Source organism: Arthrobacter sp. WCS2018Hpa-7, assembly GCF_031843805.1.
Taxonomy (GTDB): domain Bacteria; phylum Actinomycetota; class Actinomycetes; order Actinomycetales; family Micrococcaceae; genus Arthrobacter.
Window position 1 is genome coordinate 1 of the sequence record NZ_JAVTJB010000030.1, and the last position, 47,566, is coordinate 47,566.

At 60.2% G+C, this 47,566-nt stretch carries 32 protein-coding genes; 15 read left to right on the plus strand and 17 right to left on the minus strand.

The window, feature by feature from the left end:
- Positions 1 to 540: 540 nt before the first annotated feature.
- From RQH14_RS21390 to tal, 6 genes are all read left to right on the plus strand, one after another.
- Positions 541 to 4,239: a DUF5695 domain-containing protein gene (locus RQH14_RS21390; protein ID WP_311215129.1), complete on the plus strand. Its 3,699-nt coding sequence runs from the start codon at positions 541 to 543 to the stop codon at positions 4,237 to 4,239.
- Positions 4,240 to 4,318: 79 nt separating this feature from the next.
- Positions 4,319 to 4,942 (plus strand): hypothetical protein, encoded by a 624-nt coding sequence (locus RQH14_RS21395; RefSeq protein WP_311215130.1) that lies wholly within the window; start codon positions 4,319 to 4,321, stop codon positions 4,940 to 4,942.
- A 56-nt stretch (positions 4,943 to 4,998) separates the two neighbouring features.
- Positions 4,999 to 6,189, plus strand: coding sequence for a hypothetical protein (locus RQH14_RS21400; protein WP_311215131.1), 1,191 nt, complete (start codon positions 4,999 to 5,001; stop codon positions 6,187 to 6,189).
- A 1,069-nt stretch (positions 6,190 to 7,258) separates the two neighbouring features.
- Positions 7,259 to 12,079 (plus strand): Ig-like domain-containing protein, encoded by a 4,821-nt coding sequence (locus RQH14_RS21405; protein WP_311215132.1) that lies wholly within the window; start codon positions 7,259 to 7,261, stop codon positions 12,077 to 12,079.
- 432 nt (positions 12,080 to 12,511) lie between these two features.
- On the plus strand, positions 12,512 to 12,973 hold the full coding sequence (locus RQH14_RS21410) for a hypothetical protein (protein ID WP_311215133.1): 462 nt from the start codon (positions 12,512 to 12,514) through the stop codon (positions 12,971 to 12,973).
- A 57-nt stretch (positions 12,974 to 13,030) separates the two neighbouring features.
- Positions 13,031 to 14,161 (plus strand): transaldolase, encoded by a 1,131-nt coding sequence (tal, locus tag RQH14_RS21415; protein ID WP_311215134.1) that lies wholly within the window; start codon positions 13,031 to 13,033, stop codon positions 14,159 to 14,161.
- 46 nt (positions 14,162 to 14,207) lie between these two features.
- On the opposite strand, the gene RQH14_RS21420 is transcribed toward tal, so the two are convergent.
- From RQH14_RS21420 to RQH14_RS21435, 4 genes are all read right to left on the minus strand, one after another.
- A complete protein-coding gene (locus tag RQH14_RS21420) occupies positions 14,208 to 15,194 on the minus strand; it encodes a substrate-binding domain-containing protein (RefSeq protein WP_311215135.1) in 987 nt (328 codons plus the stop codon).
- Positions 15,195 to 15,263: 69 nt separating this feature from the next.
- Positions 15,264 to 15,977, minus strand: a complete 714-nt coding sequence (locus RQH14_RS21425; protein ID WP_311215136.1) for an L-ribulose-5-phosphate 4-epimerase — start codon at positions 15,975 to 15,977, stop codon at positions 15,264 to 15,266.
- Positions 15,974 to 17,710: a ribulokinase gene (gene araB, locus RQH14_RS21430; RefSeq protein WP_311215137.1), complete on the minus strand. Its 1,737-nt coding sequence runs from the start codon at positions 17,708 to 17,710 to the stop codon at positions 15,974 to 15,976. The genes RQH14_RS21425 and araB overlap by 4 nt, the downstream gene beginning before the upstream one ends.
- Before the next feature lie 221 nt (positions 17,711 to 17,931).
- The gene (locus tag RQH14_RS21435) at positions 17,932 to 18,951 is read right to left on the minus strand and encodes a LacI family DNA-binding transcriptional regulator (protein WP_396136342.1); all 1,020 of its coding nucleotides are present in this window, start codon (positions 18,949 to 18,951) and stop codon (positions 17,932 to 17,934) included.
- A 395-nt stretch (positions 18,952 to 19,346) separates the two neighbouring features.
- Here RQH14_RS21435 and RQH14_RS21440 point away from each other — a divergent pair, with 395 nt between their 5' ends.
- The 7 genes from RQH14_RS21440 to RQH14_RS23200 all read left to right on the plus strand — a co-directional run bounded on the left by RQH14_RS21440 (position 19,347) and on the right by RQH14_RS23200 (position 31,024).
- Positions 19,347 to 20,480, plus strand: coding sequence for a sugar ABC transporter substrate-binding protein (locus RQH14_RS21440; protein WP_311215139.1), 1,134 nt, complete (start codon positions 19,347 to 19,349; stop codon positions 20,478 to 20,480).
- A gap of 114 nt (positions 20,481 to 20,594) precedes the next feature.
- A complete protein-coding gene (locus RQH14_RS21445) occupies positions 20,595 to 21,551 on the plus strand; it encodes a sugar ABC transporter permease (protein WP_311215140.1) in 957 nt (318 codons plus the stop codon).
- Positions 21,552 to 21,556: 5 nt separating this feature from the next.
- Positions 21,557 to 22,381 carry a carbohydrate ABC transporter permease gene (locus tag RQH14_RS21450; protein WP_311215141.1) on the plus strand — a complete coding sequence of 275 codons (825 nt, stop codon included), beginning with the start codon at positions 21,557 to 21,559 and terminating at the stop codon, positions 22,379 to 22,381.
- 68 nt (positions 22,382 to 22,449) lie between these two features.
- A complete protein-coding gene (locus tag RQH14_RS21455; protein WP_311215142.1) occupies positions 22,450 to 24,357 on the plus strand; it encodes a beta-L-arabinofuranosidase domain-containing protein in 1,908 nt (635 codons plus the stop codon).
- Between the two features lie 115 nt (positions 24,358 to 24,472).
- Complete coding sequence (locus RQH14_RS21460; protein WP_311215143.1) at positions 24,473 to 24,679, plus strand: hypothetical protein; 207 nt, start codon at positions 24,473 to 24,475, stop codon at positions 24,677 to 24,679.
- A gap of 1,347 nt (positions 24,680 to 26,026) precedes the next feature.
- Positions 26,027 to 29,593, plus strand: a complete 3,567-nt coding sequence (mobF, locus tag RQH14_RS21465) for a MobF family relaxase (RefSeq protein ID WP_311215144.1) — start codon at positions 26,027 to 26,029, stop codon at positions 29,591 to 29,593.
- 729 nt (positions 29,594 to 30,322) lie between these two features.
- Positions 30,323 to 31,024 (plus strand): IMP cyclohydrolase, encoded by a 702-nt coding sequence (locus tag RQH14_RS23200; protein ID WP_396136340.1) that lies wholly within the window; start codon positions 30,323 to 30,325, stop codon positions 31,022 to 31,024.
- A gap of 293 nt (positions 31,025 to 31,317) precedes the next feature.
- On the opposite strand, the gene RQH14_RS21470 is transcribed toward RQH14_RS23200, so the two are convergent.
- The 12 genes from RQH14_RS21470 to RQH14_RS21525 form a co-directional block, all read right to left on the minus strand.
- Positions 31,318 to 31,599, minus strand: a complete 282-nt coding sequence (locus RQH14_RS21470) for a hypothetical protein (protein ID WP_311215145.1) — start codon at positions 31,597 to 31,599, stop codon at positions 31,318 to 31,320.
- A 100-nt stretch (positions 31,600 to 31,699) separates the two neighbouring features.
- Positions 31,700 to 32,206: a single-stranded DNA-binding protein gene (locus tag RQH14_RS21475; RefSeq protein WP_311215146.1), complete on the minus strand. Its 507-nt coding sequence runs from the start codon at positions 32,204 to 32,206 to the stop codon at positions 31,700 to 31,702.
- 52 nt (positions 32,207 to 32,258) lie between these two features.
- Positions 32,259 to 33,416 carry an ArdC-like ssDNA-binding domain-containing protein gene (locus tag RQH14_RS21480; protein ID WP_311215147.1) on the minus strand — a complete coding sequence of 386 codons (1,158 nt, stop codon included), beginning with the start codon at positions 33,414 to 33,416 and terminating at the stop codon, positions 32,259 to 32,261.
- Positions 33,417 to 33,499: 83 nt separating this feature from the next.
- Positions 33,500 to 34,000 (minus strand): hypothetical protein, encoded by a 501-nt coding sequence (locus tag RQH14_RS21485; RefSeq protein WP_311215148.1) that lies wholly within the window; start codon positions 33,998 to 34,000, stop codon positions 33,500 to 33,502.
- On the minus strand, positions 33,997 to 35,769 hold the full coding sequence (locus RQH14_RS21490) for a TraM recognition domain-containing protein (RefSeq protein ID WP_311215149.1): 1,773 nt from the start codon (positions 35,767 to 35,769) through the stop codon (positions 33,997 to 33,999). Before RQH14_RS21490 ends, RQH14_RS21485 begins: the two co-directional genes overlap by 4 nt.
- A 26-nt stretch (positions 35,770 to 35,795) precedes the next feature.
- A complete protein-coding gene (locus tag RQH14_RS21495) occupies positions 35,796 to 37,256 on the minus strand; it encodes an ATP-binding protein (protein ID WP_311215150.1) in 1,461 nt (486 codons plus the stop codon).
- Positions 37,253 to 38,743, minus strand: coding sequence for an SCO6880 family protein (locus tag RQH14_RS21500; protein ID WP_311215151.1), 1,491 nt, complete (start codon positions 38,741 to 38,743; stop codon positions 37,253 to 37,255). The genes RQH14_RS21495 and RQH14_RS21500 overlap by 4 nt, the downstream gene beginning before the upstream one ends.
- A complete protein-coding gene (locus tag RQH14_RS21505; RefSeq protein ID WP_311215152.1) occupies positions 38,736 to 40,154 on the minus strand; it encodes a type IV secretion system protein in 1,419 nt (472 codons plus the stop codon). Before RQH14_RS21505 ends, RQH14_RS21500 begins: the two co-directional genes overlap by 8 nt.
- Positions 40,155 to 40,166: 12 nt before the next feature.
- On the minus strand, positions 40,167 to 40,454 hold the full coding sequence (locus RQH14_RS21510) for a hypothetical protein (protein ID WP_017197424.1): 288 nt from the start codon (positions 40,452 to 40,454) through the stop codon (positions 40,167 to 40,169).
- A gap of 226 nt (positions 40,455 to 40,680) precedes the next feature.
- Entirely contained in the window at positions 40,681 to 42,633 is a 1,953-nt protein-coding gene (locus RQH14_RS21515) for an AAA family ATPase (RefSeq protein WP_311215153.1), read from the minus strand.
- A 321-nt stretch (positions 42,634 to 42,954) separates the two neighbouring features.
- On the minus strand, positions 42,955 to 43,482 hold the full coding sequence (locus RQH14_RS21520) for an NlpC/P60 family protein (protein WP_311215154.1): 528 nt from the start codon (positions 43,480 to 43,482) through the stop codon (positions 42,955 to 42,957).
- A 1,343-nt stretch (positions 43,483 to 44,825) separates the two neighbouring features.
- Entirely contained in the window at positions 44,826 to 45,725 is a 900-nt protein-coding gene (locus RQH14_RS21525; protein WP_311215155.1) for a sigma factor, read from the minus strand.
- Between the two features lie 182 nt (positions 45,726 to 45,907).
- Here RQH14_RS21525 and RQH14_RS21530 point away from each other — a divergent pair, with 182 nt between their 5' ends.
- Positions 45,908 to 46,231: a helix-turn-helix transcriptional regulator gene (locus RQH14_RS21530; protein ID WP_091466822.1), complete on the plus strand. Its 324-nt coding sequence runs from the start codon at positions 45,908 to 45,910 to the stop codon at positions 46,229 to 46,231.
- Here RQH14_RS21530 and RQH14_RS21535 read toward each other — a convergent pair.
- On the minus strand, positions 46,185 to 46,691 hold the full coding sequence (locus RQH14_RS21535; protein WP_311215156.1) for a hypothetical protein: 507 nt from the start codon (positions 46,689 to 46,691) through the stop codon (positions 46,185 to 46,187). The genes RQH14_RS21530 and RQH14_RS21535 overlap by 47 nt on opposite strands.
- Positions 46,692 to 46,883: 192 nt before the next feature.
- Between RQH14_RS21535 and RQH14_RS23205 the strand changes: the two genes are divergently transcribed.
- Complete coding sequence (locus tag RQH14_RS23205) at positions 46,884 to 47,150, plus strand: winged helix-turn-helix domain-containing protein (RefSeq protein ID WP_396136341.1); 267 nt, start codon at positions 46,884 to 46,886, stop codon at positions 47,148 to 47,150.
- The last annotated feature ends 416 nt before the right edge of the window (positions 47,151 to 47,566 follow it).

The window sequence follows — 47,566 nt, forward strand, 5'->3', positions numbered from 1 at the left end:
ACCAATTCATGCAACTCGCCCTCGACACCGACCCCGGCTACCGCTTCGCCAGACTCACCGACCAAATGCTCGGCGCCGGCATCATCGCCGGTTGGAACACCAACAAAAACACCGCCTACAAAACCCGGCTCGACATGCCCTGAAGCATTGGTGTCCGAGTCCCAACAGGTTTACGGAATCTCTGTTATCGGCATTAGAGGTGAGGGCACTCCCGTCGGCCCATTCCAAACCTCCGAATGAAGGTTTTAACACCTTCCTGCGGTGGGCAGAAGGGAGTACCTCTTCACGAAGCCGCTATCGCAGAAGTAGCGGGGTCGTACAGCGAGCTCTTCAGTCAGGGCAGTATCTGTACCACTCGGATCTCATTGGCTAACGCTCTCTCCACGCGGTTCACGGGAGAGGATCGACTGCGCGAAAATTTCCGAAAACCTTTACTTAATGTTTTGGCTACCCTACTGTTCTTTTGGGTGCACGCGGTGTGTCCCGGGAAGCTGGGCATAGTGTCCGTGCTTCTCTCGCGACAAGGAAGTGCGCGGTGATATGAAAACTCTATTTCGGCTCCCAGTGACCTCAACTGGGCTGGCCGCGGCAATTGTGCTGGGGCTGGCAGCCCCAGCCATCAGTTTCGCCAACGGTTCAATTGGGACGGCCACGGCCGCAGGACAGGCGCCCTCTGTCGTTTCCGGAGAGCGCTGCGAAGCACCTTCGTCGGCCGCTACCCCGGCCCAACACGCAACGATTTCGGCGTCATTTACGGCGTCATGGAACAACATCAACTCAGTCAATGATGGAAGTGTCGTCCATAACGGCGGTGCGCAGAATCAGCTGTGGGGAACTTACTCCTCGAACCGTCCCGCTCAGCAATGGCTCCAGTATGACTGGTCGGGGCAAGGAACTCTGACCGGGGCGTCCATTGCGTTTTGGAGCGACAACGCGTCGGACACGGCAGGGGATGGCCTCGCTGTTCCGACGTCCTGGAAGCTGCAGTCCTGGGACGGAGCTTCCTGGACCGATATCGCACTGAAGGACGGCGCGTCGTATCCTCGTGCGAAGGACGCAGTCAACGCGGTCACGTTCGCGTCCCCCATTAATACGTCTAAGCTCCGTGCGGTTTTTGACGCGACGACCAATGGGACCAGCTTCGCAGCCCTCGGGGTCAGTGAATTCGCTGTAACAGGCGACGTCGCGCCTAATCCTGTGCTGGGTGAAGAGATCCTGACTTCCGACAGCTTCAATGTGGCAGTGAGCCGGAGTACTGGGGGTGTCTACCATCTCGGCAACGCAACCGACGGTCCGAGCTGTACGAACTATGTCATGAACCCTAAGAATAGGCCGTCCTTCGACGTTAACGATTCCCGCTGGGTGGGAGACCTCGGGCTGAAGGTCGACGGAAGTCCCCGAATGACAGGTCTTTCCGATGACATCCGCAAAGTCACATCGACGGAGGCTGGAATTGAAGTTGGCTACTCAGGGACTTCAGCCAACGCCGCCGGAATTCGTGGGTTCAACCTGACCGAGAAGTACGCGTTGACCGGCGAAAGCCGGGATGTCCTTGACTGGTCCATCGACATTGAAAACACGTCGGCGCAGCCAATGGAAATCCAGGACTTGAGCGTCCCGCTGCTCATGAACTCTTGGTGGAAAGAACATGACCAGACCGCCATCTACGAGCAGAACGTCGCCCGGCACTCCTTTGTGGCCGATGACGGGTCCTACATGTACTGGCAGCGACCCAACGGTGAAGGCCCCTACCTGGTCATGGTCCCGGATGAGAACACCCAGCTTGAGTTCAAGGACAAGGCACGTCCCGGCGAAGGCCCTTTCGCCGAGGTGGACCCCAACTTCGAAGGCCTCGTCGAGTACTACGTGCACTCCAAGAGTGCCGCACCGACACGGGTGAACGCCGGCAAGGCTGCCCAGTACCTGCCAGCAACGTCAGCTACCGTCCCTGCCGGTCAGAAAACGAGCTATGGGTTCACGTTCCGTTGGGCTGAGAACTACGCTGACCTCCACAACGTGCTGTACGAGGCAGGTGTCGTCGACACAGTCTCACTGCCTGGCATGACCATTCCGCAGGACACCACCGCAAAACTTGCAGTGCGGGCGAAAGCAGGCATTGATGCGGTCGTTCCCGGCGGAGGACTGGGCGCCGCGGGGAATGACGCAACCATTACCGCTGCGGGTGAGGCTAACGGCTACAAACTCTACGACGTCAAGTTCAACTCATTGGGCGAGAATTTCGTGACAGTCCAATATGCCGGCGGCAAAAAATCGGTCCTGCAGTACTACTCAATTGAACCGGTCGAGAAACTGATCGAGGCCAACGCATCGTTCATCGCTAAAAACCAGCAGGCGAAAGACCCTGCTCGCGGTTATGACGGCGCCTACCTTCAATGGGACATGCGGACCAAGCAGATGGTGACCAGGCAGAACGTGGGAACAACCGCACTCACGGGCATCGACGAGTTCAAACTTCGTTGGATGACCGGCGGTTCCGACGATGCCGGACTGTCACCGGCAGCGTTCCTCGCCGAAAAGAACTCGTTGTCGCCGAGCGGGGATCAGATCACCTCCCTTGACTACTACATCGACAACTTCCTCCTGGGCTACCTGCAGAACCAGTGGAAGGACGGGCAGCGGACGTGGAACGTCTACCACTGGTATGACGGTGGAGACGGCGACCGTCCAGCAACGGGCAGCGATGCTGGCAACGGTGGGAGTGGTGACGGGCTGGCAACATGGCGTGTCATGAACAGCCCACACATCTGGAACACCTATTACGGCATGTACAAGATCGCCAAAGCCCACCCCGAGCTGACCAAGCGCAGCGCCGCCGAATATCTCGACTTCGCCTACAACACCATGAGGGCGTACTTCGAGCACAGCGATGCCGGTGCGTGGCTCCCGAACGCTTCACGCGAAATGGCCTCCATGGGTGAACTCTCCCTCCCACTTGTCAGGGACGCACTGAAGGACGCAGGCCGAACTGCAGAGGCGGACAAACTGCAACAGTTCTTCCAGAACAAGTACAACGTCTTCGCGTCGAAGAAGTACCCGTTCGCCTCAGAGATGAGCATCGACACGACAGCATTCGAGGCCAACTACACCCTGGCAAAAATGTTTGGTGACAACGAACTAGCCCGCAAGGTGACATCGGCATCGCTGTCAGCGCGTGGAACCCAGCCGCTCTGGTACTACTACGGTGGCGACAACCGTCACATGGGAGAGTCATGGTGGAACCTCGGCTATGAAACACAGCTGGGTGCCTGGCAGCAGCAGGAGTACCTGACTTCCTACGACGCGCCGGCCAACGGCTTTGACTTTGACGAAACCATGCGCTCGACGTACGGGGCCTACCTGGCCGGCTGGGCGAACATCAACTCCGGACAGATCAGCACCGACCCGGCAAACTACGGGGCAGCCTCCTGGCAGTTCCAGAGCGAAAAGGGCACCTCCGAATACAGTTTCATGCCAAACCTCAACGGCTGGTGGGCATGGTCGGGTGAGTCCGCACTCGGATTCTGGGGCGGTCTGAAGACGGCAGCAGTCGATGTCGTCGATGACAAGATCTTTGGCACCTACGCTTACGGAGGAGACGCGAAGCTCGTCGGCGGAACCTACCAAATCACCCCCAAAGACGGGGTACGTCAGCGCCTGAACATGTTCAACAAGAACAAATTCGGAGTCGAAATCAGTGGAGCTAAATACACCGCTGCCAAGATCGCCACCGACTTGTCCACCGTCGAATTGGCACTTGAGAACGTGACGGACGCTACCTACTCCCCCACGTTCTCGCTCCGAAACCTGCCCACCGGCACCTACCAGGTCTTCGTCGACGGAACGCGCCAAGCCCAGACGGTTACCAGCGACGGCAAAACCGCGTCCCTGGCACTGTCCAACCTTGCCAAAGATGCCGGCACCTTAAAGATCACCTCTGTGCCGGCTGCTTCCCTCTCCGTAACCGCCACAGCAAGCAGCCGCTGCATCGCCGGAAAGGTTGTTCTAACCGTAGAGGCCAGCAATGCTGACACGGTTCCCCTAGCGATGACGTTCACCTCAACTTACGGACAGAAAGCCTTCACCGCGGTTCAGCCCGGCAAGAAGGCCGTGCACGCCTTCACCACACGTGCGGCATCGATTCCGGCAGGGCAGGCAACTGTGAAAGCCACTGCAACAGTCAATGGCCAGCCGACAACCGTCGACGTGCAGGCAAACTACACCAGCCGCTCCTGCCCATAACCCTGAACTCGCACTGAAACAAGCGGAAACAACCACCATGCGGGGCCGGCAACAGCCGGCCCCGAAAGGAGCAAACAAAATGAAGACAGACCGTACCATCCTCCATCGGGCTGCCGCCGCTACCTTGGCGGGACTGATCCTGACCAGCGTCGCGACCGCCGCCGTGGCAGCGGAGTTCGGCGATGACGACGTGGACGTGAACGTCGAGATCGCCCAGATTGACCAACCCGGCGTCCTGGCCATGACCGTGGCGGGGACATCCGTGCAGCTGACCGAAGGCGGCTCCACACCGACCATCCGTCAGTTCACCGGCACCCTCCCGACCGTCACTGTCACCGATACGCGCACCGCCGCCGAAATCCCTGATGGATCCGGCTGGTACGTCCTCGGAACCTCGACGGACTTCACCGGAGACGCCGGGCAACCGACCATCAGCGCCGGAAACCTGGGCTGGACCCCGCGCTTGATCGATGGCGGCGAAAGCGGACAAGTCGCCGAAGGTGACCATGTGGACACCGTTCTGGACTCCGGAGATGATGCAGTGGGTTTGGTCGATCAGGAGCTTCTCGCCCTGGCTTCTGACTCTGAAGCCATCGCTCCGGAAGGACAGTGGACGGCCAACGCGCAGCTCGTTCTCAAGACCGCATCCACGGTTCAATCAGGTTCTTACGGATCCACGCTGACCCTTTCCTTGTTCGAGTGAGACAAGGTGGGGGCGCGCCCGCGAGGACGCGTCCCCACCCCTCGTTGGAGTGATTCATGACCTATTTCCGGCTCCATCCCCGGCCGCTGCTCTCAATCGTGGGCACCCTCATCGTGGCATTCTTGTCCATAACGTTCCCGGCCGGATCAGCGATGGCGGCCGACGGGCCCAGCATCACATGGTCCGTGAGACCAGCGGACTCCACAGGTCCGGATGGACGGGCATGGGTCGAACAGGAACTCGATCCAGGAGAAGCTGCCGGGGAACACTTAGCCATAAGTAACCTGAGCGCGGAAACGGTAACGTTCCGTCTTGCCGCCGCCGACGGCTACTTCACCCCTGCAGGCAGGTTCAACATGCTGCCCTCCAATCGCGACTCCGTGGCCGCCGGCACCTGGATTGACGTCACCGACACGGTGACCGTCAATCCTGGTGCCACCGCCATAGTCCCTTTCACCGTCACGGTTCCGACAAGCGCCGAACCAGGCGACCATGCCGCGGGCCTTGCCGCTTCACTGCTTTCAACAAAAGAAGGGGACAACAGCGCCTCCGTCGGAGTCGAGAGCAGGATCGGATTCCGGGTCATGACACGCGTCACCGGCGAACTTCGCCCGCAACTGGAACTGGAAAACGTGAAGGCAACCTACGCCCTCTCATGGAACCCGTTCACACCGGGAGAGCTTCTTATCTCGGGCGACGCGGTCAATACCGGGAACGTGAGACTTCACGTCGACGGCCAAGGGCGCACTGGACAAAACACCGTGTCCTTGGAAGGCGCCGAGGGCGGGCAGGAACTGCTGCCAGGTGACCGCCGGAAAGTCACGACCCTCATTGGAGATGCCTGGCCCACCCTGTACATCGAAGCCAGCCTGAGAATGGATCCGACCGTGGTAGCCCTGAATGGGTCACGGAGCGCTCTGGCTGCCGTGACATCGACAACAGGAGTGTGGGCCATCCCGTGGTCACACTTGCTTGTACTCACCGGCCTCCTGCTGGCCGCATTTGCAGTCGTCGGCGGACGAAAAAAGGCACGCCGGAGAACGTCCGCTCTCATTGAAGCCGCACGCAACGAAGGTCGCCGTTCGGCCCTGCCCCGGGCAGCGGAGCAACCTGGACAAGACAATGAGAGCGGACCTCCCGATAGTCCGGCACCGCTTCCACACGCCGACTCCAGAAACAACCAATCAAAAGTTCACAGACACCAGTGCAAAGAAGAACAAGAGGAAGAGACCACGCATGAACTGTAGGTGCTCAGCCGGCGACACGGGATCCAGCTCTCCACGGCCGCTTTGTTGCCGTGAGCCCCCTCTGCGCCTCAGCCCAGCCTTAGGTCCGTTGACGCGCCAAGGGAACCAACCCCCGTTCGCAGGCCCCCAATCATTCGGGCTCGGCACCCTGGTTGCGCTACTGGGCGGCGCGACCGCCCCGGACCCGGCCCTCAACGACGACGCCGTCTTGAGCATACTCGTCACCATCACTGAACGGGCATGCGCTGAGAACAATTCCTGTACAGAGATGCTCCCCCCTGCCGGAGCGGACGTCTCCATCTTGCTCCCGATGCTCCTCATCGCGGTCGGCGCAGCACTCGTTGTCCGGCGCCATACCAGCATACTGAGGACACCGGATCAGGCGACCTCGACCGAAAAAACGCAGAAACAGAGATAGAAACAATGTTCGCACTCAATCTGTCCTGCGGCCCTGCGGCCGTCTCCGCAGGACCTTAGTCGAGACCAATACCCTGGCGTGATTGAACACGGTCGGAGGCAGTGGCCCGCGGTTGTCGACATCCCCGGTCACAGGCGCCAGCAATCCCACCAGCACGGCATGCCCCACTACGTCGGAGGACCGAGCGCATAAAACGCAAACCGCATCAAGTTTCGTGGTTTCCGTGATCTTCCCGAACTGAAATGCGGGGGCAACAGACCCTAAAAAATCAACAAGGCTCCTTTTCTTGGGCTCTCCGGCGGTGGGCCCGCGAAAGCCTCACCGTACATTCCTTTGGTTCCACACCCCATCAAACGAAAAAATACGAAAACCCTTTCCGTTTGATTGTCCGACTGATATTGTCCTCTTCATTGCTGCGGCCACGACGGCGCTGCACACCAGCAGCACCGCCACCTTCATGGCCAAGAACACGGGTAGACCCCTTGGGGGTCCAACAGAACGGGAGCGTCCGCATTGACGCGAAATGATCACAGGCCGCGGGCATTGGCCGCATGCATAACAACGGCGGTGACGGCTGCTCTCGCCGGCTCCGTCCTCATTTCCGGCCCGGCATACGCTGCGGATGCGTGGGACCCGTACGGAGAGGGGCTGATGAACACCAATGCCTCCCTCGGCTACCCCACATTCGTCAACGGCGACCAGGCTATTCCCGTGACCAGCGCCGGCTATGACCCGACGACGCCCTATTTGGCGAAAGTCTATGCCGCGGACGTTGCTGCCGGGGCAGGCACTGTCCCGGGCCAAGACTACTGGCTGGACAAAATGCTCTCGCGCGACGGAGTGCAGCCGGATGAGCCTGGTGGGCTTGACTACAGCTCGGATCAGCCGAGCAATATTGATTACGACAACAACAGCGTCTTCTTCTCAAGAGGCCGGGCCCTGTACATGCAGAACTCGGACTCCGGGCTCGGTTTCCAGGGCCGGGTGGCCTACGTCGAGGATCTCGGCGGCGCCGCCTACACTCTCACCGCGACCGTTGGGGGCAGTGAAATCACCCTGCAGGAGACCCAGGCCAAGCGGCACAATACCCCAAGCTACTGGTACTCCGAGTACACAGGCGGCGGTTTGCTGGTTAAGCAGACCAAATTCATTACACGACAAAACGTTGCCGTGGAACGGCTTCAGATCACGACCACCGACGGCTCCACCCGGAGCGTTGCCCTGGCGGTGAAGTCCACCTTCACACCCACCGCGGCCGGGAATGAACTCACCGGTTCCGTCACCACCGCAAACAACGTCACTCAGGTGACGACGCGCCTCTCTGGGGATCAGTTCACCGTTGATGGCTCCAGGCTCGTCCGCACGATCAGTGCTTCCCCGATGGTTTCTGACCTGAAGATCCAGATGGGCTTCACCACGACCGAGATCCCCGAGAGCACCACAGAGTTCGTCACGGTGGCCGCGGCCGCGCCGCAAGCTGCCTACGAGGGGCAAACGTCCACCTACAATTCGTGGTGGGTGGAAAACATTCCCTACCTGGAAACGCCCTCCGGGGAGATCGACAAAACTCTCTTTTACCGCTGGTGGCTGCTTCGCACCAATTTCCTCGACGCCCAAGTCCCCGGAAACGACTACCAGTTCCCGACCTCCATCGAAGGCGTCTATGGGGGTGCCTACAACAACGCAATCGTACTGACAGCAGGCATGTTCATCGAGGACATGAAGTACTTCCGCGATCCCTCCAGCGCCTACGGCACGTGGCTCTCCGCCGGAGAAACGGCACGACAGAGCAAATACATCGATAACCCCGGCAACCCCAACAACTGGAACAGCAGCTACGCGAACTACATCTCCGAAGCAGCCTGGAATTCCTACGAGATCCACGGCGGCGACGCCGCCGTCGCCGAAAAACTGGCGACCTATGCAGAAGACGACATCACCGGCCAACTCGGCGATTTCGACAAGAACAACAACAACCTCATCGAATACTCCAACCCTGCAATGACCGGGAACGACGTCGATGCCGTCTCGTTCTCCTGGCGCAACAGTGCCGCGTGGACCTCCTCCCCCATGGATCGGCCCGAGACCGCTTACCTCTATTCGGCCGCGCAGGCAGCGGCTGAAGCGTATCGGCTCGCCGGTGACACGGCTGCAGCTGACCGCATGGAACAGAAGGCAGCCGCCATCAAAAAGGCAGTCCTGGATGTCATGTGGGAAGACAAACGCGCGACAGCTGACGAAGCCGGACTGTTCGGAAACATGATCAAGGCCGCCTACTCCGACGGCAGCTCCGGTCTTCCAGCGGGAACGAAGATCCCCTGGAAGGAAGTAAATATGTACTATCCCTACACGGTCGGCCTGATGCCCAAACCTGGCGACCCTGATTTCGATGCGAAGTACCTCGAAGCGTTCCGGCTGTTCGTCGACAGCGAGCACTACGCGCCGTTCCCGTTCTACACTGCGAACCAGAAAGACGCGAAAGCGCGCGCGGCCCGCGATGCGGGCTCGGGCAAGCACTACTCGAACAATTTCTCCACCATCAACTCCACAGTGATGTTCCGACTGCTGTCTTCGACCCTTCGCGATTATCCGAACAACTATCTGACCAGCGACTACTACAAGAAGATGCTCTACTGGAATGCCTGGGCCTCCTATGAAAAAGGTGACGTCACCCGCCATAACGAAAACGAGTTCTGGTCTCACGGTTCTGCCGCGGACGGGGGATCGATTAAATACCGCTCGTGGATCCATCAGACACAGCTCGGCACCACCAACTTCACGGTGATCGAAGACGCAATGGGTTTGCAGGCGCGGACCGATAACAAGATCGAGCTTTCCCCGATCGATGTCGGCTGGGACCATTTCACCGCCAACAACCTCAAATATCACGACAAAAACCTCACGATCGTTTGGGATCAACCGGGTGGGGAGCGGCACTACGGGGACACACCGGAGGGCTATTCGGTCTATCTGGATGGTGAACGGGCCTTCACCATCGATGCCTTGGTCCCCGTCACTTTCGACTCTGATACAGGCGAGGTCACGACCACAGCAAACATTACTTACAACAAGGCAAACGCGGTCAAAGCAGCGAAGGACGTCCGGTTTGGGTCCACCGACCCTGTGGTCGGATTGCTCGCCAAGGCCGGCGTCGACATCAATCCCGCTTCCAGCTCGTCACCGAACCTTGCCGAAGCCAAACAGGCGACGGCCTCGTACTCAAGCACCGGCAGGACTCCGGCAGGGAACACGAACGACGCTTCGAACGCCGTCGACGGATCCACCGTCAATGAACCCTTCTGGGGGACTGCCGGCTCACCGAACGCCAGTGACTGGCTCGAAGTGGACCTCGGCACCATGCAGACCGTGAACGAAGCCAAAGCATATTTCTACCGCACGTCCTCCTACACAACCGTTCAGGGATACGCCGCCCCAAAGTCCTACTCCATCCAATACTGGGACGGAGCAGCCTGGAAATCCGTGACTGCACAGGCCAGGACCCCTCAGGTGCCCACGGGAAATGAAAACGTAATTCGCTTCGCGGATGTTCAGACGAATAAGCTGCGGATCCTCGTTTCCCACCAGCCGGGTCAAAAGACCGGCATCAAGGAATTCCAAGCCCGAAAAGTAAGCACGGCGTACACGCCGGCCGAGAATGAAGCGCCCAAGGTGACCATGCAGCGGATCAGCGTCGCCGATCCCAGCATCGCCCGATTCACCGGAACCGTGTCCGATGACGGATTACCGAGCGGTGAACTGTCCCAAGCCTGGACAGTGATTGCCAAGCCCTCGGATGACGCGACGGTGACGTTTACTGACAGCACGTCACCCAATACCACGGCTCGATTCTCCACGCCGGGCTCGTACACCCTGCGCTTCACGGCCACAGACACGGCCAAGCAGACAACAGAGGATCAGATCATTGATGTCTCCGATGTGCGGCCGCTGGGCCCGGAAGTGGGCTCGTACGCCACACCGACCACCTCCTACGTGGCGGCATGGAACCGCCTCAGCGCCGTCAACGACGGCGAAGTGGTGACGACCGCTCAAACCGATCAAACGAAGCTGTGGGGTACGTACAGTGACAACCGCCCCGCGAGCCAGACGTTGACGTACACGTGGGCGACTCCGATGCGCCTTGCAGGCGCCGGAGCTGCGTTCTGGAACGATGCGTCCCAGGGTTCAGGTGCAGGCGTCGCCATCCCCGCCGCGTGGAAACTTGAATACCTGGACGGAAGCACATGGAAGCCAGTGGTCTTGCGGCCAGGTGCCACGTATCCAACCAACGGCATCGGGACCACCAGCGAAGTGGCGTTCAACCCCGTCACCACCGCCCAGCTGCGGGCGACCTTCCAGGCAAGCCCTGCGACGGCGAACACTGGATACTCTGCGGTGGCAGTTTCCGAGTTCGATGTCTTCAGTGACTATCCGGTCTCCAACGAAGCGATCGCCAAGCGAACCAGTGTCGGCACACCCGTCAGTCTTCCGGGCACCGCGACGGTCGTTTACTCCAATGGCAAACGCGGCGAGCTGCGTGTGAACTGGGACGCCATCGAGCTCTCCCGTTATAACACTCCAGGGATCCTCACGGCCACTGGGACGTTCGCCGGCTCCAGCCTTCCGCTCACCGCAACGGTCAGCGTCGGCGAGAGCGGGACCGACATCACCTCAATCGATCCCCAGACTGCCCTGACATATGTGGGACAAGCGCCGGACCTGCCGAAAACAGCGGTTGCCATCTTCAGCGGAGGAAGCGGGGCCAAAGAGACCCGGGCGGTCACCTGGGATCCGGTCGACCCGGCAAAGTACGCACAGGCCGGCCAATTCACAGTGCAAGGAACCATCACGGGAAGTTCCGCGCGGGCAAGCGTCATCGTCTCTGTCGAATACGACCCTGTCGCCACGACGAAGCCCGCCACCCCCGCGGCGCCAGCTGTCGCTGTCGCAGGAAACACTGCAACCGTGACCTGGTCAGCTCCGAACAATGGCGGGGCACCGATCACCGGCTACACCGTCACGCTCACCCAGACAGCAGCCGCTCCGATCACAAAAACCGTCACCACGACGAACACCGTGTTCGCGGACCTCACGGCGGGTGACTACACCGTCACCGTCACTGCAGCCAACGCCCTCGGAACATCGACGGCTTCGGCGGCGACGGCATTCAAGATAGATGCCCCGTCCGGGTTGCACCTGTCGGTGACGGCGGCCAGCAGATGCATCGCAGGAAAGGTGATCCTTACCATCGCGGCGAAAAACCAAGAGGCGGTGCCGATGTACATCAACATGCGCACTGCCTACGGAACCAAAGCCTTTACCCAAGTCGCACCAGGAAAGTCCGCCACGAACGCATTCACAACCCGGGCAGTTTCCATCCCCGCAGGGGCGGTCACCGTCGAAGCGACCGCAACCCTGAACGGCGCGCCGGTCACCAGAACCATCGAAGTCCCCTACGAGCCGCGAACTTGCTAAACGCCAACGGGATGGCGTTCGGAGAACGTCATCCCGTTGGCACCTGCCGCCCTAAGCAATTCGACAATCACCGACCGCAACCGGGCTGACGTCCCGGGCAACACCCTCCCATTGCCTGCCACCTTGCTGCCTAATCAATCGATCTCCCAGTCCGAGCCGACATCCTACCGGCCGCCAGGTAGCCCCCATAAAGGCGGCCTGCGCCCAAGACAGACGTCGGCGGGGCCCGGGACCAGTCCTCGGGACGTCAACAGCCGACCCGCATCTCCGCCCGACCGGCATCTCCGTCCGACAACTTCGAAAAGCACCGAAACGATGAGCCAAGAAAAAGTACCTGACCGCACCAGCAACGGCATCGATCACACACTCCGAATCAGGGGAACCGCCGCGCAAATCCAGTTCCCACAGGGCAAAGGTTCATCAGCTCCAGGGATGGCTACCAGCCGGATTCTCGCATCACCGGATGCCTTCCGCTCGGAAAACCAAACCCGTGCGGCCCCATCCAACGCTGGCCTCAGCCTGATTGCCCCTGATATTGCCGATGGGGGCGAACGGAACTTCGCTGCACCCGAACAAGAAGACAACGCGGACCCAGAGCCGCGAAAAGGCGAAGCTCAAACCCTGCCGGCTTGGACACGCTTGACCAGTGGAGACGTGGTGTCCCTTCGTGCGCCGGGCATGCCGGAATACCTCGCAACAGTCGAGGCCCGAACCAACGACGGAGAGATCATCTGGATCCGGAACAGTCAAAACGAACGCAGGCTCCACCATTTCAGTGATTTTCAGTCTGTGCGCCTACTGCCGAACAACAGCTCCGGACGGAGCGAAGACCCACTGGGTGAGGAAGAAGACGACGCGACAGCCCGAAGCTTCACCAAGCCGCACCCGCGGTGAGCAGGCCTTAGCCGACAAAAACACAAAGCAACTGCCTCAGAATCCAGGAGAAAACACATGTCCACAAGTCCCACACAGCAGCTCTCCGACGCCGGCGTTTCCATCTGGCTCGATGACCTCTCCCGCACCCGCCTGGAAACAGGCACGCTGCAGAAGCTCATCGACGAAAAGAACGTCGTTGGTGTCACCACCAACCCGTCCATCTTCCACGCCGCCATCACCTCCGGCACGGACTACGACGCCACCATCGCAGCGCAGGCCGCGGCCGGTGCCAGCGTCGAAGAGACCATCTTCCAAATCACCACCACTGACGTCGCCGACGCCTGCGATCTCTTCGCGCCCGTCGCTGCCGCCACCAACGGTGTGGATGGCCGCGTTTCCATCGAGGTGGACCCCCGCCTGGCCTGGGACACCGCAGGAACCATCGCCGAGGCCAAGCACCTCTACGCCAAGGTCAACAAGGACAACGTCCACATCAAGATCCCCGCAACCCTGGAAGGCCTCGAAGCCATCACGGCTACCTTGGCCGAGGGCATCAGCGTCAACGTGACCCTGATCTTCTCCCTGGAGCGCTACCGCGCGGTCATCAACGCCTTCCAGTCCGGCCTTGAGCAGGCCAAGGAGAACGGCCACGACCTCTCCACGATCCACTCCGTGGCTTCATTCTTCGTCTCCCGCGTTGATTCCGAGATCGACAAGCGCCTCGACGCCATCGGCACGCTCCAGGCACGATCCCTCCAGGGAATCGCAGGGGTCTCGAACGCCCAGCTGGCCTACCGCATCTTCAGGGATTCGCTCACAACCCGCCGCTGGGCAGTGCTCGCCGAAGCCGGGGCGCTCCCCCAGCGTCCCCTGTGGGCCTCCACCGGCGTCAAGGATCCCGCCTACCCGGACACCCTCTACGTGACCGAACTCGTGGCACCAGGAGTGGTCAACACCATGCCGGAAAAGACGCTGGATGCCACGTTCGACCACGGCACCGTGATCAGCAACACCATTACCGGCAGTTATGAGGAGGCTATCGAGAACCTCAACGCCCTCGAGGCAGTGGGCATCTCCTACAACGACGTCGTGAGCATCCTCGAAAGCGAAGGACTTCAGAAGTTCGTGGCGTCCTGGGATGAACTCTTGGCAGCGGTCGAACGTGCTCTCACAACGAAACCCAACACACCACTGCCCACCCATTAGCGACAGCCGAAGCCCACAGCCAACCGTCCCCATGGAATCGTGCAGCTCACACCTCACCACAGCAACGTGTGGAACGTCGGACAACGAGCTCGGGAAACATGGTCGGAATCCTGGCGGCGTCGCCTCCCTGGATACGACTCGCCAGCACATCCCAACAGCGTCGTCCTTCGTGTTCGAAGTCCACCCTGACACTGGTTAGCGGAGGTGAGAAGTAGGCCGCTGCAGGCTGATCGTCGTAACCAACGACGCTCACATCGTCAGGGACGCGAAGTCCGCCTTCCTGGAGACCTCGAAGTAGACCCAGCGCGATCTGGTCACTGGCTGCGAACACCGCAGTAAGGATAGAAGAGCCCGCAATGCGCAATCCGGATAGGTAACCATGCTCCGCTGTCCAGTCCCCCGAGAACAGCAAGTCGGCAGCCAAACCTGCGCTTTCCAGCGCGTCCTTCCATCCCTCCAACCGTTCCGTGGCGTCGTACCAGTCCAGCGGACCGGACACATGTCCGATGCGTCGATGTCCCAGATCCAGCAGGTGGTCGACCGCCTTGCGGGCACCCGAACGTTGATCGACCGTGCCAGCGTCTGGGGCATCGGCCGAATGCGCACCGGCCCACACGACCGGGACGGACGTATCCAAGTTTTTGATCGCCCTTGAAGCTCCCTCGCGGGACACGATGACCGCTATCCCCTCGACAGCCTGGCCTTCAAGGTGCTCCAGGGCCGCGCGCATTTCGGTGCTGCTGACACCCTGAACGCTGGCAATACTTACGAAGAAGCCTTCTTCCCGGGCTGCCCGTTCAAAACCCAGAAGAATTTGTGAAGGACCATACTCAGCGAGCTCCATGACGAGCACACCCATGGTGCGCGATCTGCGCGTCACCAGACTCCGGGCGGCGGGGTTGAGCCGGTAACCGAGGGCATCGATGGCTTCCTCAACTCTCCGGCGCGCCGGAGCACTGACGTGGGGATGATCGTTGAGCACCCGCGAAACGGTCTGATGGGAGACTTGGGCCCACGCCGCAACAGTCCTCATGGTCGGCCTGCCGGGTTCGGATGCACGAGGCGCTTCCCTTGATTCCCGTTGACTCATAGGATCACCGCGTTAGCGGCCGTAAACGTTTTGGTATCGGTCGTAGAGGGATTCGATCTTGGCTGGGTCGATGGGCAACGGCTCACCGAGTTGACGGGAGATGTGGACCGTCCTGGCCACTTCCTCACACATCACGGCGGCTTTGACGGCTTCGCGGGCGGTCTTGCCGATGGTGAACGGCCCATGGTTCTGCATCAGGACCGCGGGCGAGTTGGAGTTCTTGAGGGTTTCCACGATGCCGTGGCCGATGGAGTCGTCGCCGATCAGCGCAAACGGTCCCACGGGAATGGGGCCGCCGAATTCGTCACCCATCATGGTCAGTACGCAGGGAATTTCCTCACCACGTGCAGCCCAGGCCGTGGCGTAGGTGGAGTGCGTGTGCACTACGCCGCCTACCTCGGGCATGTGCCGGTAGACGTACGCGTGCGCGGCGGTATCGGAGGACGGGGGGAGGTCCGGGTTGCCCCAATAGGTGATGCCGCCGTTGTCTCCACGCGACGCCAAGCCGTTGACAGGTGTGCCAAAAAGGTCAGTGACCACCATGAGCTCCGGTGTGAGGTCGTCGGAGGAGACGCCCGAGGGCTTGATGACCATGAGATCGTGCCCGGGGATCCGGGCCGAGACGTTGCCCGCGGTCCACACCACCAGTTCGTAGCGGGTCAGTTCGGCGTGCAGCGCACAGACCTCGTGGCGCAGCTGCCCGACAGAGCCAAAGACGCCGCTCATGCGGAGGCTCCTTCCAGGGTGCTGGATTGGGTGGCCGAGCCGTGGGGTCCTGAGCCCTGGATCGCGGCGCGTTGGATGGCTTTGAGGCGGTGCATGACGTTGTTGGTGCCGCGGCCGAAGTAGTCGTGCAGGGCTTTGTATTCCTGGAAGAGGACCTCGTAGGCCGCCACGTTTTCAGGGATGGGGGTGTAGACCGCGCCGGGAGCTGCTGCCATGGAGGCTGCGGCTTCGCGGATGTCCTTGTACTTCCCGGCAGCGACAGCTGCGTGGATCGCCGAGCCCAGCGCAGGACCCTGCTCGGAGCCGATGGTGGAGAGCTGCAGGCCAGTGATGTCGGCGTAGACCTGCATCAGGAACTTGTTCTTCAAGAGCCCCCCGGCCACGATGAATTCCTTGACCGGAACACCCGAATCGCGGAACGCGTCCACAATGGTGCGCGTGCCGAAAGCCGTGGCTTCCAGCAACGCCCGGTACGTGTCCTCAGGTTTGGTGGCCAAGGTCTGGCCCACCACCACACCGGACAGTTCGTGGTCCACCAGCACTGAGCGGTTGCCCGAGTGCCAGTCCAGCGCGATCAGGCCGTGCTCGCCGATTGCCTGCTTCTCCGCGAGCTCGGTCAGGTATTCGTGGATACCCAGACCCTTGTCTTTGGCGGCCTGGTGGTACTCCGGCGGGACGCCGTTCTTGGTGAACCAGCCGAAGATGTCGCCAACTCCGGACTGGCCTGCTTCATAACCCCAGAGGCCGTCCACGATGCCGCCGTCCACGACTCCGCACATGCCCGGCACTTCGCGCAGCACGTCGCCGTTCATGACGTGGCACGTGGACGTGCCCATGATCGCGACGAGCTGTCCGGGCTCCACGGCGTTCGCGGCCGGTGCGCTGACGTGGGCGTCAACATTTCCCACGGCCACGGCGATCCCAGCGGGGAGTCCGGTCCAGGCCGCCGCTTCGTCGGTGAGGTAGCCCGCGGCATCGCCCAAACGGCCGATCGTGTGTTCCAGCTTTTCGGACACGAAGCCCTTGAAATCAGGGTTCAACGCGGCAAGGAAGTCCTCGGACGGGTACTTTCCATCCTGGTAAATGCCTTTATAGCCGGCGGTGCAGGCGTTGCGGACGTAGCTGCCGCAGAGCTGCCAAACGATCCAGTCGGCCGCCTCAACCCAGTGATCCATGGCGCCATAGACTTCCGGATCTTCCTCAAGAAGCTGAAGTCCCTTAGCGAACTCCCACTCCGAGGAAATCAGGCCGCCGTAGCGGGGAAGCCAGAACTCGCCCTGTTCTTCAGCAAGCTTGTTGATGCGGTCAGCCTGCGGCTGGGCTGCGTGGTGGCGCCAAAGCTTCACGAATGCGTGGGGCCGGTCCGCGAAGCGTTCCAGCTCGTTCAGCGGCGTGCCGTCTGCCGTCGTCGGAACCATGGTGCAAGCGGTGAAGTCGGTGGCGATGCCCACCACGTTGGCCGGGTTGATGCCGGCGTCTGCGACGGCGGCCGGAACGGCACTGCGCAGTACGTCACGGTAGTCGTTGGGGACCTGAAGGGCCCAGTCGGCCGGAAGGCGCTGGCCGGAACCGGGGAGCTTTTCCGACACGACGGCGTGCGGATACTCGAACACGCCGCTGCCAAGTTCTGCCCCGTCCGATACACGCACGACGACGGCGCGCCCGGACAAAGTGCCATAGTCCACGCCAATGACGAACTGCTCGTCCAGCGGAAGGAATTCAGAGGTATTCATGGAGTCTCCATCCGGCTGGCCAAGGCCTCTTTGCCGGGGGTCGGGGTGGAAAAGTGAAGAAGGTCTGATGCAATTGTTAGCGCTCACAACCAACGAGTCAAGTATTTCCAGAAAATAACGGAAAAGCTTTTCTGGTGGTAGTTCCGCAGTTTTGCCGATCGCGGGAAGCTTTGATCAGGATTCCGCCCCAAACGCGCGCGTTGGGTGATGAGCCTGCTTGCTTAGTGGGTCAGGGACGTGGATTCTCGGGTGACGAGACTGGTGGGGATGTTGTGCAGTCCGGGCGAGGTCTTTCCATCAATTGCCGCGAAAAGCAGTTTTGCGGCTTTGCGCCCTACCCGCTCGAGGTTCATGTCGATGGTCGTGAGAGGTGGCCGCCCCTGGGCTGCGATCAGCTCCCAGTTGTCATGTCCGATCACGCTGACATCGCCGGGGACGTTGCGGCCGGCTTCCCGGAGTGCGTCCAAAGCGCCGCGGGCGATCTGATCACTTCCGCAGGCGATGGCGTCTACTTCCGGGTTCCTTGCCAGCAGCGTCCTGACGGCGCCCCGCCCCCATGCCTCGCTCCAAGCGCCGTAATAGACTTCGCCCCCGACAAGCTCAAGGCTGTGGCCGGAGAGCGCCTCAAGGGCTCCTTGCGCCCTGTCTCGGGCGGCGGCGTAGTCGATGTTTCCGGAGATGTAGGCGATGCGCGAGCGGCCGCAGCTGACCAAGTGCTCTATTGCCTGGCGGCCCGCGCCGACATTGTCGCTGACGACGGAGGTATCACTTTCGTCCATCGAGGGGGCGTATGCGTAGACGACTGGGACCGGTAGATCCTTACCCAGTGATACGCGCGGATTGGTTCTGTCGCCAACGACGATCAGCCCGTCAACACGGCGGGAAAGCAGGGCGCGTAGATGGTGTTGTTCGCGGATGGCGTCCCCGCGGGCATCGCAAAGAAAGACCGAGGTGCTCCCGGCCCCAAAAGCATCTTCGGCGCCCATCAGCACGGGAATGGAAAATCGCCCGACCAGGTCATTGGTCAGCAGTCCGACCGTGCCGGTTCGTCCTGAGAGCAGGCCTTGGGCGAGCACGTTCGGCAGGAAGTTCAGCTTTTCCGCGGCGTCTTGGACTTTCGTCCGCGTTTCGGCTCGAACATGCTCCCGGCCATTGAGGGCCTTGGAAACAGTCGCGATTGACACACCAGCCAGGGCTGCGACGTCTTTGAGGGTCGGGGGCCGCGTCCCGTTCTCGTGCATCTCAACGCCACCAACAGTCCCCAAGGATACTTCTCCCAAATTCTTCAGCCGACATGAAAACCTTTTAGGTCTTGACCACGAGTGTACATGACCCTATGGTATAAAAAGCTTTTCGGAATGTTTCGTTGATCGTCCGAGTCACCGTCAATCGACGGTTCTGACAGCCAAACATCTCCTAGAGAGCGCATCAGCCCCCGGCATCGGGTCGCGGGCAGCTCGAGGACGAGCAGGAAGGCATTAGGGCAATGGTCAATTTCTCTAACAGGACACCACGCAAATTTAGCCGCAGTGTTCTGCTGGGCACCGCCGGTATGGCGGCGGTCGCAATAGCGTTGAGCTCGTGTTCATCAGGCTCAAACCAATCCCCCGCGCAGTCCGGCGGAGGCGAACTCACGATGTGGACGCGAGCGGCCACCCAAATCCAGAGCCAGGCGTTCGTTGACGCTTACAACAAGTCTCACGACACCAAGGTCAAGCTGACTGTCATCCCAACGGACGACTACCAGGCGAAGGTAGGTGCGGCGGCTGGTTCTAAGAGCTTGCCGGACCTGTTCGCCTCTGACGTTGTGTTCGCGCCGAACTACACGGCACAGGGCCTCTATATGGACATCACCGACCGCATTGACGGACTGGAATTCGGAGACAAGCTCGCCCAGTCGCATATCGAGACGGGCACGTTGAACGGCAAGAAGTATGTTGTCCCGCACACCATGGACCTATCCGTCCTCTTCTACAACAAAGACCTTTACGCAAAGGCCGGTCTTGATCCGGACAAGCCCCCAACAACGATCCAGGAATTTGACCAGCAGGCCCGAGCCGTCAATGCTTTGGGCGGCGATGTCAGCGGAACTTACTTTGGTGGAAACTGCGGCGGGTGCATGGTCTTCACCGGGTTCCCGTGGATCTGGGGCGATGGGGGTGCCGTGCTGAATGAAGACGGCACCAAAGCTAATCTCGCCTCATCCGAGGCGAAGGAGCTTTACAAGGTCTACCGCGGCCTTGCCGCTGACGGTGTCGCAGGAGCCGGGACGGCGGACGAGACCGGAGCCACCTGGACCGCCCCGTTCCCCAGCGGGAAAGTCGGCGTCATGCCGATGCCTTCGACCATGCTCGGAAAGATGCCGGCCAACACCGGCGTTGCACCGATTCCAGGACTGAAGGGCGGTGAATCGACGTTTGTTGGTGGCGACGCCATCGGAATCTCTTCGACCAGCAAGAACGCCGACGCGGCGTGGGAGTTCCTTAAGTGGACGCTGGGTGACGAAGCGCAGGTCGAGGTTTTGGCCAAGAACAACGATGTCGTTGCACGAACAGATCTCGCCAAGAACAAGTACTCCGAGAAGGACGCCCGGGTGGTCACCATCAACGAAGTAGCGGCAAAGGGCAAGACCCCCTTCGCGCTGAACTTCGGTGCCGCATTCAACGATCCCAACGGTCCGTGGCTGTCCTTGTTCCGGGAAGCTGTCTTCGGTCCGGGCGCCAACATCGACAAGAACAACGAAGCCATCAACGCCGTCCTCTCTAAATAGGGACTCTGGCCAGTCCAGCAGGACCGGGTGCGGGCCTTAGCGCCCGCACCCGTATCAACCGACACCCTAGGGGATCGTCACCGCCTATGGGTCATAGGAGAAAAGCAGCACAAAATGTCCGTCGAAAACACATTCAAGAGACGGCTGGCGAGCCCAGCCACAAGTATCCACCCCCCGGGCCCGATCCGCCGGCGCATGCCCAAGGCCCGTAAACGCGCCCTGGTCGGGTTGGCCTACGCCGCTCCGACCGCGATTTTCCTGCTGTTGATGTTTGTCGTCCCACTGTTGACAGTCGGCCAAATGTCTATCAGTGACTGGAGCCTCCTCGGCGGTGACAAGGGACTGAATGCGCCCGATAACTATGTCGGACTTGCAGATAACCCTCTCCTTTGGCCCAGCATCGGTTTTACACTTCAGTACACCCTCATCGTTACCGTCATCATGATGGCCCTAGCCATGGGCCTGGCACTTCTTGTTCAGGAAGCCACCCGCTGGAACAAGGTCTTACGCACCGCCATCCTCGTTCCCAGCGCTTTGGGCCTGGCATCGGCCTCCCTGCTCTTCTGGGGTCTATACAGCCCGAATATCGGGCCCATTAGCCCGGTGCTGCAGGCCTTGGGATTCGTCGACGAACCTGTTTCCTTCCTAGGCACCCCAGAGGCCGCGCTCTGGTCAACAGTGTTCCTCATTATCTGGCGGTTCACCGGGTTCTACATGCTGCTACTGATGGTCGGCCTCCAAGGTATATCCCACGACATCTACGAAGCTGCACGGATCGATGGCGCCGGTCGCTGGATGACTTTCCGCAGCATCACGTTACCTCTGCTCAAACCATCCATCGCCATGTGCCTGATCCTCTGCATCACAGGATCGCTCCTGGCTTTCGACCAGTTCTACATCCTAACCAAGGGCGGCCCGGACAACTCCACGATCACCGTTGTTCAACTCATCTACCGCGAGGCGTTCCAGAAGTTCGATCTAGGATCGGCGGCCGCGCTTTCGGTCGTCGTGCTGCTCGCCCTGGTTGTCATCAACCTCGTTCAATTCCGCGCACTGCGCGAAAAGGAGTGATCCTCGTGAAAGGATTCCGCACCCTGTCGAGGACGCCCTACTACGTCCTGACCATCGGTCTAGCCATCATCTTCGTCTTCCCACTGCTGTGGAGCGGCGTCGCCTCAGTATCGGGACAACCAGGGACTTCCCAATCCGAAGGTTTCGGCCTGGGCAACTTCCAGCGCCTCGTGGACTACGGACCCGGGCTGGGCCAACTCATTCTCAACAGCCTGATCGTATCGGGACTGACCGTCATCCTGACCCTTTTCCTGTCCCTCCTCGGCGGCTACGCTTTCGCCCGCTTCAGCTTCCCGGGCAAGAATGTTCTATTCCTTGCGGTCCTGGCCATTCTGATGGTTCCCTACGCAAGCCTGCTCGTCCCCTTGTACGTGCTCTTGGGAAGTCTGGGCCTCACCGATAACCTTGTCGGCCTCGCTCTGGTCCTGACCATGTACCAACTGCCCTTCGCGACGTTCATGATGCGGATTTCCTTCGAAGCCGTGCCAGCGGAGCTTGAAGAATCCGCCCTCGTCGATGGCTGCAACTCCGTGACCGCGCTGGTACGCATCCTTCTGCCCGTTGTCGTGCCTGGATTGGTAACTGTGGGCCTCTTCACGTTCCTGGCCGCTTGGAACGATTTCATAGCCCCGCTGATCCTTATCAACGACCCGGACGCCGCTCCGCTGCCACTTGCCGTCGCCAACTTGCGTCAGCAGGCCATGGGTGCAGTGGACTATGGCGTCACCGAAGCCGGAGTAGTTGTCCTTGCCCTTCCGTGCATCGTGCTGTTTCTGCTGCTCCAGCGCTTCTACATCAGCGGGTTCATGTCAGGAGCCCTCAAGGGATGACCGCGAAACCGGTTACACCAGCCTCAATCGACCATCGAGACCCCAAGCGTTTGGACAATGCCACGACCATGAAGATCGCAACCAACCACCTCCAGAGCCCTGTAGCGCCACTGTCGACGTTGCTGCATCCCCTTGACGTTTCCGAGGCCCGCCTCATGGAGACAGGTTTTTGGGGGACCAGGTCGCGAATCAACGCCTCCAATACCCTCCCCCACTGCCTGGGCTGGCTGGAGCGCGCTGGTTGGCTTCCGAACTTCGACCTTGCAGCCCAGGGCCGTCTCCCGGTCGGACGGAAGGGCCGGGAATTTGCTGACTCCGAAGTCTACAAATTGCTCGAAGCCTACTGCTGGGAAAACGCCAATCACCCCAGCGCAGAACTTGAGAACGTCATCGTCGAGATGACCCGACGCATTTCCGCTGCTCAGGAAAACGATGGATACCTGAACACACAATTTGGCCGCCCCGGCCAGCACGGCCGCTATAGCGATCTCGAATGGGGTCACGAACTATACAACTACGGCCACCTGCTCCAAGCCGCCGTTGCCCGCCTGCGAAGCCATGGAGAAGATGCACTCGTCGCCGTCGCACGACGCGTCGCGAACCATATCTGCGAAACATTCGGAGAAGACGGCATCCAGTCAGTTTGCGGGCACCCGGAAATCGAACTCGGACTCCTGGAATTCGCCCGGGCAACCGGCAACGACCGGTACCGCCACCAGGCACAACTGTTCATCGACCGCAGGGGCCATGGACACCTCGCAGACATCGAATGGGGCCGGTCCTACTTCCAAGACGATGTTCCGGTACGGGAGGCCACCGTCTTGCGTGGCCACGCCGTTCGTGCGCTGTACCTGGCGGCGGCGGTTGTCGACTTGGCGGTAGACACTGACGACAAGAACCTATTGTCGATCATGGAAACGCAATGGGAAAACACAGTAGCCTCCCGCACGTACATCACAGGCGGAATGGGCTCACACCACCAAGATGAAGCCTTCGGCGAGGACTACGAACTACCCAGCGACCGGGCTTACTGTGAAAGCTGCGCGGGAGTTGCCTCCGTAATGTTCAGTTGGCGACTACTGCTAGCTACCGGAAACTCCCGCTACGCCGACCTCATCGAACGCACAATGTTCAACATTGTGGCCACAGCCTCGGCCGACGATGGCAGGTCGTTCTTCTATTCCAACACCCTGCACCGCAGGAGCCCCGGAGAACCCACAGACCCGACCATTCAAAGCAAAAGGGCCGACTCGAGCCAGCGATCAGCGTGGTTCGATGTGGCCTGCTGTCCGAACAACATTGCGCGGACGCTCGCAAGCCTCGGTTCCTACTTGGCAACACGCGATGGCTCCGGCATTCAGATCCATCAGTACGCAGATGCCGAACTGGAAGCTGTCTTGGCTTCCGGTAACCGCGTCAAAGTCGGAATGACAACGCGCTACCCAGATGATGGCTCGGTGTTCTTTACTGTTCTCGAAACACCAACTGAGCCATGGACGATTGCCTTCCGCATCCCTAAGTGGGCTGGTTCGGCACGGATCAGCGTTCATGGAAAAACATTCGAATCGGTTCCCGGTTACGCGCAAGTGACCAAGTCATTCACTGTGGGGGACCAAATTCACGTCATGCTCCCCATCGAACCCCGAGCCGTGGACGGGAACCCGCGCATAGACGCAGTCCGAGGGGCAATCGCCTTAGAAGCCGGACCCCTCGTCTATTGTCTTGAGTCGGCATCACTGCCCAACGGAATCCACGTTGATGACTTTGTCGCAGAAACACTCATCATTCCAGCACCAAACGAAGACGCAACGTTGAGGGTCCAAGGCCATTTAGACGCAAACCTACGGACTTCGTGGCCCTACGGTACGTCACCTCAGACGGCGTCCGGAAAACCCCTAGCGGTTGACCTCATCCCCTACCATGCCTGGGGAAACCGAGGACCAGTCAGCATGAGGATCTGGCTTCGAACCCACTAACAGGGCTCCTCGGAACACGGGCTTGGGGACGACGGGCCGGCCCTAGCCCCGTTTCGTCCCCAGCCCAAACACCCCTTACCACCCCGTCCAGCACCGAAGGGAAGGCAAACCAATCATGGAAACGACAGAAACAATAACGATCAACGTCAATAGCCCGGAGGATCGAGACATTCGTCTTGGCGCCGCCGAACTCGAACTCATCGGCCTGGCGATGAGAGCGGGGACACAAGGAATCCTGATGACCCAACACGGGCACGGACGATACAGTGCGTCACTGTCGGGCGTCGTTCCCTTCGGAATAACACTCTTAGCCGTCCACTAGGTTTCGCTGAATCAGAGATCCCCATACGTCCAAGTCACATGACAAGAAACGGCTTCCTTAAGCAGGCCGTGCCTGCCGGACGTTTGGCCTGCCCGGATTGCAAGGACGGTGCAGCCCTCAAGAAGCCTGCGTCCGGGACCGATCATGCGGCCTCCATCAGTACCGCCAACGGAAAGAAAGGCTGGAAGTCCCGGCTGTTGCAGGCCTCAAGTTGAGTGCCATGAACGAAATCATCGGTATACCGGAGACTTCAGCAAGATGACACTATGACGTTCGCGAATCCATGGCTGCCATCAAGGGACGTGACCTGCAACCAACCGCCCTCGAGATCATCTGACGGACCTCCCGAACCGTCATTGTTTGAGCAGCGTGCGTCTTTCTGACGGGAGGCTGACATATGGGCGCTTATCGGCGTTTGGCCTTGTTCGCTTGAGGGCTCAACCGGCTGGGCACGTTTCCGCCCTATCGAAACCATGGGCAATAAAGCGATTGCGCAACAACTTGTTGCGCAATCGGCTCAGGAGCTCATTCGCCGCGAACGTCCTCTGATGTCGCCCCTCGAACCCTTGCGCCACCATCTGATGGGCTAATCGTCCAGACTGGATCCCGGGACAAGGAGCCACGGTGCCTCAGTACGAACGGCTCTCTTTGGTGCCCGATCGTCCAGAGCGCGTCTGGACGATCGGGCATGCAAAGCAGTTCACCATTGAGAGATTGGCACCAATGTGCGATAGCCAAATGTGCCGCAGCCTGCGGCACATTTGGCTCATAACTGACCTCAGCCGACAGTGCCGCCATAACGGATTGCATCTATTGCCGATTTCTTGGCTTGCATTCCTGTTCACAGGCCGCGCTACTGACAGCCACCCGTATGCATCGCCATCACCCAAATCCTCGAAGCGCCACAGACCTCCCCAGCGGCTCCGTCACCACTTCCTTCACACCTCTGGCATCCAAGGGCGAGTCCGCTGCAAAATCATGCGGGTGGTGCGGGCAGAACTCATGAACTGATGTGAACACGCACAGCTCCGGACAGCAAGCACGTAGCGACACTGGAAATGACGCCAACCCAATAGACCGACTCCTGACCCAGCTGCGGTCCCAGTCATCCGAACTCGAACGTCTCCACGCCATCTACGAAGAGCTGGAGGCCAGAAACGGTCTCCTGCATAACGAAGTCCTTCGCCTAAAGCGCGCCCAGCGAACGAACGTCCAAGACCTCGCCCGCGTGGCAGCTGTCGTGCTCCAAATTTCGCGCGCAAAAGGCATCGCGCTCGATTCAGTAACACTCGACATTCTCCGGAGAAGAGGATGGTTGCCCGCCAGGAGCCGAATTGGAGCACGACGATGACGATGTCCATCGCCAGGCTCTCAGTACGGTCAGGGCTCAAGTACCTGTTCAAGTCAACGATGTTGGACGACTTCTCCCCTACTCCCCCAGACGCCATCAGCTATTACATGAAGACGGGAACGCCCCAAGGTCGTTGGTTGGGAAACGGCCTCCAAGGGATCACCAGGGAGGTCGGAGATACGGTCACGGAATCCGACGCGCGTTCCATCTTCCAAGACGCGACCCATCCCGACAGTAGGGAACCGCTAGGGAGGCCCCACGGGCAGCCGCCGATCAGCCAAGAGGACGGAAATCAAAGAGCGATAAAGCAAGCCGTCGCCGGCTTCGACCTCACGTTCAGTGTCCCGAAGTCCGTCTCCGCGCTGTGGGCTCTCAGTCCACGGCATCTCCAGGAGCAGATCCTGCAGACCCACCACGAAGCCATCGAAGCAGCACTGGCCTGGATGGAAGAGCAGGCCATCCACACCCGATCCGGGCGGAACGGAGTTGCGCACGTCGGCACTAAAGGAGTCATCGCCGCAGCCTTCGACCATTGGGAATCGCGCTCCGGCGACCCTCAGCTCCACACTCACCTTGTCATCGCGAACCGAGTTCAGCGCATCACGGACGGTGCCTGGGTAACCTTGGACTCCCGTTCCCTATACAAAGCCGTAGTCGCCGCCAGCGAACACTACAACGGGCTGCTTTTCGATGCCTTGCACACCAACCTCGGCACGGACACCGACATCCGAGCCCAGGCGCAAAACACACATAATCCAAGCCAGCAACTTACTGGCATCGCTGAAGCCCTTATCCGCGAATTCTCCAATCGCTCAAGGCTCATCGACGTCGAGACCGATCGCCTGGTCGAACAGTGGACCGTGAACCACGGAACTCGCCCGACATCGACGACAACCGTGAAATTGCGCCAGCAAGCCACCCTCTCGACTCGAACTCCTAAGAGCGGTTCACCGTCACCTTTGCGGCTGCTCTCCTCACAGTGGCGCGACAGGGCAAAGGCCAAAGGTTTTGATCCCGAATCCGTCGTGGCTTCCACCATTCAACGCTCCCGCTCACGTCCGTTCCGCGTTGGCGACTTCGTCCCGGACTGGATTGCCGGCGTCGGGCTTGTCACCCGACAACGTGTGGCGGCCAAGCGCTCCACATGGAATCGCTGGAACCTGATCGCCGAGGGTGAGCGCGTGTGTGCTGAGATCCGTTGCGCCTCCCCCGCCGATCGCAACGCGCTGATCGATGCCGTGGCCACGGCGGCAGAGCTTCAATCCGTACCGCTCAACCAGTACCGCTACTGCGTCCCCGCGGATGCCGCTGATAATCTGCGGTTCGCCGGGCGCAGTGTCTTCGACTTCCACGGGTCGCGCCTCTACACGGATGAGTCGACGCTCGCCTTTGAGGACGAAGTCATGGCGGCGAAGAACGACGACGGCGGGCCGGCCGTCCCGGTCGATCTCACATTCCAGACGCTCACCTCATACAGAAACGGCGAAGGGTCACCACTGCACGATGACCAACTGACGGCAGCGTCGGATGTCCTGCTGAGCTCATGCAGACTCGATGCCATCGTTGGGCCGGCAGGGACAGGTAAGACGACAACCCTTGGCGCGGTCAAAGCAGCATGGGAGGCAGCGTATGGGATGGGCAGCGTTGTGGGTCTGGCGCCGGCTGCTGCGAGCGCCGAGGTTCTCGGCTCGGAGCTGCGCATGGTCACTGAGAACGTCGCTAAGTGGCTGCACGAGTCTGCTGGGTCTGGTGCGGCTGAGCGCGCAGACCGATTCTTCCAGGCGGACGATCGACTGCGCAGAGCAGCCGCTCCCGTCGGCCCATTTGTCAACCGGCTTCAACAGGAAGTCACTCGGCTGGCCGCTGAGCAGTCCCGATGGCGGTTTCAGTCCAAACAGCTCGTGATTGTGGATGAGGCCTCCATGGTCTCAACATTCCAGCTGGCAGCCCTGGTCAGCCAGGCCACGGAAGCCGGTGCCAAGATCCTGTTAGTTGGCGACCCGGCCCAGCTCGATTCCATCGATGCCGGCGGTGTGCTGGGTTGGCTTGATCGGCAAGGGAAGGCAGCGCGGTTGAGCACGATCTGGCGCTTCAAGGATCCGTGGGAACGGTCAGCCTCCCTCGGGCTGCGGGAGGGACGTCCGTCTGTGCTCGCAGAGTATGAGGGCCATGGTCGCATCAGGCATGGCCACTACTCGGATATGGTCGACCATGCCTACTCTGCGTGGCACTCGGATGTCTTGGCTGGACGCATCTCGGTCTTGATAGCTCCTGATAATGAGAGCGTCCAGATGCTCAATGAACGGGCTCAAGCCGACCGGGTAAGTCTGGGCGCCGTCGACGCGGAACGTACCTTCCTCCTTCGGGACGGGCTGAGAGCCGGTCGTGGCGACATCGTTATAGCTCGTCGGAATGACAGATCCATTCGCGACGATCGAGGTGAGTTCCTTCGCAATGGGGCGCTGCTCGAAGTCACGGGATTCAATAGACGCCAAGGTGCTCTAAATGCGATACGTAAAGACACCGGGGCTGCCCTACTCTTGCCGAGCAGCTATGTGGAATCATCCCTGGAGCTGGGCTACGCCACCACAGCCCATCGCAGTCAAGGCCTCACTGTCGACACCGGACACACCGTCGTCACCCCTGGGCGCCTCACGCGGGAACTGCTGTATGTCAGCATGACCCGGGGCCGGCACTCCAACACGGCCTACGTCAGCGAGAACGACCCGGACGAGGACGAAATCCTGGACCCGACTGCCCGTTCGAGCTGGCGGGTGATCCTCGGCGAGGTCCTTGCTGCCGAAGGTGCGGAGCGAACGGCTCACGAGGTACGGGACTTCGAACGGCAGCACGCCGACAGCCTCGAGCGTCTGAGCCGCGAGTACGATTATCTGGCTCAAATCGCTGCGAGTATGGATCTCTCGAAAGCTATCGACAGTCTTGTGCCCGGCCGCTCTGAGGAGATGCGCGAATCTCCTGCTTGGGGCGCCGCAGTCGCTGCGTGGCGACGTGCCAACAACATCAGTCGCCAAGGAGCCCATCGGGCCTTGAACGAGACTCTGGGCTCAGAAGCCAATGCGCGGGACCTGGCCGCCGTTATCCACGCCCGACTTCGCAGGTTCTGCTCGGCGATGCCCCCATCGCCCATCGATCCGTTGACTGAGCAGCTGCCGAAAGACCGCCCAGACCTTGCAGTCCTGATGGCCCAAGTACGACGGCGGATTGGGAACCGTGCGGAGCACGTCGCCAACGCGGTTCTACTCGATCACCCTGAATGGGCCACACTATTGCGAAAAGACATCGAGGCGGGTGCAGATCCGTTCGAGTCGGCCGCAATGCTCCGTGATGTGGCCGTGTACCGGGATCGGTGGGGCGTCAATAGCGCGGCACTCGCCCTTGGTCCGACTCCGGCGGACTGGGAATGGGAACAGCGAGCGCAGTGGGACCACCTACGGCAAGAAATCACCCAAGCCGCCACACCAGAGCCAGGGCTAACAGATGTCGGCAACTTGCATGGGTTCGACTCCCCAATAAGCCTGACAAGCGCGGGGTGGCAGCTTTAAACTGGAAGCTGGAGCAATTATGCGTATGAACCCAGTCCTTATGCCGAGAGTAGCAACACCCGCTCTGATCGTGGCGAGCGCAGTGACGTTGGTGCTTGGCCTAATTCTGGCCGCCTTGGCCTTTACGGTTACCGGTACCGCTTGGCTACTGCCGACCATCGCCGCCCTAAGCGTCCTACTCATTGTCGTCTGGAGTCGGCGCCTTCGGGGTCTACAGCGGTGGCAATCGGAAACCGACGCTCAATGGAAGCGTCTCGAGGGTCTAAAAGAGGCCAGCGGGACTACAACTGAAATCACGGTCCTAACCGTCGACGCCCCTGAGCCGACAGGCGCGTGGGTCACCATCAGGTGGAATCGCTTCAACTACATCCAACCAGCATGGATCGAAGCACTCCCGGAGCCCATCTGGCCTGGGTCTGTTCTGCTGATCCGGCCGGATCCAACGCAGGTTCGACCGGGAGTTCCGTGGCCCGGGACGTACCGGATCAGCGGCGAACATGTCCTGGCGTGGGCGCCGCTGGTCGATCGCTAGAGCCTGCGCCCAGCCCCCGAGGATTGCCTATCTCAATCTTTCTGGCCCCGGCGAGCGGACTTATCTGGGCTCACTATAAAGCGGGGCGCTGTGTAGTCCGCAGGAACGTAAGGACTTGTTTTGCCACGATTCGTCACTCGGATTCATCTGTCGATGGTGAAATTAGGGATGTTGCTTGCGCGTGCAACTATTGAGCCATGTCTGGCTCGAGTTCGCTTCTTTCCATATGTTCTGCGCGTAAATACCCAGGTCGGGGTCTCGTCCTCGGGCTCGATGTTCAAGGCGTAGCGTTCGGACTCTACTGGCTGACAGGCAGGAGCCCTGCATCCCAACAGCGGCGGATCCAGCTGAACGAAAGCTCAGTCGTCGTCCAGGATCTAACTGGCGGTCCGACGGACGAGCTTCGGCACTACACAGCGGCCGTTCGGGACTCTCACGCGGTGATACTGGGAAACGGAAGCCACGTTGAAGAGATCTGGGATGACGTTCAGACGGGCACCACCTTTGAAGAGGCCCATCGAAAAATCGACTACGAACCCGATCCCCCGATTAACACCCCACGCATCTCAGCAACAGTGGCCTTGACTCGCAAGGGCGCTCAAGGTTTCGTGACGGCTGGCTCTGTATCAGACCCGCACTGGCCAGGCATCACCCAGCACAGGACCTTACACATCGAGAGCCCTGCCCCAGGGCAAGGGCAGCTCGTCACCACCTACGTCGGCGATTTGGACTCTCCCCAACCAAATGGAAACCCCGTGGTGGTAAGGGTCGAGTCCGCGTGGGAGTCCCTAGTGTCAGAACTTTGGGCAGTGCTCGACCCGAACCTGAAGGTTGCTGTCGCGGCCTTCCCGCTACAAGACGCGAGCTTCCTGTCCGGAATCGTGAAAAACAAGCACTAATAGACGCGCATCAAAACCTCAAACTGAACCGCGGCAGGAGAGGCTAAATGAAGCAACCACTTGTTTCCGGCCCACACGGGCGGCAATGCCACCCTTCTTCGCCGGGCTGCTTCAATCGCACGTTCAAGGGAAATCCAGGAACGAGACTGATCTTCTAAGTCAGTTTATTTCCTTGCCCGGATGGCAGTTTGGGAGGGGAGCCTCGTCGGACATGCACACGACTCACTTAGCCCCTTATCGGTGCGACGTTGGTCCAAGGCAGGGCCGGCTTAAGGTAGCGTCGTCGCATTCTCTTACAGCGGCCGCCCCCTCCAAGACTCCAGATCAACGCGCTTCACTTGCCCAGCCGGGAACCACTGAATGTGATAGTCCCGCCTGTCATCCACCCACTCAACCAGCCCAAAGCTCCTCGTGTATTTGATCGCCCGACCATATATCTCCCCCACACGAACCAAAGGCTGACCACCGGGCTCAAGCTCGATGATCTTGCCGTCGTCAGGTTTGGGGTGGCTATTGTCGGCGTCTATTTGTGCCACCATGCGGGCGAAAGCGGTGGAGTCTTGCTTCGGTCTCATAGCAACAAGACTAGAACATATGTTCGAATGCGGATCACCCCTTACATAGGAAAGCCCACGCCTCAACAAACGAAACGTGGGCCTGAACGAGCCAAGGCGGTCAGACGTTCATGTCATTCACCCGGGCTCCGCCTAAAGGGGACGCCACCACCGGCCCCTTAGTGGTGACGTTGTACGCGGGCCAGCCTGTCGCCGTCGTGGCTTGCGGTCCCGTCGCATCTACAGCGGCTTCAGGCTCGGAGACTGCTCGCGCCGAGCGTTGATACGTCGCAGTGCCAAAGCGAAGGTCTGGCCCAATAGTGTCAGCGATGATCCGCCGCGCCTCACGTCGTTCACCGTCCTTGTCGTAGGAACGGAACTCGAGCTCGCCAGACACCGTCACGGGGTCCCCCTTCTTCAGAGAAGTAGAGGCGTTCTCCGCAAGCATCCGGAACGCAGACACGTTGTGAAAGACCGGTTCGCCATCTCGCCACGTGCCATCTGGGTTGGGAATCCGCTGGTTCACGGCCACGCGGAGTTTCGCGTGCGGAGTTCCGGATTCCCCGATGGTCAGTTCGGGATCTGCGACCAGGTTCCCCGCGATAGTGATGGGGATCTTTGTATTCATGATGGGTTACCTTCCTTAGTCGGCGGGCCTCTCCCGACGAACATCTGTGCTTTCAGGGACCAGCAATCTCGGGACCATTCAATGAAGCATTCGGTCCAGGGACGCCGGCATAACTCGGATTGTCCGCAACGGACCGGTCAACACTGGCGGCAGCGAACTTTCCTCCGAACCCAGGTGGACCCGAGATAGCAAGAATTCCCTTGGTTGCCGCCGTCACGCGCCCCAGGACCGACTTGGCGATGTCCACGCGCGACGCCGGCATCCAGCCTTCTGAGGAGTCGTGCTTCAAATCCTTCTCCGCACGAATCACAGCATCTGCCCAACCAGCCAAATAGGAAGCTGACTGCGGTCCACGATCAATGCCGTGCGCTCGCATGACCGTATAGGCAACCGATTCGGCTTCCACCTCGGCCAGACCGCGATGGTTCGCACTGCTTCCATACAGTCGTCCCAGGCGGTCGTCCGGTCCGTGCAACAGGACGTGACCGAGTTCGTGGGCAAGAACCGCTACCCGCTCCTCGTCGTTCATCCAGGCACCAACTTGAATTCGACGAGCATCAAAGTCGGTATAGCCACTGGTGTAGCCGTGTTGAAATCCCGACACCTCAACCCGGAAGCTGTGTTCCTTCGCAACCTCCCGCAGGGAACTCCACAGATCACCCACGTCCGCCCCACCGTGAGCGTCCGCGCGAGGCACCAGCAGCGGCGTGCCCTCCGTTTGAGTGACGTCAAAGACAGCCTGCCCGCGCCAACCCGTGATCACGTTCTTCTTGCCCCTGCTGACAGCATCATCAGGTGCAGTCTGATTCGTTGGCAGGAGCTTGCGCTGCCCGTCGGCAAGTATCAGTTCCTGCATCGAGGCTGTCCGGGGCGCGATAACCCAGAGCGCGTGCTCTCCCCGCAGAATCGTTCGCCCATGCCGGGCCCACTCTTTGTAGCCGGCCACCAGCGTCGGCTCTTGGGTACCGCGCTGTGCCATCTGCATCATCAGTAGGGCGACGTTACCCCCGGAATAACGCCACAGGGTTGCGGAGGCGTCGAGCAGGACTTGCCAGCGCATGGGCGAATCGATGGCTTCCTCAAGTGCTGTGTGCAGTCCCTTGGTCAGTTCGGCTATGCGTTCCTCGGGTGACAGGCGAACGTTCGACGGCGGCGCGGCGGCTTCCGATGCACCGCTCGCGCCAGCATTAAGTTCAGATGCAGAGGCCACGACAGCCATCCTTCGTGCTTCTAGACGCCCCGAGAAGGGATCACCTATTCATGTCGAACCACCGCCGCAACGGCATGACGGAATCAGCTACTGGTCTGATGGGTACCCAGCTTCCAGTCCTCGAAGTCCGGCACTGCCGGCACGATCCTCACGACCGGTTCCTTGTGGCTCTGCAGCCCTACGCATCCGGCCGTCCGCGTGTGTGTTCGAAGACGCTCGACGCCGTGGGGCAGCCTCTCGTGGAACGCCAGCGGACCGAATCCGGAGTCGTCTGACGTGAAGGACGCCGCTTCCGCCCGCTGAAGCGCGTACAACTCTGCCACGATCTCCGAGTGCCGCCACCAACAGTCCGGCACCACCGACGTCGTCAGCTGATACGTGGCCACAAACCAGCGAACCCAATCGAAGAGGCTCTGCCACACCACCTCCGCCTGCGTAGATGACATATCCCGCCACCGATGCGTCACCCCGACGCTGCGCGGCGACGGCTGGAACGACGATCGGAACAGTTCCGCCGTGAGTTCATCATCCAAGTCAGATACCCGCCCCACCTCGAAGTCAGAATCGTCCGCCTGGGTACTCATGAATCAGCCTCGCTGTTCGCTTCCTGCCGACTCAGGTGGCCAGCGGCCAGCTCTCGCTCGGTCTCCAGCTTCGACCGACCCAGCTCAGCGGCGTCCTTCCGCCGATGCCAGTCACGCAAGTCCAAGAGGATCGGACGAGTTCGTCGGCCAAGCATGAGCGCCGTACCAACAGGAAGGCGCCGGATCTCATCCAGACGAATCACCGGGCTCTCCCGAATCTGTTCACCGTCCTGACGGCCCTGAGATGACCAGGAACGGGTGTTGAGGATCAGGCTCCGCTCCCCCAGCAGACCCGCCAGCGAGCGCAAGTCACGCTCATCCGAACCTCCACCGAAGATCACCTTGATGATCGCAGAATCCCAGATGGTGGCTGCCTCCTCGATCGACCATCCGCTCCGCGCCTGCGAAAGGGACTGCAGAACCACGAGCGTTGAGATGCCGATACCACCACCATCAGAGAGCACTACAGGCAGGCCAGGCCACGGCGATAGATTCGCTATCTCGTCGAGGATCAGAGAAAGCGGTGGATCGAGTCGGCCTCCAGGTGCGACGAAGGCCAGCTCTCGCGCGGCGTTATCGATGTCGTCGATCAGGGCGGACAGGTAGGGGCCAGCGGCCGCCGCTCCAGAGCGGGTGCCAATAAGGTAGAGCGTCCCCCGTTGCCTGATGAAGGCTTTGGGATCAAACTCCTGAGCCTCGTCTTGTGGGTTCAGCGCCGCTAACACTCTCGGAGATGAGAGTGGAGCCACGGCTGCTGAGACCCCAATCCAGGAGTTGGAAGTGTTCCGTGGGTCGTCTTCCAAGATCCCCATCAGGTCAGCCTGCCACCCCAACGCCGCGCCGGGACGCCCCAGAATATCCAGCGCCTCTCTGGCCAACACCGGGCTGGACGACCATCGGCGGAATGCTGCGATGCCCTCCCCTGACAGGGCAGCCGCGTGGAGCAGGCACTGCAGCACGATCAGCGAGCGCTTTTGCCACGCTGCGTTCTCGCCCTTCATCTCTGTATCTGCGGTGATCACAAGAGCCCGTCGGGTTGCGATATCCGGGTCACCGCAACCACGTACCGGCGACCAGCGCAGCGTCGTTGGCAGACCTGACATGCCCTGAGGATCAAAGACTGTAACCGGCCGCCCATCAGACATCCGCGCTCGCATCGTGACTACCAGGTTGTCAGCTCGCGTTGATGTGGTGACAACAGCACCGGGCGCATCGAGAATCGCATTGATGACCACGTATAGGCCCTTGCCCGACCGAGGAGCCCCCTGAATGACCATCGACTCTTCGGTGGAAACATGGATGGTCACTCCACGCGAACGCCCAAGTGTCCACGACACATCGTGAATGCTCGGCTTGCTGAGGCCTGGCCGAGTGAATTGCCCACGCTTGCGGACGGCTCTGGCTCCGAAGTCCCGCAGTATCTCCGCCCGGCCAGCTACGCCATCCCTGCTCAGGATGTCCTGCCGCAGCCATGCGCCTGACTGTTTCCAGGTTCTCCACGCGAAGGCCGCCGCGACTGCGAGCGCCGCTAGCAACGTGAGAACGACGCCCACCATCCACCACACCGCAGCCATGTCTACAGTGCAGTGTCGGGAGGAACCAACAATCCATTCCTGACGCCCAGCGAGCAGCCCGACGCCTGCAGCGGGGTTGAAGAACGACGGCGGCCTGCCGCCACAGTGCCCAGCGCCAACAAGGTGGGCAGCTGCCTGGACCAACAGGCAGAAAGCCATGTAACCGGACAAAGCCCAGAGTCCCACTGAAACCATGGGACTGCTGCTACTCGATCTCGCCCTCACAGGTGCATCCGGTCATCGGTGCCAAACACTTCCAGCTCGTCCGTGGTCACTCTGTTGGCAACGATGAATGAACGGTTCCCCACCTTCCAAAGCCCAACGCCCTTCGGAAGGTTCTCCACGTGCTCGCACTCAGCTTCTGTGAGACCCAGGGCTTCTTTGGTGAGGCGCATGGCGTCATGCTTCTGGCGATAAATGATTCGCGTATCTGCTTCTGTCAGCAGCCCCAAGGCCTTTTGACGGTGACCGCTGGTGCTGTCCCCGATCTCGTTGAGGTCAGCCACTTTGTGCATGATGAGGAGGTTGGCAATCCCGTAGGTTCGCGCAAGGCGCCATTGCTCGCTCATCTTGGCCAACATGTAGGGATCGGCGAGCATCCGCCAACCCTCGTCATACACCACAAGCCGCTTGCCGCCGTCGGGGTTTGTCACTGCTGCTTCCAGCCAAGTGGCGCAGCAGGCTGCGGCAAGGGATAACGCCTGTTCGGACGCACCGATGAGTGCGGACGTGTCCATGACCATCATTGGCGCGTCGGCGTCGAAGGCCACCGTGGACGGCGCATCGAACATGCCTTCCAAGTCGCCGGATACCGTGCGCCGCAGCGAGTGACTGACCGATGCGCCGCCCTCTTTACCGACAAGCGCGAGCGTTTCTGCGGAAGGACTCAAGAGGTGGTCCAGCACCATAGGAAGGGTCGGCGTCGAGTTTTCCGCGGTGGTTTCCATGAGGGCCATGTCGAGGGCGGTGTGCTCGACGGGATGCAACGGTGTTCCTTGACGCATAAGAGACACCAAGGCCACTACGAGTTGCCGGCGTCGCTGTCGGACGACAGCCTTCCACTGAGTGTCCGATAGAGAACTGGGCCGTGGACCTGCGTCCAAAGGGTTCACCCGAGCGGTGCGTCCGGGACCAACGGAGATGACTTTGCCGCCCACAGCTTTGGCCACCGCCACCCATTCACCCTTGGGATCAGACGCAACGGCCGCTTTCCGTCCCAACGTGATGGAGCGAGCAACCAGCGACTTCCCACACATCGACTTGCCAGTGCCAACCGTGCCAATCACTACGATCGAAGGACCGCTGATAATTCCCTTGTCGTACAGGATCCACGGATCGTAGGAAAAAGCTCCCGAACCGAAGACGTCAGTTCCTATGTACGTTCCCTCGTGGCCAAGACCTGACTCCGTGATGAAGGGGTAGGCCGCCGCAAAGGTCATGGTCGAGGCGCGGTGAGGTGCCGGCCGCAGTCTATGCGGTCCCCATAGTGACTGCGGTTCCCTACTCCCCCAATCGCCGACAAGGCGCTCGCGGTCGCCGCGCCGTTCCAAGGCTTCGTCGATTCGCTGGCCGAGTTTGCGCTTCTGCGGCAATGACTCAGCGGTTGTCGCCTTTCTGAGGCTCTTGCGTTCGGCGCGAGTGCCCGACGGCGTATAGGTCACCTCTTGGTTCTTGAGGCTCATCGCAGTCCCCTTCCCAAGGGCAGTCCTCCCGCGATGAAAGCTGCCCACTGTTGCCCCGCCAGCAATCGCAGTTCCACGAACGCTCCGGCCGCTGCAGACTCGAGTTCGTGGCGGTGTCGGGCCAGATCCTCCAATGACGCCGCGGTGATCGTCACGAAGGCGGTGGGCCGAACATCGCCATGTCCGGCAACGATCTCTTCTTCCCGTTGCAATACTTCTTCTTCCTCGGCTCGCTGCTCCCGCGTCGTGGGCCTGTCGAACCGGGCATTAATCCTTCGCCGGGTTTCATGGGCCTCCTGGGCCGATCGGATGTCCCGCAGCGCCTCCAAGGTGGGTACCGCACGAATTACCTGCGTGACCGTGTGCCGGAAGTCTCCGACGTAAACTAGCGGGTGCAGGAACCCGGGATACACCTTTTGCCGCGGCCATTCTGCGACCCAGAAAGTCTGGTGGAATCCGGAGTCCGTGCGGAGGTAAGTCCAGTGCTCCTCGAGGGCCATTGGACTTGAACTCAGCCGCCGTTGCTCGCTCGGCTGGGCATTCTGCGGCTCGCGGTCTTTCCTCGCCGACCCTCGGGAGACCGCTTCAGGATCAAAAGAACCCCTGAACACTTCAAGTAGTCGGGACTCCGAAAGCCACTCGTCCACCCGCACCCCATGAGTTGCCAATGATGTAGTGATTGCCTGTACCTCCAAGCGCAGAACACGTTCGAGTCCGCCTACGCCGCCGCCGGACTCTTTGATGCGCCTCCTCGACTTGGCGGTATCCACAACAAGGGAAAGCAAGACGTCGTGACTCATGGCGGATCCAGCAGCAGCAATCAAGTCCTGATACGCCACCTCACCCCACGAATCACCACCGGGTTGGCCACCGTTTTGCACGATGGTGTGATCGTAGAAGTCTTGGAGCGCTGACGATGGATACGGAACCGTGTAGTCCTGAACGGCGATTCTTGCTATGTCCGAGCGTTGGGCGAGTCCTGCTTGTACCCGTGACCATGCCTGGGCTGCCCACGCTTTGTCATCGTCGTCGAGGAGAGCGAACGATCTGGTGGTGCAACGCAAGACCACAGTTGCTTCCTTGCCTTGAAGGTCCACGATAAAGCACTCTCCACGGCTCGTCATCTGAAGTTTGAGACTGCCAAGACCACCTGGCAGCGCAAGCTTCCCCGCTTTCAGTGCTTTCTCGGGACGGGCGATGTATCGAGTCTGGCCGAGGATTAGTCGCACAAAAAACAGCGTGATGAGGCTGACCCAGATGGGATACGGGATTCGAGCGTGTTGGAGCACCCCCATGAGCATGAGCAGCAGCCAGATGGGACTCATAGTCGTCAGTCCGACAGGACCTCCCGCTGCAGAGGCAATGATCGCCGTCAGGATGCCGAGGGCCAGCAACACGAGCTGGTACCACTTCAACCCCATAAAAATGCCACGGCGCTCGTATCGGGGAAATTTGACGGCCTCAAGGGCACGGGAATCTTCAGTCATGGGGTTTCTCCGGAGGGAAGTGCCCCTCAGAAGCCTTGGGCCTGATGGGCGGCAATTGAGATGCGGGCAGCGCGCTGCCCGGACTTCGCACCTCGGGCTGCCGAGGAGTCCTAGGGCGGTTTGACTTTGGCGGACCGACAGCCTGGTTCCGGCCTATCGGCGACGGTGTCGCAGACGACGCTTGCTTGCTCTGCTCGGATACGACCTCTCCACTCACCACGTCGTCCCGCCTTGCGGCGCCTCCGCGGGCAGAGTTTGCTCCGTACGATGCCGAAGCGTTTACACCTGAGGTGAGTATCGGCGTCGTGCTCGTCAGGCCTCGCGGCAGGGGCAGTGAAGGTGACAACACGCGCGTGGGGAAGTCTCTGCGACTTGAGGGAATGGGTCGCGCTAGTGACGATCTGCCCAACATTGATGCAATCGTCATGCGGCCACCGAGCTGCCGGCTGAACTGCCTGGAGACAACGCTGCTGCTGCGAGCAAGAACGTGGCCGCCGCCAGCCGTTTGAGCTGCTGCTGCGAGTTCGCCACCGGCAAAGCTCACCAGCCTCAGCGCCATCAGTGGCGCTCCGCAGGCAAGAACCATACCGACAGTGCCAGCCGCCAACCCGGCAAAAGACGTCGACTCCGCAAATAGCTTGATCGCCGCCGCAAGAACTGTGGCTGCCAGCGGTTTTGCCAGTAAAAGCGCGACGACGACTTCGCACCACCGCCCGGCCCAGGCCTTTGACTTCTCCCAGGGCATCATCATGAGGGCGACCGGCGCGACGGCTGCCAGGACGGCGAGGGCGAACGTCCTGAAGATCATCGAGCACATGAGGATGAACGCCAGAATCCAGACGACAACGACAGCCATTACTGTCACTATCGCGCCGCCGACAGCTCCGCCTTGATTGCCGGGCGCCAGGGAGATGACATTCCATTCGCGCTCGGAGCCTTGGGGAGCTCGTTCGAAGCCGAAGAGCCGCATGAACACGACATACGGATCTGTCCCGATCGACTCCAGGAGAGCGGTCGAAGCAGAGTCAGTCACTCGGGTGAGCTGCTGGACCAGGTAGACCGCCGCGGCAACTAAAGGTACCGCAGCCGCTCCCCCGACCAGTGCTCTGATCAGCCTGCGAGGTTGCTGACTGATCAGTCCGGACAGGAGTTGGAGGATCATCACGACCACCAGCGGAGTCATCATCACGATGACCCACCAGTTAGTTAGTCCGCCAATGGCCGCCCACTGCGAATCGTCGACTTCGGAAACCCTGAAGGCCCCAGTGATGAACCCCCACATCCATGAAGCGATGTTCTGTAGGACGTTGGCGAAGATTGAGGTGATGGAGCCTTGGACGCCGTCGTTGGCTTGTGAAACCAGTCCGCAACCAGGCGGCCACCAACCGTTGAGGTCACACTCGATAGGCATGATCGTGAGCGGCTAGAAGCCCAACGGAAAGGCCGTCTGGGACCAGAGTATGTAGCCGTTGATCCCGCCGAGGATTGCCGCGACGGGGCCGGTCCACAGCAGGATCACCCCGCCGCCTGAGGCAAGACGCGACGATTGGCTCAGCTTGCCGGCCAACAGCATCGCAGCTCCGATGATCGCCACGATCGCGATGACGATGAACGCGCCAACGAGGATGCCGCCGCCGATCTGCTTGAGGGATTCAAGAAAAGGAAAGTTCGCGTTTGGTGTGATCCCAGGATCCACCGCTGCCAGTACCATTTGGTGCTCCATCCAGTCGTCTTCCTATGGAATGAGCTGATTGAGCTCACGACTTCATGGATGTGCAGCGTGGGGACAACATGACGAAGCAAGAGGTAAGAGAACCAAAGCACTAACGCAGGCCATCAACGCCGCCCCGAGGAAGGGTTGCTGGCCATTCTTAGCACAACAGACAGTATCCTGACAGTTCGTCTTCGCAGCCTTCTAATGGGACTTACGATTGGGCCTAGCCTTGCTTTACCGTGACGGCCTTGATGCCTAGGGCGCTTTCCAATTCTGTGTGAAGAGTTTGCAGTACCAATGCCCCGCGTTCGCTGGGGACGGCCTTTCCGAGTTCCGCAAGGTAGCTTGCCACATCCCGTTTGCCAGGGATGCGGAGCCCGGGCTTGGATTTTGCCCAGAGTTCCAGCTGCTTGGGACGAGGTGTCTTGCTGGCCTCATCAAAGACGAAAGAATCCTCGATATCTGCAGCGGGGTTCCAATCACGCAGCAGTTGCGAATAGGCGTCCCGGTAGACTACAGGCTCGAGAAGATGCTCGAGCATGAGTTCCCCGAGCTCGACAACCTTGTCCTGAGAGACTCCCGCGGCGACAAGATTCTTTTTCAGCTTCGCCCCGCCCGGATCGCTGTCCACAAGGAATGCCACTCGTGCACCTTCCAGATTCAGATCTTCATAGTCCTCTGGGGAAGACTCGGAAAGACCAGGGGCAATTTGGTATGGCAACTCCGTCAGATTCGTCGCAGCCCGAATCAGCGATGGCAGCAAGAGCATTTCCGTTGCCCCTTCCGCGAGTACAACATATCGGGCAGTAGCGAAGGCTGACGCTCCCGCTCCCATCGCGATCATAAGTGGGGTAAAGCCACTAGCATTTCGCCAAAAGCTGTTTTCCAGAGTGCTCTCCTGTGAGTTCGAAGCGCTTGGAAGTACAGCTCGAACGTTTGTTCCCAGGTCAGCTGGCAAGCAGGCCGGCGAGTGAGTCGTGTAGATGACTTTGGCGACTTCCTCCTGACGTGAAAACGATGCGACGAGGTCGGACTGCGCATCGAGGTGAAGGTGCGTTTCCGCCTCATCAATAAGAAGAATTGGCTTGACATCATGTGACCGGCGTTCGAGAAAAGCTATAAGCGCGACATACATTCTGAGTCCGGCGCTTCGTTCATCAATCGGGGTGACTATGTCCTCGTCTTGGACGATTTCTATGTAGAATGTCGTGCCTTCAAGGTTAAACGAAACAGACAGGTTTGACTGTCGCCACGATTCCCTAAACTTCCGTTTGAGTACTCTGTTGGCCCTTTGAACCCTGGTTCGGTGCGCAGCCCGATTGCCGTCACGGATTTCTGCCACGAGGTGCGGCAATGACAGACTCGCCATGTCCGCAAGGTTTTGAATTGAAGCGGGAACCACCTGGAGCGATTCCTCAGTCAGGGCGAAGGCAGAAGGTAGGGTCCTATCCCCCTCAGAGAACAGAAGGGCCTCGGGAACCATTTCAATCAACCGGCGGCGTACCTCACCGGCCGGCGACTCGGCACTGGCCCAATCGAGGAGGCCAGAGATTGCTTGATAGGCCTTGGCTTCGGCCTGAAAAAATTCGGCGGACTCCAGCAAGTCTTCGAGCTGCTCACGAAGATCGGAAACTCGCTCACGTAGCGTGTCTGAGTCCTCAGCCTCCTTCAAGCTGGCGACAATGGAGTCCAAATTCTCGCTCGCTTGCTTAGCACGAACCGACCAATCCTCATCCGGCTCAGCGTCCTCAAGTCCTTCCAAGGGCACCAAAGCATTGCTTGTGACGGCCAATCGGAAGCGGTTGGCCAGTTCGGTAGCTTCGGCCCTCGATCTTTGAGGACGCGGTTCCACCGACATGAATTGAGTGGTATCTCCGGCTCGTCTTGAAAGTTCGATCGTTCGCGGAAGCTCCTCGAGATCCAAGTCGCTGAAGGCTTGAGATTCAACCTCGTCGAGGACATATATACCCTTAACGACAGTTGTTTCGTCTGTTGTCCCGACGGTCCTAGAGCGGCGTGCGTGTGGAAGGGTGTCTGATGTATCCGTCAGGTAGTGCAATGCATCAAGTAGCGTCGATTTACCGGCCTCATTTGGCCCTACGATAGCAATGACCCGGGGACTCAAATCAATCGAGCCCGCAGCAATTCTTCCGAATCCGCTGATGGACGCTTTCATCAGACGCAACTGTTTGCCCCTTTGACTAATTTTTCTTGGCCGCCAACTTACCGGCGGCCCTTCGATCCACAGGAATTGTGCAACCCAATCTTCGCACGTCACTTGATCTGCTTTGCAACGCAACGTCAGGGAGTCCGATTCGGAACGCCACCACACCGGCTCTTGGCGTTTGAGCTTATTGGAGGATCGTTCTGGTCCGTCTGTCACCCTGCCAGCGGCGTCCACATTGTCATTGCAGAGCAAGAGGGACGACGTCGAGAGTAATGGAGGCGGGTTTCGGTTTCAGTGCGATACGAGCGTCGGGCCCGCGCCTGTCGTAGGTCAGTCGAGAAGGTCGAAGTAGGCCGTTCCTGGATTCCAGTCGATCGGATGCATCAGCGTCCCAGCGGACGGGTTGAGCGCGCTGTACATCATGCCGTCGCCAGCGTAGATCCCCACATGCCCCCAGTTGTAGGGACCTTGTGGGTTCTGAACGACAAGGTCTCCGATCTGAGGGTCACCGGTCATCCGTCCTACTCGCCACTGCTCTACGCGGGGCAATTCGATTCCAACCTGCCGATAGATCCACAGCACAAACCCCGAGCAGTCCCAGGCCTTGAAAGCCGTCCCACCCCAGACGTAGGCACCACCCACACCCAACTGTGTGTAGTGCAAAATGTCTTGTCGGATTTGGGGCAAGCCTTCTGCGGAGACCAGCTGTGGCCGGCTGCTCTCCCCCACGCTGCACGTCGGGACCGTGGTGACACCTTGGAGCAGGTCAACGATGGCTGTTGCCTGCGGTTCCCATCGAGCATAGAGCTCTGGAAACGCTGAAACTTGGACTGCTTGAGCTGCCTGCCCTTTGCTCATGGCAGACCAGCCTGGTACATCCAGCAAACCTCGGGGACTGCCTTGGTTCGGTCCCGACGGCCCTCCATAGAATGCCCGTGCGTTGTAAGAAAGATCCATCAGCTCTGCAACGGTTCCCCATCCAGCCGCCGGCCGCTGCTGTGCCGAACCTACTGAGTCGTGGTCGCTCCCCACCCCGTCATGAGGATACTGAAATGACGCGGGGACATTCGCGTTGGCGAGCATCCGGAGGGTCGACTCCTGGAGAGACATCATTATGGCGATCACCATCGCCTCCCGTGGGACGGCAAGCTGCTTCCCGACGGAAATGTACCCCTGCGCCACAGCAATCTGGCTTGCGGAGAGTCCAACGCCTTGACCATCAGGCCGAGATCCACTGTCCTCGAGGACGCTTTGTGTGACAGCGCCGCTACTCGACACACACCCGACGGGCGACTGCGGCTTGTCACCCGCCAAGGCTAAAACGACGGTACAGACGACAACAGCTAGGGAAAGCACGATGACGAGAACGACGGCGGTTGCAGCCCGTACTAGGGCTCGGCGCCTGACTAGGGCCATCGCCAAAACTGGATGCGGCATCAGTAGATGATCCGGCTAGTCGAGGCATAGAAGCCGACCATTTGGCATCGATCAGAAGGGGCGGTCGCTGCGGGCGGGCAATTGGCCATGACACTGACCGGCGCTGTGTACGAATTGCTGGTACTGACTGTCTGGTCGATGACCTTGAGACGAACCGTGCAGACGTGAAGCCCCGCCCATGGAGCCGGGCGTTCGCGAACTTTTACGAGTTCGTTGTCGCATGCCAGGGATTCAAACGTCGCTACCCTGTAGGCACCTTGGCCCGCAAGCGAAGCGAAGGACCCTGCGTTTATGCCCGTTGCCTCAAACTCCTGGACGAGGACGGCCAACGGATTTGATCCGTCAGGGAGGACGAACCACCAACCCCGAATTCGAGCGTACACATCCGAATAGGACGAACTTCGGGTGTCCCAGCTATAGATAGCCACGGCGGCCGCGGAAGCAAGCGCCCGATAATCGGCTGTGACAGGCGGAACGTTTGCCGGCACTTTAGAAAGTGGAGCTGACCTCGTTGGCTTCGGCGAAGGCGTTTGGGAAACACTCGGCAGAGCCCGCGGCGTCGAAGATTTAGTCGACGGAACACCCGCCCCTTTTGTAGACGAGGACTCCCGCGGTGCGACGAGAACGGCGATGAGGGCGCCTACGATGGCCGCCAGTGCCAGGCCAAACATCCACGGACGAGTTCGTCGCCCGCGCCAAAGGGATTTCACCATGTCTGCCTCCTAAGCCAATCCGTGGCTCGGCTCGCCAGTGAGCAACATGACTCAGACAGCCGAAGTCATGGAACTGCGAATGACTCTCCATGCCGTTTGATATAGCCGACGGGCCGTGCCGATTTGAACCGCCACGTATCGATCAGTGACTTTGAACTCCTCGGCAATCGCGGCTATGGCAACCTGCCTTTCGACGCCGTGATGTTCGGGCAGAACGACTGCTTCGGCCACTCCCCGCAGCAGCGGACTCGGAAGACAACTAACGGCATGCCGACACAGACCGGGCATGTCGTGCACAGCTTCAGGATCTACATCCAACGCTTGGCTTATGGTCTTTGCAGTCTGCCGAACCGTGGTGACTGCATTCCAACGACGACGGTCTTGCGGCGACGGAGGGGCGTATCGTCGCGGCTCGGTTAGGCTACCCACTGCGAGGCGCCATACCGGAGCAGACACAGCGGCCCGAGTCAGCCCGAGAACCATGTGCGCCCATTCTTGATCGATGATCTCCTCGGCTTCTCGGTAATCACGGGACACGACCAGCACCGTTAACTGCTGGAGAACCTCCGAACTCTCACCATTGCCCGGATCCAAAAGCAGCGGCAGCGTCTTGTGGCCGAGTTCCCTTCGGACGTGCGCTGCGCAGACATTCCCGGTGACGCCTTGCACCCACGCCCCAAATGGAACCCCAGGGATCTGCCGGTAGTTACCGCGTGCCACCCCGTCCCAGACAGCCATCCTGATGTCTTGCATGACATCGTCCACATCGCACGAGCGGCCGATTCGAGCCAAGTGGGAGATGACGTAGCGGCGCACGCCTTCGACCGCTCCCATCATCTGGTCGACGGGTACAGTCAGCGTCGGCGCCACCGGACTCAGCAGCGAAATATCCACAGGGGATGGGGTTGAGTTTTCTATTTCAGCGTTGCCCGCCAGGCGTTCCAGGCTCATGGCTCTCACCGCTTCGACTAACGGATTTGAATATCTTCAGAGTCACCAGATGGGGCGACTCGACGTGGCAGGAACAATCCTGACCACAACGCAAGCTTCTAAAAATTATTGTCAAAGATAATTAAAGTATCGTCAAGACCCTAGTTCTTACTTTTCGCATGTTGTTCAGCAAGAATGGAGCCATGCCACGGATCACGCAGCCTCACGACGACGCCTGGTCGCCCGACGTTGAAGACGCTGTGGCGACGTTCGGGAACCGCTCACGGAATGAGATTCTGAGGTTCCTGACGGCGAATGGTCCTGCGTCCAGAGGGGACATCGTCGCGGCAGTCAGCGCCGGCGAGCCCAGCGTCGCCAAACACCTCATCGCCCTGGAACAGGTCGGCGCCATTGAGGTGGATGTGGAAGCCGGGCGGCGGCATGGCCGCTCTCCTCGCTACTCAGCGAATCCTGCCCGCATCAAGGAGTTGCTCGACGCCCACCTTCGGTATGTCTTGGAGGAGTAGCTGCGGCCCGCTCCCCGTTCGGGTGCAAGTCGATGTCTTTGTTTAGATACTCGGAGATGGCGCGTAGCGTTTCCGGCGAGACGTCCCCGAGCGCCCTAACGGCGAATGACTTCACCCGGGCTGCCCTCAGAGACTTCACAAACTCCAACTGCGAATCGATGCGTTCTGGAACGTCGCCTTCGATGCCGTTCAGCAGATAGGAGGGATCGACGTCGAACATCTCGCAGATAGCGGCTAGCAGCTGCGGATCGCTGACCAGCCGGCCTGTTCCATCCTTCATGTAGAACCATCTTGCTCGAGAGATCTTGATTCCTCGAGACCGGAGTCCGGCCTCAATCTCCCTAAAAGTGACGGGCGAACCCCTCTCGGCTACTGCGACGTCGAGCAGCAGGTTTAGCCGGCGGGCAAGGGTCGCCTGTGGTGACAACTCGCCGTTGCGGCTAGCGTCTTTTGCCGGCATGCTCCACTGCCTCGTTCCAATAGAAATACTGCTGCATTGCCATCAGTATTCCGCGAGCGCAGTGACTAAACAATCAACCCCACCTTGAATCTTTTCCGCGATCTACATGAGGCGTATCCTGTTGCTGTAGACCCGTCTACAGCAAGCATCCCCCAAACCTGAGCCGTGGTTTGAATGTCTACATCCATCTTGATGAACCGAACACGGAGCCAGATCCTTCGCTTCCTTATCAGAAGTGGGCCATCGACCCCTGGCGTCTTGGCGTCAGGACTACGGGCTTCCCGCGCGACGGTTCAGCGTCATCTCCTCGTCCTTGAGTCGGCTGGCTACATTCAGGCTTTGGCCGACGAGCGTTACTCCGCTCACGCCTCATTGGTCGAGTGTCAGCTCATTGACCTAGCGGCCCAGTACTCAGTGCAAATGCCTCCTACGACTGCGCTCCCGCTGATTCAGGACTAGAGCCAGCCAGCGGGAGACCGTAGAACCACTCCTCGACCGATCGCTCCCACTTTTCGGGGTCGACATTCCACTCCAGAGAGTGGCCCACAGATTCAAACTCCACCAATCTGACTAGGTCCGGCCTCAGACTGGCAGCTTTCTTGGATGCTTCGAAGGGCGTTGTGTCGTCCTTCTCTCCATGGAGTACGAGGATCGGTTTGTCCAGTTCCGTTGCTCGCGCCAACCAGTCCAGGGAATCGAGACATATGGGTTCAGCAAGGCCGGTCACCCACCGGAGGGCCTTGGATTGAAGAATGGTGAAGCCCAGGTGCACAAGTGGCCGAGGAAGTCCGGCCGCATTGGCGTTCGCTGCCAGGGTCGTGGGGGGGGGGGGGGGGGGGGGGGGGGGGGGGGGGGGGGGGGGGGGGGGGGGGGGG

What these genes read in the sequence shown, in the direction of transcription:
- RQH14_RS21390 (WP_311215129.1), top strand. Translation starts at nt 541, where the DNA reads ATGAAAACTCTATTTCGGCTCCCAGTGACCTCAACTGGGCTGGCCGCG.
- RQH14_RS21395 (WP_311215130.1), top strand. Translation starts at nt 4,319, where the DNA reads ATGAAGACAGACCGTACCATCCTCCATCGGGCTGCCGCCGCTACCTTG.
- RQH14_RS21400 (WP_311215131.1), top strand. Translation starts at nt 4,999, where the DNA reads ATGACCTATTTCCGGCTCCATCCCCGGCCGCTGCTCTCAATCGTGGGC.
- RQH14_RS21405 (WP_311215132.1), top strand. Translation starts at nt 7,259, where the DNA reads ATGAACACCAATGCCTCCCTCGGCTACCCCACATTCGTCAACGGCGAC.
- RQH14_RS21410 (WP_311215133.1), top strand. Translation starts at nt 12,512, where the DNA reads ATGGCTACCAGCCGGATTCTCGCATCACCGGATGCCTTCCGCTCGGAA.
- tal (WP_311215134.1), top strand. Translation starts at nt 13,031, where the DNA reads ATGTCCACAAGTCCCACACAGCAGCTCTCCGACGCCGGCGTTTCCATC.
- RQH14_RS21420 (WP_311215135.1), bottom strand. Translation starts at nt 15,194, where the DNA reads ATGAGGACTGTTGCGGCGTGGGCCCAAGTCTCCCATCAGACCGTTTCG.
- RQH14_RS21425 (WP_311215136.1), bottom strand. Translation starts at nt 15,977, where the DNA reads ATGAGCGGCGTCTTTGGCTCTGTCGGGCAGCTGCGCCACGAGGTCTGT.
- araB (WP_311215137.1), bottom strand. Translation starts at nt 17,710, where the DNA reads ATGAATACCTCTGAATTCCTTCCGCTGGACGAGCAGTTCGTCATTGGC.
- RQH14_RS21435 (WP_396136342.1), bottom strand. Translation starts at nt 18,951, where the DNA reads ATGCACGAGAACGGGACGCGGCCCCCGACCCTCAAAGACGTCGCAGCC.
- RQH14_RS21440 (WP_311215139.1), top strand. Translation starts at nt 19,347, where the DNA reads ATGTGGACGCGAGCGGCCACCCAAATCCAGAGCCAGGCGTTCGTTGAC.
- RQH14_RS21445 (WP_311215140.1), top strand. Translation starts at nt 20,595, where the DNA reads ATGTCCGTCGAAAACACATTCAAGAGACGGCTGGCGAGCCCAGCCACA.
- RQH14_RS21455 (WP_311215142.1), top strand. Translation starts at nt 22,450, where the DNA reads ATGAAGATCGCAACCAACCACCTCCAGAGCCCTGTAGCGCCACTGTCG.
- RQH14_RS21460 (WP_311215143.1), top strand. Translation starts at nt 24,473, where the DNA reads ATGGAAACGACAGAAACAATAACGATCAACGTCAATAGCCCGGAGGAT.
- mobF (WP_311215144.1), top strand. Translation starts at nt 26,027, where the DNA reads ATGACGATGTCCATCGCCAGGCTCTCAGTACGGTCAGGGCTCAAGTAC.
- RQH14_RS23200 (WP_396136340.1), top strand. Translation starts at nt 30,323, where the DNA reads ATGTCTGGCTCGAGTTCGCTTCTTTCCATATGTTCTGCGCGTAAATAC.
- RQH14_RS21470 (WP_311215145.1), bottom strand. Translation starts at nt 31,599, where the DNA reads ATGAGACCGAAGCAAGACTCCACCGCTTTCGCCCGCATGGTGGCACAA.
- RQH14_RS21475 (WP_311215146.1), bottom strand. Translation starts at nt 32,206, where the DNA reads ATGAATACAAAGATCCCCATCACTATCGCGGGGAACCTGGTCGCAGAT.
- RQH14_RS21485 (WP_311215148.1), bottom strand. Translation starts at nt 34,000, where the DNA reads ATGAGTACCCAGGCGGACGATTCTGACTTCGAGGTGGGGCGGGTATCT.
- RQH14_RS21490 (WP_311215149.1), bottom strand. Translation starts at nt 35,769, where the DNA reads ATGGTTTCAGTGGGACTCTGGGCTTTGTCCGGTTACATGGCTTTCTGC.
- RQH14_RS21495 (WP_311215150.1), bottom strand. Translation starts at nt 37,256, where the DNA reads ATGAGCCTCAAGAACCAAGAGGTGACCTATACGCCGTCGGGCACTCGC.
- RQH14_RS21500 (WP_311215151.1), bottom strand. Translation starts at nt 38,743, where the DNA reads ATGACTGAAGATTCCCGTGCCCTTGAGGCCGTCAAATTTCCCCGATAC.
- RQH14_RS21505 (WP_311215152.1), bottom strand. Translation starts at nt 40,154, where the DNA reads ATGCCTATCGAGTGTGACCTCAACGGTTGGTGGCCGCCTGGTTGCGGA.
- RQH14_RS21510 (WP_017197424.1), bottom strand. Translation starts at nt 40,454, where the DNA reads ATGGTACTGGCAGCGGTGGATCCTGGGATCACACCAAACGCGAACTTT.
- RQH14_RS21515 (WP_311215153.1), bottom strand. Translation starts at nt 42,633, where the DNA reads ATGAAAGCGTCCATCAGCGGATTCGGAAGAATTGCTGCGGGCTCGATT.
- RQH14_RS21520 (WP_311215154.1), bottom strand. Translation starts at nt 43,482, where the DNA reads ATGAGCAAAGGGCAGGCAGCTCAAGCAGTCCAAGTTTCAGCGTTTCCA.
- RQH14_RS21525 (WP_311215155.1), bottom strand. Translation starts at nt 45,725, where the DNA reads ATGAGCCTGGAACGCCTGGCGGGCAACGCTGAAATAGAAAACTCAACC.
- RQH14_RS21530 (WP_091466822.1), top strand. Translation starts at nt 45,908, where the DNA reads ATGCCACGGATCACGCAGCCTCACGACGACGCCTGGTCGCCCGACGTT.
- RQH14_RS21535 (WP_311215156.1), bottom strand. Translation starts at nt 46,691, where the DNA reads ATGCCGGCAAAAGACGCTAGCCGCAACGGCGAGTTGTCACCACAGGCG.
- RQH14_RS23205 (WP_396136341.1), top strand. Translation starts at nt 46,884, where the DNA reads ATGAACCGAACACGGAGCCAGATCCTTCGCTTCCTTATCAGAAGTGGG.